At 68.5% G+C, this 56,244-nt stretch carries 50 protein-coding genes and 1 pseudogene (1 of these 51 only partly in view); 19 read left to right on the forward strand and 32 right to left on the reverse strand.

All coding sequences use genetic code 11. The features are described from left to right. Positions 1-45 precede the first annotated feature (45 nt). Complete coding sequence (locus KW843_RS14380; protein ID WP_218296299.1) at positions 46-690, forward strand: Smr/MutS family protein; 645 nt, start codon at positions 46-48, stop codon at positions 688-690. Positions 691-820: 130 nt separating this feature from the next. Here the strand turns inward: KW843_RS14380 and KW843_RS14385 are convergent, their stop codons facing one another. Genes KW843_RS14385 through KW843_RS14395 form a run of 3 tightly spaced genes read right to left on the reverse strand, consistent with a single transcriptional unit; the run spans position 821 to position 3,707 of the window. Then, positions 821-2,326 (reverse strand): sensor histidine kinase, encoded by a 1,506-nt coding sequence (locus KW843_RS14385; RefSeq protein ID WP_255594760.1) that lies wholly within the window; start codon positions 2,324-2,326, stop codon positions 821-823. Continuing rightward, positions 2,326-3,000: a response regulator transcription factor gene (locus KW843_RS14390; protein ID WP_218295843.1), complete on the reverse strand. Its 675-nt coding sequence runs from the start codon at positions 2,998-3,000 to the stop codon at positions 2,326-2,328. The genes KW843_RS14385 and KW843_RS14390 overlap by 1 nt, the downstream gene beginning before the upstream one ends. After that, entirely contained in the window at positions 3,000-3,707 is a 708-nt protein-coding gene (locus KW843_RS14395) for a PepSY domain-containing protein (RefSeq protein ID WP_255594761.1), read from the reverse strand. The genes KW843_RS14390 and KW843_RS14395 overlap by 1 nt, the downstream gene beginning before the upstream one ends. A gap of 234 nt (positions 3,708-3,941) precedes the next feature. On the opposite strand from KW843_RS14395, the gene KW843_RS14400 reads away from it, so the two are divergent. Further along, positions 3,942-4,589: a PepSY domain-containing protein gene (locus tag KW843_RS14400; protein WP_218295845.1), complete on the forward strand. Its 648-nt coding sequence runs from the start codon at positions 3,942-3,944 to the stop codon at positions 4,587-4,589. A 141-nt stretch (positions 4,590-4,730) separates the two neighbouring features. On the opposite strand, the gene KW843_RS14405 is transcribed toward KW843_RS14400, so the two are convergent. The 24 genes from KW843_RS14405 to KW843_RS14520 all read right to left on the reverse strand — a co-directional run bounded on the left by KW843_RS14405 (position 4,731) and on the right by KW843_RS14520 (position 32,816). After that, a complete protein-coding gene (locus KW843_RS14405; RefSeq protein ID WP_218295846.1) occupies positions 4,731-6,806 on the reverse strand; it encodes a bifunctional 2',3'-cyclic-nucleotide 2'-phosphodiesterase/3'-nucleotidase in 2,076 nt (691 codons plus the stop codon). 94 nt (positions 6,807-6,900) lie between these two features. Then, positions 6,901-7,128, reverse strand: a complete 228-nt coding sequence (locus KW843_RS14410) for a hypothetical protein (protein ID WP_218295847.1) — start codon at positions 7,126-7,128, stop codon at positions 6,901-6,903. 323 nt (positions 7,129-7,451) lie between these two features. Continuing rightward, complete coding sequence (locus KW843_RS14415; protein WP_218295848.1) at positions 7,452-7,688, reverse strand: hypothetical protein; 237 nt, start codon at positions 7,686-7,688, stop codon at positions 7,452-7,454. Positions 7,689-7,714: 26 nt separating this feature from the next. Further along, a complete protein-coding gene (locus KW843_RS14420; protein ID WP_218295849.1) occupies positions 7,715-8,128 on the reverse strand; it encodes a GFA family protein in 414 nt (137 codons plus the stop codon). Positions 8,129-8,177: 49 nt separating this feature from the next. Continuing rightward, entirely contained in the window at positions 8,178-8,669 is a 492-nt protein-coding gene (locus KW843_RS14425; RefSeq protein ID WP_218295850.1) for a RidA family protein, read from the reverse strand. 111 nt (positions 8,670-8,780) lie between these two features. After that, positions 8,781-9,872: a M48 family metalloprotease gene (locus tag KW843_RS14430; RefSeq protein WP_218295851.1), complete on the reverse strand. Its 1,092-nt coding sequence runs from the start codon at positions 9,870-9,872 to the stop codon at positions 8,781-8,783. Between the two features lie 171 nt (positions 9,873-10,043). Next, positions 10,044-10,640 carry a LemA family protein gene (locus tag KW843_RS14435; RefSeq protein WP_218295852.1) on the reverse strand — a complete coding sequence of 199 codons (597 nt, stop codon included), beginning with the start codon at positions 10,638-10,640 and terminating at the stop codon, positions 10,044-10,046. Positions 10,641-10,863: 223 nt separating this feature from the next. Beyond that, a complete protein-coding gene (locus tag KW843_RS14440) occupies positions 10,864-11,298 on the reverse strand; it encodes a group II truncated hemoglobin (protein WP_218295853.1) in 435 nt (144 codons plus the stop codon). A gap of 72 nt (positions 11,299-11,370) precedes the next feature. Continuing rightward, a complete protein-coding gene (locus tag KW843_RS14445) occupies positions 11,371-13,890 on the reverse strand; it encodes an ABC transporter permease (RefSeq protein WP_218295854.1) in 2,520 nt (839 codons plus the stop codon). A 40-nt stretch (positions 13,891-13,930) separates the two neighbouring features. Then, positions 13,931-15,553 carry a C13 family peptidase gene (locus KW843_RS14450; protein WP_218295855.1) on the reverse strand — a complete coding sequence of 541 codons (1,623 nt, stop codon included), beginning with the start codon at positions 15,551-15,553 and terminating at the stop codon, positions 13,931-13,933. A 98-nt stretch (positions 15,554-15,651) separates the two neighbouring features. Then, positions 15,652-16,593, reverse strand: a complete 942-nt coding sequence (locus KW843_RS14455) for a formate dehydrogenase accessory sulfurtransferase FdhD (RefSeq protein ID WP_218295856.1) — start codon at positions 16,591-16,593, stop codon at positions 15,652-15,654. 128 nt (positions 16,594-16,721) lie between these two features. Beyond that, entirely contained in the window at positions 16,722-17,111 is a 390-nt protein-coding gene (locus tag KW843_RS14460) for a hypothetical protein (RefSeq protein WP_218295857.1), read from the reverse strand. An 11-nt stretch (positions 17,112-17,122) separates the two neighbouring features. Beyond that, entirely contained in the window at positions 17,123-18,349 is a 1,227-nt protein-coding gene (locus KW843_RS14465; RefSeq protein WP_218295858.1) for a formate dehydrogenase subunit gamma, read from the reverse strand. A 13-nt stretch (positions 18,350-18,362) separates the two neighbouring features. Beyond that, entirely contained in the window at positions 18,363-18,599 is a 237-nt protein-coding gene (locus tag KW843_RS14470; protein ID WP_218295859.1) for a hypothetical protein, read from the reverse strand. Continuing rightward, the gene (fdh3B, locus tag KW843_RS14475) at positions 18,596-19,213 is read right to left on the reverse strand and encodes a formate dehydrogenase FDH3 subunit beta (protein WP_218295860.1); all 618 of its coding nucleotides are present in this window, start codon (positions 19,211-19,213) and stop codon (positions 18,596-18,598) included. Before fdh3B ends, KW843_RS14470 begins: the two co-directional genes overlap by 4 nt. 112 nt (positions 19,214-19,325) lie before the next feature. Continuing rightward, on the reverse strand, positions 19,326-22,292 hold the full coding sequence (locus tag KW843_RS14480) for a formate dehydrogenase subunit alpha (RefSeq protein ID WP_218295861.1): 2,967 nt from the start codon (positions 22,290-22,292) through the stop codon (positions 19,326-19,328). Positions 22,293-22,305: 13 nt separating this feature from the next. Continuing rightward, positions 22,306-22,518 carry a formate dehydrogenase gene (locus tag KW843_RS14485; protein ID WP_218295862.1) on the reverse strand — a complete coding sequence of 71 codons (213 nt, stop codon included), beginning with the start codon at positions 22,516-22,518 and terminating at the stop codon, positions 22,306-22,308. 146 nt (positions 22,519-22,664) lie between these two features. Further along, a complete protein-coding gene (locus KW843_RS14490; protein WP_218295863.1) occupies positions 22,665-23,279 on the reverse strand; it encodes a molecular chaperone in 615 nt (204 codons plus the stop codon). Positions 23,280-23,293: 14 nt separating this feature from the next. After that, positions 23,294-25,369, reverse strand: a complete 2,076-nt coding sequence (locus KW843_RS14495) for a 4Fe-4S binding protein (protein WP_218296301.1) — start codon at positions 25,367-25,369, stop codon at positions 23,294-23,296. Then, positions 25,329-26,060: a DUF3306 domain-containing protein gene (locus KW843_RS14500; protein ID WP_218295864.1), complete on the reverse strand. Its 732-nt coding sequence runs from the start codon at positions 26,058-26,060 to the stop codon at positions 25,329-25,331. Before KW843_RS14500 ends, KW843_RS14495 begins: the two co-directional genes overlap by 41 nt. Continuing rightward, positions 26,053-26,643 (reverse strand): DUF3305 domain-containing protein, encoded by a 591-nt coding sequence (locus tag KW843_RS14505; RefSeq protein WP_218295865.1) that lies wholly within the window; start codon positions 26,641-26,643, stop codon positions 26,053-26,055. The genes KW843_RS14500 and KW843_RS14505 overlap by 8 nt, the downstream gene beginning before the upstream one ends. Before the next feature lie 248 nt (positions 26,644-26,891). Beyond that, positions 26,892-29,798, reverse strand: coding sequence for a formate dehydrogenase subunit alpha (gene fdhF / locus KW843_RS14510; RefSeq protein ID WP_218295866.1), 2,907 nt, complete (start codon positions 29,796-29,798; stop codon positions 26,892-26,894). Further along, positions 29,795-31,705 carry an NADH-ubiquinone oxidoreductase-F iron-sulfur binding region domain-containing protein gene (locus tag KW843_RS14515; protein ID WP_218295867.1) on the reverse strand — a complete coding sequence of 637 codons (1,911 nt, stop codon included), beginning with the start codon at positions 31,703-31,705 and terminating at the stop codon, positions 29,795-29,797. The genes fdhF and KW843_RS14515 overlap by 4 nt, the downstream gene beginning before the upstream one ends. Before the next feature lie 160 nt (positions 31,706-31,865). Continuing rightward, complete coding sequence (locus tag KW843_RS14520; protein ID WP_218295868.1) at positions 31,866-32,816, reverse strand: LysR family transcriptional regulator; 951 nt, start codon at positions 32,814-32,816, stop codon at positions 31,866-31,868. 178 nt (positions 32,817-32,994) lie between these two features. Here KW843_RS14520 and KW843_RS14525 point away from each other — a divergent pair, with 178 nt between their 5' ends. The 14 genes and pseudogenes from KW843_RS14525 to KW843_RS14585 all read left to right on the forward strand — a co-directional run bounded on the left by KW843_RS14525 (position 32,995) and on the right by KW843_RS14585 (position 46,327). After that, positions 32,995-34,017: a 4-hydroxythreonine-4-phosphate dehydrogenase PdxA gene (locus KW843_RS14525; protein ID WP_370628501.1), complete on the forward strand. Its 1,023-nt coding sequence runs from the start codon at positions 32,995-32,997 to the stop codon at positions 34,015-34,017. Positions 34,018-34,036: 19 nt separating this feature from the next. Continuing rightward, positions 34,037-35,209: an L-rhamnonate dehydratase gene (locus KW843_RS14530; protein ID WP_218295869.1), complete on the forward strand. Its 1,173-nt coding sequence runs from the start codon at positions 34,037-34,039 to the stop codon at positions 35,207-35,209. A 10-nt stretch (positions 35,210-35,219) separates the two neighbouring features. Continuing rightward, a complete protein-coding gene (locus KW843_RS14535) occupies positions 35,220-36,149 on the forward strand; it encodes a dihydrodipicolinate synthase family protein (RefSeq protein ID WP_218295870.1) in 930 nt (309 codons plus the stop codon). A gap of 14 nt (positions 36,150-36,163) precedes the next feature. Further along, positions 36,164-36,502 carry a hypothetical protein gene (locus KW843_RS14540; protein WP_218295871.1) on the forward strand — a complete coding sequence of 113 codons (339 nt, stop codon included), beginning with the start codon at positions 36,164-36,166 and terminating at the stop codon, positions 36,500-36,502. Beyond that, a complete protein-coding gene (locus KW843_RS14545; RefSeq protein ID WP_218295872.1) occupies positions 36,499-37,446 on the forward strand; it encodes an SMP-30/gluconolactonase/LRE family protein in 948 nt (315 codons plus the stop codon). The genes KW843_RS14540 and KW843_RS14545 overlap by 4 nt, the downstream gene beginning before the upstream one ends. After that, positions 37,443-38,393, forward strand: coding sequence for a YncE family protein (locus KW843_RS14550; RefSeq protein WP_218295873.1), 951 nt, complete (start codon positions 37,443-37,445; stop codon positions 38,391-38,393). The genes KW843_RS14545 and KW843_RS14550 overlap by 4 nt, the downstream gene beginning before the upstream one ends. After that, entirely contained in the window at positions 38,390-39,154 is a 765-nt protein-coding gene (locus KW843_RS14555; protein ID WP_218295874.1) for a cytochrome b561 domain-containing protein, read from the forward strand. The genes KW843_RS14550 and KW843_RS14555 overlap by 4 nt, the downstream gene beginning before the upstream one ends. Positions 39,155-39,169: 15 nt before the next feature. Further along, positions 39,170-40,264: an ABC transporter ATP-binding protein gene (locus tag KW843_RS14560; protein ID WP_218295875.1), complete on the forward strand. Its 1,095-nt coding sequence runs from the start codon at positions 39,170-39,172 to the stop codon at positions 40,262-40,264. A 36-nt stretch (positions 40,265-40,300) separates the two neighbouring features. Continuing rightward, entirely contained in the window at positions 40,301-41,632 is a 1,332-nt protein-coding gene (locus KW843_RS14565) for an ABC transporter substrate-binding protein (RefSeq protein WP_218295876.1), read from the forward strand. A 10-nt stretch (positions 41,633-41,642) separates the two neighbouring features. After that, positions 41,643-42,518 carry a carbohydrate ABC transporter permease gene (locus KW843_RS14570; RefSeq protein WP_218295877.1) on the forward strand — a complete coding sequence of 292 codons (876 nt, stop codon included), beginning with the start codon at positions 41,643-41,645 and terminating at the stop codon, positions 42,516-42,518. Positions 42,519-42,537: 19 nt separating this feature from the next. Then, positions 42,538-43,362, forward strand: a complete 825-nt coding sequence (locus tag KW843_RS14575) for a carbohydrate ABC transporter permease (RefSeq protein WP_218295878.1) — start codon at positions 42,538-42,540, stop codon at positions 43,360-43,362. 643 nt (positions 43,363-44,005) lie between these two features. After that, positions 44,006-44,392: pseudogene (locus tag KW843_RS27010) on the forward strand (methyl-accepting chemotaxis protein); the annotation flags it as partial. Between the two features lie 3 nt (positions 44,393-44,395). After that, positions 44,396-44,950 carry a cache domain-containing protein gene (locus tag KW843_RS27015; RefSeq protein WP_370627781.1) on the forward strand — a complete coding sequence of 185 codons (555 nt, stop codon included), beginning with the start codon at positions 44,396-44,398 and terminating at the stop codon, positions 44,948-44,950. Positions 44,951-44,980: 30 nt separating this feature from the next. After that, positions 44,981-46,327, forward strand: a complete 1,347-nt coding sequence (locus KW843_RS14585) for an ABC transporter substrate-binding protein (RefSeq protein ID WP_218295880.1) — start codon at positions 44,981-44,983, stop codon at positions 46,325-46,327. A 176-nt stretch (positions 46,328-46,503) separates the two neighbouring features. On the opposite strand, the gene KW843_RS14590 is transcribed toward KW843_RS14585, so the two are convergent. Then, positions 46,504-47,448, reverse strand: coding sequence for a LysR substrate-binding domain-containing protein (locus KW843_RS14590; protein WP_218295881.1), 945 nt, complete (start codon positions 47,446-47,448; stop codon positions 46,504-46,506). A 25-nt stretch (positions 47,449-47,473) separates the two neighbouring features. Beyond that, a complete protein-coding gene (gene apbC, locus KW843_RS14595) occupies positions 47,474-48,565 on the reverse strand; it encodes an iron-sulfur cluster carrier protein ApbC (RefSeq protein WP_218295882.1) in 1,092 nt (363 codons plus the stop codon). A 127-nt stretch (positions 48,566-48,692) separates the two neighbouring features. On the opposite strand from apbC, the gene KW843_RS14600 reads away from it, so the two are divergent. Next, positions 48,693-49,265, forward strand: coding sequence for a restriction endonuclease (locus KW843_RS14600; RefSeq protein ID WP_218296303.1), 573 nt, complete (start codon positions 48,693-48,695; stop codon positions 49,263-49,265). A gap of 103 nt (positions 49,266-49,368) precedes the next feature. After that, positions 49,369-50,643, forward strand: a complete 1,275-nt coding sequence (locus tag KW843_RS14605; RefSeq protein WP_218295883.1) for a patatin-like phospholipase family protein — start codon at positions 49,369-49,371, stop codon at positions 50,641-50,643. A 27-nt stretch (positions 50,644-50,670) separates the two neighbouring features. Here KW843_RS14605 and KW843_RS14610 read toward each other — a convergent pair whose 3' ends face one another. Continuing rightward, complete coding sequence (locus tag KW843_RS14610; RefSeq protein ID WP_218295884.1) at positions 50,671-51,801, reverse strand: SMP-30/gluconolactonase/LRE family protein; 1,131 nt, start codon at positions 51,799-51,801, stop codon at positions 50,671-50,673. 181 nt (positions 51,802-51,982) lie between these two features. Here KW843_RS14610 and metG point away from each other — a divergent pair, with 181 nt between their 5' ends. Further along, on the forward strand, positions 51,983-54,097 hold the full coding sequence (gene metG, locus KW843_RS14615; protein ID WP_218295885.1) for a methionine--tRNA ligase: 2,115 nt from the start codon (positions 51,983-51,985) through the stop codon (positions 54,095-54,097). 55 nt (positions 54,098-54,152) lie between these two features. Here the strand turns inward: metG and KW843_RS14620 are convergent, their stop codons facing one another. Further along, positions 54,153-54,797, reverse strand: a complete 645-nt coding sequence (locus KW843_RS14620) for a DUF2306 domain-containing protein (protein ID WP_218295886.1) — start codon at positions 54,795-54,797, stop codon at positions 54,153-54,155. Positions 54,798-54,866: 69 nt separating this feature from the next. Further along, positions 54,867-56,244: the 3' portion of a HAMP domain-containing sensor histidine kinase gene (locus KW843_RS14625; protein ID WP_218295887.1), read on the reverse strand. The gene runs 83 nt beyond the window's last position; 1,378 of the gene's 1,461 nt are visible here — the last part of the coding sequence; its start codon lies off the right edge, out of view — the gene reads right to left on this strand; its stop codon occupies positions 54,867-54,869.

Raw genomic sequence — 56,244 nt, forward strand, 5'->3', positions numbered from 1 at the left:
GCCCGCCGCCGGGCGCCCCCGCCGCCCCGGCGGGCCAGCGATCGCATCGCGCACCTGCAGGACCTGGCCAGCATCGCCCGCCGCCTGCGCGAGGAGCACGCGCGCGCCGAGGCCGACGAAAAGGCCCGCCGCGAGGCCGCCGCGCGCCTGGAGGCCGAGCGCCACCTCTTCAGCCGCAGCGTAGGCCCCGTCACGCCGCTGCGCAGCCCCAACGTGGCACGCCTGCGCCGCCACAAGCCGCCACCGCTGCCCGTGCAGCACTGGCTGGACGAAGAGCGCGTGCTGGTCGAATCCATCAGCGACGACTTCGACGTGAGCACCCTGCTCGACACCGACGACCAGCTGAGTTTTCGCCGCCCCGGCATCGGCGTGGAAATCACGCGCCGCCTGCGCTCGGGCCACTGGAGCATCCAGCGCCAGCTGGACCTGCACGGCCTGCGCGTGGACGAAGCGCGCGAGGCACTGGGCGAATTCATCCGCCACGCCCACAAGGCCGGCCTGCGCTGCGTGCGCGTGGTGCATGGCAAGGGCCTGGGCTCTCCGGGCAAGAGTCCGGTGCTCAAGAGCCGCGTGCAGCGCTGGCTGGTGCAAAAAAGCGAAGTGCTGGCCTTCGTGCAGGCCCGGCCCATCGACGGCGGCGCGGGCGCGCTGGTGGTGCTGCTGCAGCCCGTGCATCCACGCCAGCGCTAGGCACGCGCAGCGCAGATCGCCCCGCTCTGCCCTGCGCACCTGGAGAGCCGGGCAGCCTGCCGTGTTGCCGACGCCCGCCGCGACGGCCGCTACCACAGCCGCTGCAACGGTTGTGGCGATGCACCCTGCCTCACGCCGTCTTGGTGCGTCCCGCGGGCGCCAGCCCCCGCATCTCCAGCCGCACGCCCAAGCCCTTGAGCTCCTCGCTTTTGCGCAACTGCAAGTGGCCCCCATAGGCCTGCGCGATCTGGCTGGCAATCGCCAGGCCCAGCCCGCTGCCCTGCACGGACTCGTCAAAACGCACTCCGCGCTGGCCCGCCGCCTGCAATTGTGCGGGCGTCATGCCGGGGCCATCGTCTTCGATGTCCAGGCACAGGCTGGCATGTTCTGCGCCACCTTGCACCGACACAGACACCGACAGTGTCAGCCGCACCCGCGAGGCGGCCCACTTGCCCGCGTTGTCCAGCAGGTTGCCCAGCACCTCCTCCAGGTCGGCGCGTTCTCCGCGCCAGTGCAGCGGGCCTTGGGTATCGTCTGCCAGCATCCAGTCCACCCCCTGCGCGGCGTGCAGGCGCTCCATCATGCGCAGCAGCTGGGCCACGCAGTCGCGCACGTCCACGGCCTGGCCGGTGCTGCCGGGGTGGGCGTGCAGCGCATCGCTCAAGGTGCGGGCCTGGTAGCGGTCCACCAGCTGGGCCATGGCCTCGACCTGGCGCTGCACCTCGCTGCTGGGCACCTGCGGCTGCGCGCTGGCCTGTGCGCTCAGCAGGGCCAGAGGCTTCTTGAGCGCGTGGTTCAGGTCCACCGCATGGGCCCGCGCGCGGGCCACCACGTGCGCGTTGTGCGCCAGCAGGCCTGCCAGCTCGTTCTGCAGGGGCTGCAGGTCGCGCCCCGTGGGGGCGGCCAGGTGCAGCGCCACATCGGGCCCCGCGCCCTGCGGCGCGCGCAGGGCAGCCAGCATGGCCTCCAGCCGGCGCAGCGGCGCCAGCCCCACCCGCACCTGCAGCCACGCCAGCCCCCCGGTGAGCAGCATCAGCACCAGCCCGGCCACCACCAGCGTGCGGTCGATCTGCCGCATGCTGCTGTGCAACTGCGCGGCCGGGCCGTAGACCGTCAGCGTGACCTGCACGGGAGGCTGGCCCAGGGCGACCGGCTGGGTCAGCGACAGCAAGGGTTCTTGCAGCGGCCCCGTGGCCCGGTGCAGCGTGGCCGAGCCGGTGGTGGTCAGGGCCTCGGTCGGCAGGCTGTCCATGTCCCACAGCGAACGTGACCGCAGCACATCGCTGCCCGCCTGCGCGCGCCAGTACCACCCGGCGTAGATGGCGCTGAACTCATCGGCACCGCCGGTGGACTCCCGCAAGCCACCCTGGGGCCCCAGGTGCAGCCGCGCGCCCACGCGCTGGGCCTTGTCGCGCAGCACCTGCTCGAAGCTGGCCAGCAGGCTCTGGTGCATCTGCACGCGCAGCCACAGCCCCCCGGCGCCCACCAGCAGCAGCATGGGGACCAGCGCCAGCAGCGCAATGCGCGTGGCCATGGGCCACTGGGCCAGCGCCAGCGCCCACGCGGCGCCGCTGTGTGCCCGGGCCGGCGCAGGCGGTGCGGGCGGCCCAGGCGGCGTGGCGGGTTCGATCCGCATCAGCCCGCCACGTCGGACGCCACCAGGCGAAATCCCTGGCCGCGCTCGGTCACCAGCTGCGGCGCGCCGTTCAACTTGCGGCGGATGCGGCCGATCAGCACGTCCAGCGTGTTGGAGTCCGGGTCGAGGTCGCGCGCATACACATGCTCGCTGATGTCGGTGCGCGTGAGCAGCTTGCCCGGGTGGTGCATGAAATACGCCAGGATCTTGTGCTCCTGCGCCGTGAGCTGCAGGCTCTGGCCCTGCAGCGAAAAGCGGCCCTGCACCACGTCGTACTCCAGCGGGCCGGCCGCCAGCACGGCGGCGGCCGACCCGGCCGTGCGGCGCAGCATGGCCCGCAGGCGCAGCACCACCTCGTCCATCAGAAAGGGCTTGGTCAAATAGTCGTCGGCGCCGGCATTGAAGCCCGCCACCTTGTCGCTCCAGCGGTTGCGCGCGGTGAGCACCAGCACCGGCCAGCCGCGGCCCGCGTCGCGCCAGTCGCGCAGCACGCTCAGGCCGTCCTTGAGCGGCAGGCCCAGGTCCAGCACGGCGGCGCTGTAGGCCTCGGCACTGCCGGCAAAGGACGCGGCCTCGCCGTCGTGCTCCACATCCACCGCGAATCCCGCCGCCTCCAGCGCCACGCGCAGTTGCTGCGCCAGCGCCACATCATCTTCCACCACCAGGATGCGCATCAGTCGTCCACCTTCTGCCGCGTGACTTCCAGGCTCACGGCGTCCACTTCGAGCTCCAGCTTGAAACCGTTGGGTTGCTGCAGCTCCACGCTGTAGTACGGGCGGCGGCGGTGGTCCGTTTCCAGCTCCACCTCCAGCACCAGGCCCGAAAAGCGCGGCCGCAAGGATTCGAGCATCACGGCCATGGACTTGGGCGCCGCGGGCGTGCCCGCCGCTTGCGGCGGGGTCAGCACCTCGCCCGTGTTCACATCCACCAGCAGCTTCATCTCGCCGGCGGGCCGGTCCGAGAGCTTGACCTCGTACACCGCCTTGCCCTGCGCGTCGCGCTCGAACTCGGCGTTCACCACGCGCGATCCGTAGCGCTGCTCCAGCTGCTGGATGTAGCGGGCCATCTGCGCCAGGCCCACAGGCTGCGTGGGCCAGTCGCGCTCCTGCGCCACGACACTGCCCGTGGCCGCATCCACCAGCACCTCGTGCTTGGTGCCGCGGGCGTCGATGATCTTGATCTCGTAGCGCAGCTCGCCCTTGCGGCCGTGCTTGGTCTCCACGTCGATGACGCGCCCGCCGTACTGGCGGCTCATGTCCGCAATGATGCTGTTGAGCGGCTTGAGCTGCCCGCTCTGCACGCCACGCCGCGCCACATCCTGCTCGGCGGCGGGGGTCTGTGCACAGGCCAGCGCCACCACGGCACAGGCAGTGGCCTGCATCCAGGTCCGCAAAATTCCATTCTTCATCGCCGGGCCGCCCCAAGATGAAGAGCGCCCCCTCGGGGGGCAGTGACCACACGAAGTGGGGAACGTGGGGGCCATATCTCTCATCGCGCGATTATTGCGGTTGGCATTAAACGGTCCATGAACGGGCGCTTCACGGTGGGTTTAGGAACGGTTGCGCACACTGCCTCCCAGTTCTTCACAACCACTGCCACACCGAAAGGAAGCACCATGAAAAAGACCGTTCTGACCCTGGCCTTCGCAGCAGCCGCCGCGGCCTCCGCCCTGCCCTCCATGGCCTGGGCCATGGGCGCCCAGGAGGCCGTCAACGTGATGGCCAAGAACCACTTCGTGGCGCCGCACGACCTGCAAAAACAATACGGCTACTGGACCGCCGAGGCCGTCTCCAACGACGGGGTGCGCGCCACCGTGCTGGTCAACGATGCCAACGGCAGCTTCACCGCCGTGCGCAAGGGCGACATCGGCACCGCCCTGCCCAGCGTGGAACGGGTGGCGCAGCAGGTGCGCGCCACCGGCTACAGCTTTGTGTACGACGTGGAGCTGGACGACGGCTTCTGGCAGGCCAAGGCCCGCCAGTCCGTGACCAACCGCGAGAAGGTCGAGTTCGTGCTGCACCCCGTGACGCTGGAGGTATTGAGCCAGGTGGGCCGCAGCGGCGGAACCGTGAACGGCCAGCCCGTGCTCAGCGCCGACCAGGTCGTGACAGCCCTGCAGCAGGCCGGCTACACCCGCGTGCGCGGTGTCGAATACGAAGACGGCTACTGGGAAGCCGAGGCGACCAACACAGCCAACCTGGCGGTGGAGCTGCGGGTGGACGCCGTGACCGGGGCCGTGCTGCGCGAACAGCTGGACGATTGAGCGGCCGGCGGCTGCCCTGCGCCAGGGTGCTGAAGCAACCCACAAAAAAAGGCACCGGGCCCCGGCATGCCCAGGCAGCCGGTCCAGGTGTCTTTTCAGGGCCGTTGGCGGCGGGCACGCCGAGCGTGCCGCGCACCGGCTTTACTTGGACAAATCGACCGCGTACTTCGACGTGCCCTTGCCCGAGCCGTCGTCCGCTGCCAGCAGCGACACATTGGCCAGGCCTGCCGCCTGCGCCACGGCGAGCGCATTGCCGCCCGAGCTGAACACCACCGGCCCCGCCACGCTGGCCTTGGCAAAGCGCCAGCTCTTGGCCGCGCCGTTGGCACTGCGCGTCACCGCCGGGTTCTTGCGGATGTAGTCGATCACCACGTCCCGGTTCGCATCGGGCGAGGCCCAGATGGTGCCCGAGCCATCGAGCTTGTCGATGAAGCTCTTGCCGCTGGTGGCGCGGTAGTTGTTGGTGGCGATCACGAACTCCTGCGCCACGTCGATGGGCTTGCCCAGGTAGGTCAGGTTCCTGATGCGGCTGCCCACGGGCTGCGTCACGTCGATCTCGTACTGCACGTCGGGCGTCGTGAACATGTCGAAGTTGTAGCCCGGGAAGGTGCTGATGAGCTGTTGCTCGCCAGTCTTGGCAGGGTCGATCTGGTTGAAGCGCTTGGCCGCGGCTTCGAGCCAGTTCTTGATGTCGCCACCGTTGACCTTCACCGCATACACCGTGTTGGGGTAGAGGTACAGGTCGGCCGCGTTGTTGATGGCCAGCGGTCCCACGGCCACGTCGGTGTAGTCGGCACCGCCCTGGAAGCCGCTCTTGAACGGCGCGCTCACCGACAGCACCGGCAGCTGCGCATACTCCGGCAGGCTGGCCTTGATGTAAGCGGCCACATAGGCCTGCTGCGCCTGGTTCACGATCTGGATCGCGCCCGGGTCGCCCACGTCGGCGAACAGCGTGCTCATGCGGAAGTCGGTCTGGCCGATGGGCGTCTTCACGTACTGGATGGCGGCCTGGTGCTGCGTCTCGACGAGCGGCGCCACGCTGGCATCTGCGTCCACCGTCACCGTGGCGCCCGCGGCGTTCTTGGACTGGATGTTGCGCAGCTCGGACTTGCTGGCCGACTTGTTGACCACCCACTTGGCCCCGTCCCACTGCAGCGCCAGCTGCACCACGCCCAGGGCCTTGCCCCAGGAGCTGGCCATCACGGCCGGCACGCCGTTCACCGTACCCGCCTTGTGGTCCACGCCGGCCATGTTGAAGCCCGGCGTGGCGGCGGTGTCGGGGAACACGCCATGCTGGTGGCCCATCACCATCGCGTCGATGCCGGCCACCTTGGAAAGGTACAGGCCCGGGTTCTCCATGGTGGGCGAATACGCCGCGCTGTCCATGCCGCCGTGCAGCAGCGCGATCACGATGTCGGCGCCCTTGGCGCGCAGCTCGGGCACGTACTTCGTCGCGGCCTCGACCGCGCCTTGCGTGGTGACCTTGCCTTCGAGGTAGCGCTTGTCCCAGTTCATGATGCCCGGCGTGGTGAAACCGATCACGCCCACCTTGATGGGCAGCTTCACCTCCTTGCCGTCCGCGCCCTTGGCCACCAGCGTGCGCTCGAGCACCGTGTAGGGCTGCACCAGCGGCTTCTGGGTCTTGTTGCTGGTCACGTTGGCCAGCACCATCGGAAAGCCCGCGCCCGCGCACTTCCTGGCGGCATCCACACCGTCCACCTCCAGCCCGCCGCCCAGCACCTGGTTCAGGAACGGCAGGCCGTAGTTGAACTCGTGGTTGCCCAGCGTGCCGGCGTCAAAGCCCAGCGCACCCATCGCCTTGTACATGGACAGCTGCTGCGTGCACGGGATGGGGCTGATGGTGGCTTCATAGTCGGCCAGCGCCGTGCCCTGGATGGTGTCGCCGTTGTCCACCAGCAGCGTGTTGGCAAACTCCTTGCGCGCCGCGCGCACCAGCGTGGCGGTGCGCTCGAAGCCGTAGCTCTTGTCTTCGGCCAGCTTGAAGTAGTCGTAGCTGCGCACGTTGAAGTGCAGGTCGGTGGTCTCCAGCACGGCCAGCGTGGCGGTGGCGCCCGCGTTGTTGTTGCTGCCGCCGCCATCGCCGCCGCCGCAGGCGGAGAGGGACGCGGCCAGGGCCAGCACGCTCAGCGTGGCGGTGCGGCGCGAATAGCAAGAAAACGGAAAGGAATCGGATTGGCTGCGAATGCGTTCAGACATGAACAAGGCCCAGGATGAAACAAAGGACCGAGTGTCTGGCGGGGGTTTGACAACGGTATGACGGCACGCGGCCGCCGCGCGTCCCACGGGGGTGTCAGCGCGGGGGGCGCCGTCGGCTCAGCAGGCCTTCCACCATCAGCAGCAGCAGCGCTGCGCGCAACTCGTCGTGGGTGTCGGTCACGGTGGTATGGGGGCCTCGCAGCACCCAGATGGCGCGGCCGCTGAAGTTGTAGTCGCTTCCCTGCAGGTGGCGCGCCAGAAGTTCGACCTGCTCGAAATCATCTGCCGAGACCGTGTGCGCGACGGTGATGGTGCTGCCCATGGGAACCCTCACATAACTTGCCTGTCAGCCCGCGCGTTCGTGCGCAACCCTGCCTGGTCCGTGGCCCCTGGTCGTGCGAGGACGCCAGCGCGCACAGGCCGGACCGCCCACGCTCTTGCACCGCGCTCTTGCACCACGCGCCGCAATGCGCCGCTGTGGCGGGGCTGCCGGTGCCTGCGGCGAGGAGGCCCTGCCCAGTGGTCTTCTGTGCAGCCCCAGCGTGCGCCGTTGGGCGCGCGCTGTATGTAGTCGTTTGCCGACAAAGCCTTACGACCTCCTGCGCCGCAGCACCCGGCACAAGGGAAGGAGCCGCAGGGTTCGCGTCAGGCGATGCGGCGTACGTCGCCGTTGTGCGGTGAAGCGCTCTCATGGAACAGGTCTTCGAGAAACTGGGCCAGTTCGTGCTCTTCCACGAAGTCGGGGACCACGAAGCCCGCGGGGGTGCGCTTGCCGTCGCCGCCCACGCGGTAGACCTGCCACAGCGGGCCCTCACGCCGCACTTCAACGATGCGGCCAAAGACATTGAAACGGGGATGGGCGGGGGGTGGTGTGTTTTCCATGGACTGCCTCGTGCCGGGTCTCGCGCCTATTCTCCGGCGATCTGCGGGTAGCCGTCGCAGATCACCACCCACGCGGCCTTGGAGGCCACGTGGATGTGCCTTTGCGGCGGCGCGTCAAAAGGGGTGTCGAGCGTGCCCAGGGGCACGGCCACGCTGTCCGCATGCACGCCTTCGCTGTGCCAGAGCAACGGCGAGCCGCAGGCCGAGCAGAACTGCCGCGTGACCCGCGGCGACGAGCGGTAGGCGCGCAGCAGCGCCTGCCCCTGCACGAAGCGGTGGTGCTCGCGGTGCACCGTGCCGTAGCTGGCGAACGCCGCGCCATGGGCCTTGCGGCACATCGAGCAGTGGCAGTGCGATGCGCTGCGCAGCGGCGCCGTGGTTTCGTAGCGCACGCCGCCGCACAGGCAGCTGCCCCGGTGGTGCACGACGGATTCGGTCATGGCCTGGGTTCTCCTTCGACGGGGTGCCTGGGTGGAGCACGCGGCCGGGTCAGGCGCGCGGCGGCGCCGGCGTGGCCACGGAGGCGATCAGGTCCACCTCCACCGTCGCATTCTTGGGCAGTTGCAGCACCCCCACCGAGGTGCGGGTGTGGGCGCCCGCCTCGCCCAGCACGGCGAACAGGATTTCAGAGGCGCCGTCGGCCACCTCGCTTTGCTGCGTGAACCCGGGCGCCGACTGCACATACACGGTGATGCGCAGCACCGACTGCACGGCGTCCAGAGAGCCCAGCGCACGCTGCAGCAAGGCCAGGGCGCGCAGGGCGCACACCTTGGCCCCCGCCTGCGCCTGGGCCAGGGTGGCGCCGGCGCCGGCCGCCCCCGTGGCCACCACGGTATCGCCCACGCGCGGGATCTGCCCGCTCAGGTAGACGTGGTGGCCGTCGCGCACCAGGGGCACGTAGTTGCCCCCGATCTTGATCTCGCCGTCAAAGCTGTAGCCGAGGGCCTGGGCTTGTTCCTGAAAACGGGCGTCACGGGACATGAAAAAAACCTCGCCGGGTGAAATGCCACCACTATGCCACCCGGCAGGCAGCCCCTGGCGTTGCCAGGCCAGCGGGCGCGCCGCCCTCCGGGGGAAGGCGGCACAGAGGCCTCACATATGCCGCGCGAACGGGTCCACCAGCGAGGCGATCGTCACCCCGGCCGGCTGGCCCACGCCCTGCGGGCGCCCTGCCGGCTCGGGGGCTGCGGTGACCGGTGCCACCTTCAGCGGCGACATGCGCCGGCCGTAGACGCGCTGCACGCGCTCTTGCAGCGTGGGGTGGGAATCGAGCCAGTGCTCCATCCTGCCGCCGCCTTCCACGTCCACCAGCAGCATGTGCTGCACCGAAGGATGGTTCAGGCCGCTGTGGCTGTGCTGTTCATAGCCGCGCGGGGTATCCCGGCGCTGGGCCATGACCTTGCGCAGCACGCCGCCCAGGCCGTCCTTGCTGCGCGTCCATTGCACGGCGCGCGCGTCGGCCAGGTACTCGCGCTGGCGCGACACGGCCGCCTTGAGCATGCGGCCGGTGATCCAGCCCGCGAAGCCCGCCAGCATGATGGCCGAGCCGAACCACCACGCCAGCCCCCGCCGCTCGCGCAGCGTGTCGCCGAAGTTGTAGACCAGCTCCAGGCCGAACACCATGCCGGCCAGCTGCATCTTCATGCGCGTGTCGCCCTCGTGCAGGTGGCTCAGCTCGTGCGCGACCATGCCCTGCATCTCCTCACGGTTCAGGTAGTCGAGCGCGCCCTGCGTCACGGCGATCACGGCGTCGCTCTCGTCCCAGCCGGCGGCAAACGCGTTGATCGCATCGGTGCGCGGCATCACCATGATTTCGGGGCGCGGCATGTGGGCGGCAATGCACAGCTCGTCGACGATGTTGGACAGGCGCTGCTCGGCATGCGAGAGCGAGGGCCGCAGCTCGCGCGCGCCCACCCGCCGGGCCAGCTTGACACCGCCCGCGCGCAGGTTGGAGGTCTCGACCCACCAGCCGCCCAGCACCAGCAGGAGCGAAACGCCCACGTTAGCCGCCAGAAAACCCTGCGGAAACGGCAACCGCCCCGGCAGCATGGCCGCCATCAGCAGCCAGGCCAGGGCCAGGGCCGCATGCACGGCGGCGATCAGCACCGCCACCGCCAGCGCAAAGCCCAGCAGCAGGCGGCGCGTTTCGCTGCGCGCGTCCGCCTGGTGGTCCCAGAATTTCATGGCCCCTCCCTGTATGAGACTTTCTCGCGCGGGACTTCAAGCGGCCCGCAGCCACGACAGGAGCTCCCGTGTTGCCCGCCAGCGCCCGGCGACCATTCGGCACGGCTTTGGCGGCCCGCGGGGCATGTACCCCATCGGGCCTGCGCACCAGGCAGCTGCGAAGAAACCGGCCTAAGAGAAGCGAACCTGCGGCGCAGCGCGCTCTGCTTCGCTGCGCGTGGACTCGAGCATGGGCACGGTGGGAAAGCCCAACAGGCGCGCCACGACCAGTTCAGGAAACTGCGCCGCCGCGTCGTTGAATTCCAGCGCCTGGTCGTTGTACGCCTGGCGCGCGAAGCCCAGGCGGTTTTCGGTGCTGGTCAACTCTTCGGACAGCGACTGCATGGTGGCGTCGGCCTTGAGTTCGGGATACGCCTCAGCCACTACCATCAGGCGGCCCAGGCTGCTGCCCAGAAGGCCCTCGGCGGCGGCCAGCGCCCCCATGGCGCCGGCGTTGGCCGGCTGGGCCCGCACGGCGGCCGCAGCACCCTGCGCCTGGCCGCGCGCCTTGATGACGGCTTCGAGCGTGGCGGCCTCGTGGCTGAGGTAGCCCTTGGCGACTTCGACCAGGTTGGGCACCAGGTCATGGCGGCGCTTGAGCTGCACGTCGATCTGGCCGAAGGCGTTGGCAATGCGGTTGCGCAGCTGCACCAGCCGGTTGTACACAGTGACGGCCCACACCGCCAGCACGGCGACCAGTCCCAGAACGATCCAAGCAGTAGCTGACATGTCCCACCCTCCTTGTTGTGAATTGAATGAATGGATGCTGGGCGCATCTTAGTAGCGCGCCTTTCCCAAAGGGGCCATACATTTCAGCGGGTAGGGATTTAAGCGTTCAAACCGCCTGCAGCGCCTACCCATCAAGCGCTATAAGCTATTAAAAACATAGCAATCGATGCTATGGGCGCACACCCGGCCCATCCACAGGCTGCGAGGGAAGCGGCGCAGCCGCTCAGGGGGTGCCCTTGTTCCTCATCCAGTCGGCCGTCCCCATGAAGCTTTCCTTCAAGCGGGCGCGCAGAGCATCGGGCACGCCTGTCTCGCCCATGGCCTGGTCCATGCAGGCCACCCACTGGTCGCGCTCCTGGATGCCGATGGAAAACGGCATGTGCCGCATGCGCAGTCGCGGGTGGCCGAAGCGGCTTTGGTAGTGGTCAGGTCCACCCAGCCAGCCGCACAAGAACCAGAAGAGTTTTTGCCGCGCCTGCACGAGGTCGCTGCCGTGGGCTGCACGCAGTTCGGCGTAACCGGGCTCCAGATCCATCAGGTCGTAGAAGCGTTCGGTGAGGGCGTGCACGCGGTCTTCGCCACCGATCCAGTCGAAGGGGGTGGTTGCGGTGGCGGTTTCTGCGCCGGCGCCGGTGTCTTTGGGAACGTCGGAATTCATATAAAAAACTGGCCCCAGCGCTTTCCTATAAAGCGCTGGAAGCTATCAAATGAGTAGCAATCGACACGCAGCCTATTCCGCCGAACGGCGCAGCGTGTCCACCACGGGGCGCACCAGCACCTCGCGCAGGCCCCACCAGCCCGCGGCCAGCGCCAGCACCGCACCCGCCACGGCGCCCGCCAGGGGCACCCAGGGCGCGGCCGTCCAGGTGAAGTCGAACACGAAGCGCGCCAGCGCCCAGCCCACGCCCACGGCCACGGCGCTGGCCAGGAAGCCCGCGAGCAGGCCCACGCCCACCAGCTCGGCGCGCTGCACCTGCCGCAGCAGGCTGGCGCGCGCGCCCACGGCGCGCATGATGGCGTACTCGCGGGCGCGCTCCTCGCGCGTGGCGGTGACGGCCGCGAACAGCACCACCAGCCCGGCGGCCAGCGTGAAGGCAAACAGGAATTCCACCGCGCGGATCACCTGGTCCAGCACGCGCTGCACCTGGGTGATGGTGGCGCCCATGTCCACGTTGGTGATGTTGGGAAACTGGCGCACCAGGGCGTTGTCGAAGCCGTTGGTCTCGGGGGCGCGGTACGCCGCCAGGTAGGTGACCGGCACGTCCTTGACGCTGGCCACGGGGTACATCACGAAGAAGTTGGCCCGCATCGACCCCCAGTCCACCTTGCGCAGGCTGGTGATGCGCGCTTCGTTCTGCACGCCGCCCATGTCGAACAGCAGCCGGTCGCCCATCTGCAGGCCCAGGGTCTCGGCAATGCCCTCCTCGACGCTGATGGCACCTTCCTCGCCCTGGCGCCACTGGCCGGCCACGATCTGGTTGTGGGGGGGTGGTTCGGTGGCGTTGGAAAGGTTGAACTCCCGGTCGACGAGGCGCTTGGCGCGGTCGTCGGTATAGCTGTCGGGGCCCACGGGCTTGCCGTTCACGGCCAGCAGGCGGCCACGGATCATGGGATACCAGTCGTACCGGGCCACGCCGCCGTCCTTGAGGGCCTGCTGGAACGCATCGGACTGGTCGGGCATCACGTTGATGACGAAGCGGTTGGGCGCATCGGGGGGCGTGGCCTTGCGCCAGCTGTCCACCAGGTCGGTGCGCAGCAGCACCAGCAGCACCAGCGCCAGCAGGCCCACGGCCAGGCTGCTCACCTGTACCACGGCGTAGGCGGGGCGCGCGGAGATCTGCCGCGTGGCCAGCACCAGCCAGCGCGGGGCGGTGGCCTCGTTCACGCTCTTGCGCAGCAGCTTCACCGCCACCCACGACAGCCCCGCAAACAGGGCCACCGCGCCGGCAAAGCCGCCCACGGCAATCAGCCCCAGCTTGATGTCGCTGCTGACCGTCAGCAGCAAGGCCGCGAAACCGGCGATGCCGATGCCCAGCACCGCCAGCGACGCGGGCTTGAGCCCGCCCACGTCGCGCCGGATCACGCGCAGGGGCGGCACCTGGGCCAGCTGCAGCACGGGCGGCAGGCCGAAGGCGAACAGCAGCGTGAGCCCCATGCCCAGGCCAAATGCCACGGGCCACAGGCTGGGCGGCGGCAGGGCTGACTCGACCAGCCCCGCGAGCAGCAGCACGAAGGCGTAGTGCACCAGATAGCCCAGCGCCACGCCCAGCGAACTGGCGAACAGGCCCACGAGAGCGAATTCGGCCGTGTAGGCGCCCGCGATGGTGCGCTGGCTCTGCCCCAGCACCCGCAGCATGGCCGAGGCATCCAGGTGCTCTGCCGCGAAACCGCGCGCGGCCAGCGCCACGGCCACGGCCGACAGCAGCGCCGCGAGCAGCGCCACGAGGCTCAGGAACTTCTGCGCGCGGTCCAGCGTCTGGCGCATCTCGGGGCGGCCGCTTTCGAGGGATTCCACCCGCACCCCGTGCACCTCGGGCTTCTTGGCCTCCGCCACGGCCCATTCGCTGAAGGCCTTGACCGCGGGGCCCGGCCCGATGACGGCGAAGCGGTAGGTGAGGCGGCTGGCCGGCTGCACCAGGCCGGTGGCGGGCAGGTCGGCATCGTTCACCATCACGCGCGGGGCAAAGCTCATGAAGCCCGCGCCCCGGTCGGGCTCGATCACGATGATGCGCGCGATGCGCAGCTGCGCATCGCCCAGCAACAGCATGTCGCCCATGGCCAGGTTCAGCGATTCGAGCAGGGGAGCATCCACCCACGCCTCGCCCCGGGCAGGGATGTCGCGGGTGGGCTGGTCGAGCGCCCCCGGCGCGTCAGCCACCTTGAGGCTGCCGCGCAGCGGGTAGCCCGGCGGCACGCTCTTGAGGGCCACCAGCTTGCTGGCACCGCCCTGCGCATCGCTGGCCCGGCCCATGGTGGGAAAGCCCACCGTGGTGACCGCCTGCAAGCCCAGGGCCGCGGCCCGCTCGACGAACGCCGCTGGCGTGGGGTTGTCGCTGGCCACCACGGCATCGCCGCCCAGCAGCTGCAGCGCATCGCGCTGCAGGCCGCCCTGAAGGCGGTCGGCGAAAAACCCCACGGACGTGAGCGCCGCCACCGCCAGCGTGACCGCCACGATGAGCAAGCGCAGTTCGCCCGCGCGCAGGTCGCGGGCCAGGGTGCGCCAGCCAAGGCGCAGAAAAGACAGGTTCATGGCACGGAACCTTAGCGCAAACGGAGCGCTCTGGCGCTGTTCAGGGCTTTGCGTCGCCGGCCGCCGGCGCCGCGCCACCGGGCACCCCCGCATCCAGGCGCGCTTGCAGCGCCTCCAGCACGGGCTGGATCTGTGTGCCCACGTGGATCTGGGGGTTGGAGAATCCGTCGGTCTTGCCGGCCTCCACCTCGCGCTGCGCGATCAGCGGCACGGCCTTGGCAAAGGCCTCGGTGAATGAATGGGTCTGGCGCAGTTGCTCGTTGAACACCGCGCGGCCGAAGAACGTGAGCTCGGACCGCGTGCCGCAGCCATACGATGTGTGGGTGGCGTCGGCGGCCGTCATGATGAGCGTGCCATCGGTGGCCAGGGGCCCGATCCAGCCGCCGGAGTAGCAGGCCGACACCGCGATCACGCGGTGGCGGATGCCGGCTTCATCCAGCGCGGCGCGCAGCATTTCCGGCGTGACGGGCTGCACCTGCAGCGGTCCGTGCGATGCCGCCAGCTCGTGGTTGCGCGCGCCGTGCGAGGTCATGTAGATCACCAGCAGGTCATGGTCGCGGTCCATGCGCGCACCCAGGGCCGAAATGGCGCGCTGCAGGTTCTGCGGCGTCGCCCAGACGTGGGTGTCGGCGGTCTCGGCATGGTTGAGCAGGTGGATCACGCGGCCGTGCGCGTCGAACCGTTCCTGCAGCAGCGTGCTGACCATGGTGCTTTCGCGCCGGAACACGTTCTCTTCGGCATAGGGAGCGAACACGAGGCCGTAGACATCCACCACCCCGTCCCGCTGGGCCGCCAGCGCTTGCACCTGGCGCTCCCACAGCGCCTGCTGCGCCTCGAACACCGGCTGCGACAAGGTCAGCTGCGCGGGTTCGGGGCCCTCCTCGGCGGCCTGCGCCGCCGCCAGGGCCGCACCGTCCAGCTCCCAGGGCTGGTCCTGGAACTGCCACATGCCCACCCCGATGATCGCCGCCATCGACACCGCGAACACCGCCGTGCGCAGGCGCGAGCGGATGAAGCGCGCGCTCACCACGACCAACGCCGCCAGAACCCACGCCGTCAGCACTCCGTAGGCAGTCCAGAAAACGATTCCGGCCGTGTTTCCGACCCACAGCGCGGGCCGGTGGACGGTGGCGCCCAGCAGGGCATACAGCACGAGCAGGGGCACCAGCGGAGCCCACGCCGACAACACATACCAGGCGGCGAGCCCGCCCGTTGGCGCGCCCTCCGGGGCCGGCGCGCCGGCCGCAAGGCGCTGCGCGGGTGCCATGGCCCACCAGGCCAGCCACAGAAGCGCCAGGCCGCTCCACATCGGCGCGAGCCAGCCCCGCAGGCTGAACTGGGCGGGCCCTGCCACCTGGAACCGCGCCGCCCCCACCAGCAGCGCGCCACCGAGCAGCACCAGAACGATCAATTGCCACGGGGTGGGAACCGCGGCCCCCGTGCGGGGCGGCAGGAACAGCGTGGCCCGCAGGCCCTCGCGGACCCAGGCTCCCAGGGGCAGGCGAAGAGGGGCAGGCGCCCCGGCCGAGGCCGCCGCCGGCGCAGGGGCGGGCGCACCGGGGGGCAGCCCCTCGTCCAGCGGGATTTCGATCTTGGCGGGTTCGGGGCCCCACTGGCTCGGTTGGGTATCGGCCCAGGCGCCCTTGGCGTTCAGGTCTTGCATGCGCGCATCATGCCACCGCGGGATGACGGCCCGGGGGCCGGGGAACATGCGCAGGGGAACCGGGGCGGACCGCCGCGAGATACCCCCGAAAGTGCCTCTCAGGCCGCGCTGGCGGACGCCGCCGGCGCCATGGCAGGCACCCGCGCCAGTTCAGGCTGCAGCACCAGCCGGTGCACCCCGCTGTAGCAGACGAAGCGGCGGTTGGTGGCGCGCCCGATGGCGCACAGACCCAGCTGCTGGGCCACGGCATGGCCCATCTGCGTCATGCCGCTGCGCGACACCACGATGGGCACGCCCATCTGGGCCGACTTGATGACCATCTCGCTCGTGAGGCGGCCTGTGGTGTAGAACACCTTGTCCGAGCCCGACATCGGCACATGCCCCCCCGCGGAGGGCCCGCCACCGGTGCGGGCCGGCGCCTCGGGGTTCATCCACATCCAGCCCGCGATGGTATCGATGGCATTGTGGCGCCCCACGTCTTCCACGAAAGTGAGCAGTTCCTCCCCCTGGAACAGCGCGCAGCCATGCACGGAGCCCGCAGACTTGTACGTGGTCTCCTTGATGCGGATGGCGTTCACGATGCCATACAGCTGGGCCTGGGTGAGGCGCGCCTCGGGCAGCGCGATCCGGTCCACCTCATCCATCAGCCCGCCAAACACGCTGCCCTGCCCGCAGCCGGTGGTCACCACCTTGCTGGCCGTCCGCTCCTCGATGCGCGCGATGCCGTGGCGCGTGCGCACGGCGGCGGCGTGGACCTCCCAGTCGACGGTGACGGATTCGATGTCGAAGACGGACTCCACCAACCGCTGGTTGCGCAGGTAGCCCAGCACCAGGAGCTCGGGCTGGGCGCCCAGCGTCATCAGCGTGACCAGCTCGCGCTTGTCCACATACACGGTGAGCGGCCGCTCGGCGGGAATGGACACCTGCTCCCGTTCACCCAGTTCATTGACCACCTCGACCCCATGGGTGAGCTGTGCCTGGGCCTGCGTGAGGCGCGGCAATGGCGGGGTGGCGAGGTCCGTGGCGGTGCGGGAAGTCATGGCCGGACTATACGCAGGCTCCGTGCGCGCCGCAGCCCGAGGCCGCAATGCCTCATGGTGTGTCCTGCCCGGGGCAGGGGCGCGGAGCCCCCTGGGAAGAGGCTGGGCGCCAGCCGCCGGGCCCGCGTTCAGGACTTGGGGGCCGATGCCGCCGCCGCGGGCGTCGACGTGCTGGGCGGGCTGCTCGCCGTGCCAGGCGGCGAATGGGCGCCAGAGGCCTCCAGGGGCTTGGCCTCCGGCGGCGTGTACGCGAACGGTCCGGGGTCGGTGCATGCGGCGGCACTGGTGGCCGTGGCGGGCTTGGCGGCTGGGCTGGTCTTGCGATAGTGGGCCGCCACGCGGTCCTGGGCCAGGCACAGCTTGTAGTTGTCCACCTTGCCCGCCCAGGCCGTCTTGGCGGCGGCTTCGGCGGCCTTGGCCGCGGCCTCGGGCGATGGCGCGGGAAGCTTGGCCACCGCCAGCATGCAGGAACTGGCCGCGCACACGGCCAGGAGCGAGGAACGGAAAAAATGCGTCATGGTGCGGTACCTCATACCTGTGCGGGTTGGCCTGCCGATGGCGCTGCGGCAGCATCGCCCCCCGGGGTGCTGGCACTGCGCTGGCGGGGAATCTTGCCCGCCTGGACGTCGTCATACCAGAGCTCATGGTGCTCCCGGGCCCAGGCCTCGCTCACGTAGCCCGTCTTCATGGCCTTGTAGGCGCCGCGCATGCCCACCGTGCCCATGTAGATGTGTCCGCAGATCAGCGCCATCATCCAGATGGCCAGGGAGGCATGGACCATGTGGGCGATCTGCATGTCGCCGCGCACGTCGCCAAAGCCGGGGATGAGCTTGTCGAGCACCAGGCCCGTGGCCACCACAAGGATGCCAGGGATGGTGATGCCCCACCAGAACAGGCCCTTCTCGCCCGCGTTGAAGCGGTGGGAGGGAACCTGGTGGTCACCGCCCAGCATGCCGCCGCCCTTGGACAGCCACACGAAGTCCGCGCGGTTGGCAATGTTGTCCTTGACGAAGGTGAGGATGATCACGAGCAGCGACACGGCGAACAACGGGCCCATGAAGTTGTGCACGTTCTTGAGCGCATAGGTGATCCATCCGAACAGCGAGGCACCCAGGACGGGCAGGAGGAAGAACTTGCCAAAGGCCATCACGATGCCGGAGAGGGCCAGCGTGCAGAAGGCGAACGCATTGGACCAGTGCGCCGCCCGTTCGAAGGGCGTGAAACGCTCGATGCGGCGGGTGCCGGCGCCCTCGGGATGGTCATGCCCCAGCGGGCCCTTGACGAAGTAGAAGATGCCCAGCGCCAGCAGCACGATGGCGAACAGCGCCGCGCCATAGGGAATGATCCAGTGGTTGCGCACCTGCCGCCAGGCCTCACCCGCATTGGTGAAACGCGAGCCGGGATACTGCACGAAGGGCTGGATCAGGTTGCCCGCCTCGGGCGCCTGCGTTTTGGGCAGGCTGCTGTAGCCCGTCACGCCCTGCCCCACCTGGCGCCACATGGGCGCATTGTTGCCAGGCTGCACCTTGGCACGCTCGCCGTTGGTCTGCCCGGCGTACTTGGGGTCCGCGCTGGCATCCGGCTTGACCTCGAAAATGTTCTGGCCCTGGATGCCGCCGGGTGCTTGCGGCGCCACCGCTGCGGCCGTGGCCGGCGCTGCGGCCGTGCCCGCATCGGGCGCCGCTGGCGCCTGGGCACCCGCGGGCCCCCAGGCCACACCCGCCGCCACGACCAAGGCACACACGATGTGTTTCATGGTGAACCTCGCTTCACTTGGTGCGGGTGTATTCGTTCTGGCCGTACTGCTGGCGCGCCTTGAGCTGCGCTTCCCAGCCGGCCTTGTCCCCGGCCTTCCAGCCAGGCTGGGTGAAGTTGCTGCCCGTGCCGGCATATGGCGGCGCGTCGCTGCGGATGCCCGCGCCCGTCTGGGGTTTTTCGCCGCAACCGGCGAGGGCCGCGACAGCCCCTGCCGCTGCAAGAACAACAAGAAGGGGAAGCCGCTTCATGACTTGCCCCCCGCAGGCTGGCCGGCCTGCTGCGAACCGTAGGCCGTGCCCCAGCCCCACACTTCGGCGCCCTTGCCGCGCTGCACCACGCGGTTGCGGAAGATGTCGGCCACCACATCGCCGTCGCCGGCCAGCAGGGCCTTGGTGGAGCACATCTCCGCGCAGGCCGGGAGCTTGCCCTCGGCCAGGCGGTTGCGGCCGTACTTGTCGAATTCGGCCTGGCTGCCGTGGTCCTCGGGCCCCCCGGCGCAGAAGGTGCACTTGTCCATCTTGCCGCGCACGCCGAAGGTGCCCTGCGACGGGAACTGCGGCGCACCGAACGGGCAGGCGTAGCTGCAGTAGCCGCAGCCGATGCACACATCCTTGTCGTGCAGCACCACGCCTTCTTCGGTGCGGTAGAAGCAGTTGACGGGGCACACGGCCATGCAGGGTGCGTCGCTGCAGTGCATGCAGGCTACCGAGATGGACTTCTCGCCGGGCACTCCGTCGTTGAGCGTGACCACGCGGCGGCGGTTCACGCCCCACGGCACCTCGTGCTCGTTCTTGCAGGCGGTCACGCAGCCGTTGCATTCGATGCAGCGCTCTGCGTCACAGATGAATTTCATTCGTGCCATTGCTGTCTCCAATCAGCGATTCAGGTTTTGCCGCCGGGCCGCCCCAAGGCAAAACGCGGCCCCCTCGGGGGGCAGCGCAGTACACAAAGTGACAAGCGTGGGGGCCATGTCTTCAGGCGCGTTCCACGTTGCAGATCGTGGTCTTGGTTTCCTGCATCATGGTCACGCTGTCGTAGCCATAGGTGGTGGCCGTGTTCACGGCCTCGCCGCGCACCACGGGCGCCGCGCCCTTGGGGTAGTACGCCAGCATGTCGGCGCCCTGCCAGCGGCCCGAGAAGTGAAACGGCATCCATACCGTGTCGGGCGCCACGCGCTCGGTGACGAGCGCCTGCACATTGAGCCGCGCACCCGTGGGGGAACTGAGCCACACGCGCTCGCCGTTGTGGATGCCGCGATCCGCCGCCGTCTTGGGGTTGATCTCGACGAACGATTCCTGCTGCAGCTCCGCCAGCCAGGGATTGGAGCGGGTTTCCTCGCCGCCGCCTTCGTATTCCACGAGGCGGCCCGAGCTCAGGATGAGCGGGAATTTCTCGTGCACCTTGTCGGCCACGTTCTTGTCCTGAAGGCTCTTGTAGAGCGTGGGCATGCGCCAGAACGCCTTCTTGTCGTCATGGGTGGGGTATTTGGCGACAAGGTCCGGGCGGGTGCCGTACAGCGGCTCGCGGTGCTGCGGAATGGCGTCGGGGAAGTTCCACACCACCGCGCGCGCCTTGGCATTGCCAAAGGGATGGCAGCCATGCTTCATCGCCACGCGGATGATCGCGCCCGTCGGGTCGGTCTTCCAGTTCTTGCCCTCGGCCTTGGTTTTCTCGGCGTCGGTGAGGTCATCCCACCAGCCCAGCTTCTTGAGCAGCACATGGTCGAACTCGGGGTAGCCCGTGGTGATCTCGCTGCCCAGCGAGTGCGAGCCGTCCTCGGCCAGCAGGTTCTGGCCGTCCTTTTCCACACCGAAGTTGGCGCGGAAGTTGCCGCCGCCATCCATCACGTGCTTGGAGGTGTCGTACAGGTTGGCCGAGCCGGGGTGCTTGAGCTCGGGCGTGCCGTAGCAGGGCCAGGGCAGGCCGAAATAGTCGCCCGTGAAGTCGTAGCCGGTGTCCTTGTCCTTGCCTCCCTTGGCCTTCAAGGTTTTCACGTCGAACACGTGCATGTTCTTCATGTGCGCCTTCAGGCGCTCGGGGCTCTGGCCGGTGTAGCCAATGGTCCACACGCCCTTGTTGATCTCGCGCAGGATGTCCTCGGGCACGGGCTCGTCCATGCCCTTGACCTTCTGCATCTTGTAGTTCTTGGAGAGCTCGGTGGCAAAGCCCAGCTTCTCGGCGAACTGGTGCATGATCATGTGGTCGGAGCGGCTCTCCCACAGCGGATCGATCACTTTCTCGCGCCACTGCAGCGAACGGTTCGAGGCCGTGCAGGAGCCGCTGGTCTCGAACTGCGTGGCCGCGGGCAGCAGGTACACGGCGCGGTTGGGGTTGAGGTCCTCGGCCTTGCCGGGCATCGCGGCCATGGCCGCCGTGGCCGAGGGGTACGGGTCCACCACCACCAGCAGGTCCAGCTTGTCCATGGCCCGCTTCATCTCGAGGCCCCGCGTCTGCGAGTTGGGCGCGTGGCCCCAGAAGAACACGCCGCGCAGGTTGGAGTCCTGGTCGATGAGCTCATTGTTCTCCAGCACGCCATCGATCCAGCGCGACACCGTGATGCCGCTCTTGGTCATCATCGCGGGCGAGGCGTACTGCTTCTTGATCCATTCGAAATCCACGCCCCACACCGCCGCGAAGTGCTTCCAGGAGCCTTCGGCCAGGCCGTAGTAGCCGGGCAGCGAATCGGGGTTGGGGCCCACGTCGGTCGCGCCCTGCACGTTGTCATGGCCCCGGAAGATGTTGGTGCCACCGCCGGTCTTGCCCACATTGCCCAGTGCCAGCTGCAGGATGCACGATGCGCGCACCATCGCATTGCCGATGGAGTGCTGCGTCTGGCCCATGCACCAGACGATGGTGCCCGGGTTGTTCTCGTGCAGCATGGTGGCGACCTTGAGCATCTGCGCCTCGCCCACGCCGCAGGCATCCTGCACCTTGTCGGGCGTCCACTTGGCCAGCACGTCCTCGCGCACCTTGTCCATGCCGTAGACACGGTCGTTGATGTACTTCTTGTCTTCCCAGCCGTTCTTGAAGATGTGGTACAGCAGGCCGAACAGGAAGGGGATGTCGGTGCCCGAACGGATGCGCACGTATTCGTCGGCCTTGGCGGCCGTGCGGGTGAAACGCGGGTCCACCACGATCATCTTGCAGCCGGTTTCCTTGGCGTGCAGCATGTGCAGCATGCTCACCGGGTGGGCCTCGGCCGCGTTGGATCCGATGTACAGGGCGACCTTGCTGTTCTGCATGTCGTTGTACGAATTGGTCATGGCGCCGTAGCCCCATGTGTTGGCCACGCCGGCCACCGTGGTCGAGTGGCAGATGCGCGCCTGGTGGTCGCAGTTGTTGGTGCCCCAGAAGCTCACGAACTTGCGCAGCAGGTAGGCCTGCTCGTTGTTGTGCTTGGACGAGCCCACGAAGTACACGCTGTCAGGGCCGCTGGCCTTGCGCAGCTCCTGCATCTTGGCGGTGATCTCGTTGAGCGCCGTGTCCCAGCTGATGCGCTCGTACTTGCCGTTCACCAGCTTCATGGGGTAGCGCAGGCGGTACTCGCCGTGGCCGTGCTCGCGCAGCGCGGCACCCTTGGCACAGTGCGCGCCCAGGTTGATGGGCGAATCGAACACCGGCTCCTGGCGCACCCACACGCCGTTCTCGACCACCGCATCGACCGCGCAGCCCACCGAGCAGTGGGTGCACACGGTGCGGCGCACTTCGATCTTGCTGTCGCCCAGGCCCACCTTGGCGCCTTCGGCGGCACTGGACTTCTTGACCAGGGTCAGCTGCGACGCGGCAATGCCGACGCCGACGCCCAGGCCCGAGCGGCGCAGGAACGAGCGCCGGTCCATGGTGGGCAGGGCCTGCGACAAACCGCGGCGCAGGCTGTGGACAAAGGGAGATGCCGGGGCTGCGCCGGGCGCGGCGTGCGGCGATTTCTTGGTGAGCAACATGGGGCGCCCCGCGTCAGAGTTGGGTGGTCTTGTAGTACTGCTTCACATGGGCGGACAGGTGGTACCCGCCGCCCTTCTCCGGCGCCACGCGGGGGGGCGCGGACACTGCCGCATCGGAAGACGGCGCCACCTGGGGAAGGGCCATCACGGCGGCCGCTGCGGCGCCGACGGTGGCGGCGCCGGCAAAGAAGCTGCGGCGCGAGGATGGGGGTTGGCTGTTCTGCATGCTTGTCTCCAGAATGGCTGGCAGCTATGAAAGGCTGTTCATACAGTCTATGTCACTGAGTGCAACACTGCAATTGAGGCAAATACCTCCCACCAAGTTACTCACCTTTTATAGCGGCCCGGCCAGACGCCGCGAGCGCGCCCCGCTCAATCGAGCATGTCGAAGCCCTGCGCCTCCACGGCCACGAAAGCCCGCGTGAATGCGGCCAGCGCCGCATACAGGCGGGCCTGGGGGTGGGCCGCCAGCGCATCGCACAGCGCCCCGGTCCAGGGCTGCAGGTGCGTGGCAAAAAAGTCGCGCTGCGACGCCAGGTTGCACACCGCGACGTCGTCGCCGGCAATCAGGTAGCGCATCACCTCGCACAGGTAGGCGATGTGGTCTTCGGTCTCGGGCATCGCCGCCTCGTCACGCGCCAGGCCCAGGCGGGCCAGGTCGGTGCGCAGGCGGGCCAGGGGCTTCTCGTTCAAGAAGCCGCTCACGTAGTGCGATGCGTACAGGTAGACCTCGGGCTTGCCCACGCCGCCGAACAGGCGGTCGAACTCCAGCGCAATGGCCGCATCGTCCAGCGCACGTGCTGCGCCCACCAGCTGCTGCCAGGGCTCCTGCAGAAAGCCGCCAGCGGCCGGTGCCTCGGTCACCGCCACGCGCAGGGCGGACAGCAGCTCCGGGCCGGGCGCTGCGTAGTACAGCTGCGACAACAGGCCATAGAGCTCGGCGCGCGCGGTTTCCTCGTCCAGCGCCGAGCTGCCGGCAGGGGTCATTGAAGGTTGGGCGCTCACAGGTCCGTCACTTTCGCTTCGCTTTGGGAGGAATACAGGTCGATCACGCGGCAGTCGCTGCACATCTTCAAGCGCTCCAGCGCCTCGCCCTGGAACATGGGGTGGCCCGAGAGCTTGCCCAGCATGGCCTCGATGGCCTTGACCGTGCCGAACGGTTTGCTGCAGCGCACGCAGGCCCAGGGCTTGGCTTCGTTGAGCACGCGCAGCTGCGCACGCTCGGGCGTGAGCAGCAGGCGCGGCTGCAGGGTGATCGCGTCTTCGGGGCAGGTGGTGGCGCACAGGCCGCACTGCACGCAGTTCTTTTCGATGAAGCGCAGTTGCGGCATCTGCGGGTTGTCCTGCAGGGCGCTGGCGGGGCACGCGCTCACGCAGCTCAGGCACAGCGTGCAGCGGTCTTTGTTCACGTTGATGCTGCCCAGCGGCGAGCCCGCGGCCGGCAGCGCAATGGCGTCGGGCCGCACCGTGGCCGGGGCTGGCGCGTATTCGATGAGATGGTCCAGAGCCATCTCCAGCGTGCTGCGCTTTTCCTGCGCCACCGCAAACCGTGCGGGCACGGCGGGCATGGCCTGGCGGGTCTGCCCCAGGGCCTGCAGCGCGGCGTCCAGCGCCGTGGGGTGCGTGGCCCGCACCAGTTGCAGGTGGCTGCCCGTGTAGCCCAGCCCGCGCAGGATGGCCTGCGCCACATCCATCTGCGCCTGCAGGCCTTCGAGGTACTGCGGGGCTTCTTCATCAGTCACCAGCACCGCCACCTGCGATGCACCGTAGGCGATGGCGCTCAGCCACAGGTCCACGCCCAGGCTGGCCGTGTGCCACACCGCCACCGGAATCACCCGCGCCGGCACGCCGTGCGCCACCTTCAGCTGCGCCGCGCGGCCCAGTTCCTCCACCAGCGCCTGGCCGCGCTCCTGGCTGTGCAGCAGCACCACGGCGTCTTTGCCACCGGCTGCGGCATAGGTGGACAGCAGCGTCTTGAGCTTCAGGCCCTGGTCCGTGGCACTGGGGTAGGCATAGGTCAACGCGCCCGTGGGGCACACCGTGGTGCAGGCACCGCAGCCCACGCAGAGGTTCGGGTTCACCTTGATTTGCTGGCGGCTCTTGTCACTCGCAATGGCCTCGGCCGAGCAGATGTCCACGCAGGCGTTGCAGCCCACGGTTTCATTGCGGCTGTGGGCGCACAGCTTTTGTTTGTAGACAAAGAACTTGGGCTTTTCAAACTCGCCCACCAGCTCGCGCAGGCGCAGCAGCGTGGCGATGTCGCGGCCATCCCAGCGAAAGTACCCCTGCGGCAACGCGTGCTGCACAAAGGTGGGCGTGGCCGTGGCGGCGCGCAGGTCGAGCACCATGTCGAAGCGCTCGGTGTGCGGGGCCGCCTCGCGGCTGAAGTCGATGGCGCCCGCCACCTGGCAGACCTTCACGCACGCGCGGTGCGACTGGCAGGCGGTCAGGTCGACTTGGTAGTCGAGGCCGATGGCATCTTCGGGGCACGCAGCCACGCAGGCGTTGCAGCGGGTGCACAGGTCCAGGTCGATGGGGTTGTCGGCCGACCATTGCAGATCGAACGCGCCCAGCCAGCCCGTGAGACCCGTGATACGCCCGCCCAGCACCGGAAAGCGCCGGGCCTGCGCACCGCCTGCGGTGCCCGGGCCCTGAGCGAACACCGTCACCTCCAGCACGTCGGACACCATGGCCGCCGCACGCTCGGCCGCATCCAGCGGCCCGATGATCAGAAGGCGCCCTGCGCTCCTGAACGTGACCGTGGGCACGGGTGCGGGCTCGGGCAACTGCGCGGCGGCCAGCAGCGCCGCGATCTTGGGGGTGGCCTGGCTCGCATCGCGGCTCCAGCCGCCGGTCTCGCGGATGTTGACGAAGCGGAGGGGGGAGATGGCGCCCTCGGTCTGCTGGCCCAGCTCGGCGAACAGGCGCTGCTCCTGCGTGCAGGCCACCACCACATCCTGGCCGGTCTTGATGGCCTGCTGGAATGCGCCGGCTTCGCGCCGGCACAGCGTGGAGTGAAGGGTCAGGCCCTGGTCGTCATGCAGTGCCGCGCCCAACGCCTTCGCGTCGAGGGGCATCGTCTGGTTGCAGTCGCAGATGAGCGTCGTGGTCATGGTCGGGTTGGCTGGCTGGTGCGTCGGCTGCCCCGGTGGGGGACAGCACGGGCGCGCCGGGCTCGCTGGAGGACTCGCTAGGAACAGCGGTGCATACCCCCGACTGTGCCACGCCCGCGGCCTCTTGCGCCTCCGCATCATCCCGATGCTGAGCGGGACCCGGGGGCTTTGCCGCAGCGCCCTCCGCCTCCGGCGAGGGCTTTTCATGGTCGAAGAAGCCCATGGCATGGGCGCTGGCCATCTGGCGCAGCATGCCCTCGGGCAAAGGGTCGGGCTGGCTGTAGTCGCCGATGTAGATATCGAGGCCGTCCATCACATTGAAGTGCGGGTCGGCAAACAGCTTCTTCATCGCCAGGTTGCGCACATCGGGCGAGACCGCGCGCTGCACGAAGGGCTTGAAGTCAGACTCGGGCGTGAGGGCTTGGGCATCGGCCAGCGTGGGCGGCGGTGGCGCCGGATCGGCTGCCTGCGTGCTGTCGCTCGCCTGGGTTGACTCACCACGCACCGGGACTTGTGCCCCAGGAGACGGGCCCGTGGGCAGGCCCGCAGCGCGTTCCGCCGCCGGCATGGCGGGCGGCGGAGGCTCGTCGATGGGCTTGCCCTCGCGCACCTCCTGCTTGCGGCGCGACCAGCGCCCGAGGAATCCGTCAGCCACGGTCTGCCCTTCCCTGCTCCACGACGTCACCACCACCACCACGCCCGCCGCCGCCGCGCTGTTTCTCGGTGGAAACGGTCGCAGGGTTGCCAAAACGGTCCTGCAGGGGGCGGAAGCTGTCGGGGCGCTTCCTGCGCTTGGGCTCGGGCTGGTAGTGCTCGGCCACGAAGGCGCGCAGCACCTCCAGCACCTCGGGCGGGGCGGGCACCTGTTCCACGGTTTCCTGCGCGTCCAGCCAGCGGCCCGCGTCGTGGTAGCTCAGGCTCACGGCCACGGGGCGTGCCAGCGGGATCTCGCCCGTGCCGGGGTCTTCGTCGCGGCGCCACAGCACGAACCAGCAGGGGGCGGGCGAGGTGAGGTTGAGGTGGTAGCCCTCGGCATCGTCGCGGAACAGCTCCACCACGAAGCCGGGGAACAGCCAGCGCTGCTCGCGCTCATCGCTGAGCAGGCGGCGCGGCGCGGTGCCGAAGGTGGGCTCGTTGATCACCACCTCGGCCAGCGACCAGCGCCAGGGCTGCCAGCGGTTGTCGATGCGCTCGCAGCGCATGATCACGGCAACGTCGGTGTGGGGGCGTTCGGTCATGGGCGTTGACTTTACTCCGGCAGGCGCGTGGAGAGGGTTCAAAGCCCCTGCACTGCGCCGCAGCCGTCGTGTGGTGGTGAGGATGCGGATGTGGGTGCGCGCAACTGCGCGGCTGCCGGAGGCGGTCTGGGCCCTGGCTTCGACAGGCTCAGCCCGAACGGACTGGGGGACTGGGGGACGGGCTACAGACTACGAACGATGGAGGCTGGAGCACCGGCGCTTCCCGGCGTCGCGCCCCACGCCGTCCGTCAGTGCGGCGCCTCCTGCGCCACGTCCAGCCGCTCCACAGCCACCGCGCAGTACTTGAACTCGGGGATCTTGCCGAACGGGTCCAGCGCCGCGTTGGTGAGCAGGTTGGCGGCGGCCTCCACGTACGCAAACGGCATGAACACGGTGCCGTGCGGCGTGCCGTCGTCGCGGCGCACGCGCACCTGCACCATGCCGCGCCGCGAGCGGATGCCCACCAGCGCGCCGGGCGCCACGCCCAGCCGCGCCAGTTCGTCGCCATGCAGCGACGCGGTGGCCATGGGCTCGATGGCGTCCAGCACGGTGCTGCGCCGCGTCATGCTGCCCGTGTGCCAGTGCTCCAGCTGCCGGCCGGTGATGAGCACCAGGGGGTAGTCGGCATCGGGCTTTTCGGCCGCCGGGATCACGCTGGCGGGCACCAGTTGCAGTCGGCCCGTGGGCGTGGGGAATTTCTCGGTGAAGACGATGGGCTGGCCCGGGTCGCCCTCCGTGAGGCAGGGGTAGGTCACGCTGGAGTCGCGCGCGAGGCGGTCCCAGGTGATGCCCTCGATGCTGGCGTGCATGGCCTGGCGCATTTCGTCGTAGACAGCGGCCACGCCGGATTCTTCGCCTTCGTAGTTCCAGCCAAGCCCCATGCGCGCGGCGATCTGCTGGATGATCCACAGGTCGGGCTGCGCGTCGCCCGGCGGGTTCAGGGCGCGGCGGCCCATCTGCACCATGCGGTCGGTGTTGCTGGCGGTGCCGGTCTTTTCGGGCCAGGCGCTGGCGGGCAGTACCACGTCGGCCAGCCAGGCGGTCTCGGTCAAAAAGATGTCCTGCACCACCAGGTGCGACAGGCTGGCCAGCGCGTGGCGCGCGTGGTTCAGGTCGGGGTCGCTCATGGCGGGGTTCTCGCCCATGATGTACATGCCGCGCACCTTGTGCGGGTCGCTGTCGTCGGCCAGGGCCTTGTGCATGATCTCGACCACGGTGTAGCCCGGCGCCTCATCGAGCCGGGCGCCCCAGAAGTCCTCGAACCAGGCATGCGCCTCCGCGTTGTCCACCCGCTGGTAATTGGGGAACATCATGGGGATCAGCCCCGCGTCGCTCGCGCCCTGCACGTTGTTCTGGCCGCGCAGCGGGTGCAGGCCGGAGCCGGGCTTGCCGATCTGGCCGGTGACGGCGCACAGCGCGATCAGACAGCGCGCGTTGTCGGTGCCGTGCACGTGCTGGCTTACGCCCATGCCCCACAGAATCATCGAGGCTTTGCTTTTTGCAAACGCCCGCGCCACCTCGCGCAGCGTCTCGGCCGGGATTCCGCACACCGGGGCCATGGCCTCGGGGCTGCAGCCCATCACGTTGGCCTTCAAGGCCTCGAAGTTGTTGGCGCGGTCGCGGATGAAGGCTTCATCCACCAGGCCTTCGTCGATCACCGTGTGGATCAGCGCGTTGAGCATGGCCACGTCGGTGTCGGCCTTGAACTGCAGTGTGCGCCAGGCATGGCGGCCGATGTCGGTGATGCGCGGATCGGCCAGCACGATCTTCGCGCCACGCTGCGCGGCGTTCTTCATCCAGGTGGCCGCCACGGGGTGGTTGGCCGTGGGGTTGGAGCCGATCACGAAGATCAGCCCGGCATGCTCCACGTCGTTCACCGGGTTGCTCACCGCGCCCGAGCCCACACCTTCGAGCAACGCGGCCACGCTGGAGGCGTGGCACAGCCGCGTGCAGTGGTCCACGTTGTTGCTGCCAAAGCCGGTGCGCACCAGCTTCTGGAACAGGTAGGCCTCTTCGTTGCTGCCCTTGGCCGATCCAAAGCCTGCGAGCGCCTTGGGGCCGTGCGTGTCGCGCAGCGACCTGAGCGTGCCGGCGGCCAGGCCGAGCGCCTCGTCCCAGGTCGCTTCGCGGAAGGTATCGCGCCAGTCGGCGCCGTAGGGCCGCACCTCCTTGGGCACGCCGCTCTTGCGGATCAGCGGCACCGTCAGGCGGTCGGGGTGGTGGGCGTAGTCGAAACCAAAGCGCCCTTTCACACACAGGCGGCCGTGGTTGGCCGGGCCGTCGCGGCCCTCGACGCTGATGATTTTTTCATCGCGCACGTTGTAGGTGATGAGGCAGCCCACGCCGCAGAACGGGCAGACCGAATCGACCTTGCGGTCCACCGCCTGCGGGCCGATGTGCGTCTTGGGACTGAGCGCGCCCGTGGGGCAGGCCTGCACGCATTCGCCGCAGGCCACGCAGGTGCTCTCGGCCATGGGGTCGTCGAGGTCGAAGACGATCTTGCTCTGCGCGCCGCGCAGCGCGTAGCCGATCACATCGTTGACCTGTTCCTCGCGGCAGGCGCGCACGCAGCGGTTGCACTGGATGCAGGCGTCCAGGTTCACCGCCATGGCCGGGTGGCTCAGGTCGGGCGCGGGCTGCTCGCGGCGCAGGGCCTTGAGGGCCGGGCGCACGGCCACGCCCAGGCGGTCGGCCCACTCGCTCAGTTCGCCGTGCTGGCCTACCGTTTCTGAAATATTTGAATCAAATTTGCCGCTAGCGATTGATGGATAAGCGCCACCAGCTATCAATTCAGGAGTATTTGATTGGTCGTCGTTCCAGCGATAGCCCACATCGGGCATGTCCGACAGCAGCATCTCCACCACCATCTGCTGGCTCTTGCGGGCGCGCGGGCTGGCGGCCGACACCTTCATGCCCTCGGTCGGCGCGCGGCAGCAGCTGGGGGCGAGCGTGCGCTCGCCGGCGATCTCGACCACGCAGGCGCGGCAATTGCCATCGGGGCGCAGGCCGTCGGTGTAGCAGAGGTGGGGAATGTCCACGCCATGGCGCTGCGCGGCTTTGAGGATGGTTTCACCGGCGTGGGCGGTGACGGGCTGGCCGTCCAACTCGAAGGCCACGCCAGGCCGCGCCGCCGTGGATGTCAACACGGCGCTCATGGCTGTAGTCCTCCGGGCAGTTGCTCGGCGAGCGGGCTGTTGCGCGGCCTGGGCAGGTCGCCTGGCCAGGGCGCCTCGCCCACCTCGTGGGCAAAATATTTGTGGATGCAGCGGATGGGGTTGGGCGCCGCCTGGCCCAGGCCGCAGATCGATGCATCGCCCATCACCTGGGCCAGGTCGTCGAGCAGTTCTTCATCCCACTGCGGGGCGCGCATCAACACCGCAGCCTTGGCCGTGCCCACGCGGCAGGGCGTGCACTGGCCGCAGCTTTCGTGCTCGAAGAAGCGCATCACGTTCAGCGCCGCATCGCGGGCCCGGTCGTGCTGGCTGAGCACGATGACGGCGGCCGAGCCGATGAAGCAGCCGTGGGGCTGCAGCGTATCGAAGTCGAGCGGGATGTTGCTCAGGCTGGCGGGAAGGATGCCGCCCGACGCGCCGCCGGGCAGGTAGGCATACAGCTGGTGGCCATCGGGCATGCCGCCGCAGTATTCATCGATGAGTTCCTGCACCGTGATGCCCGCAGGCGCGAGCTTGACGCCGGGATGCTTCACGCGTCCGCTCACGCTGAAACTGCGCAGCCCCTTGCGCCCGTGGCGGCCGAAGCTGGCAAACCACTCGGGCCCGCGCTCGATGATGTCGCGCACCCAGTACAGCGTCTCGAAGTTGTGCTCCAGCGTGGGCCGGCCGAACAGGCCCACCTGCGCGATGTAGGGCGGGCGCATGCGGGGCTCGCCGCGTTTGCCTTCGATGCTCTCGATCATGGCCGACTCTTCGCCGCAGATATAGGCGCCCGCGCCGCGCCGCAGCTCGATGTGCGGCAAGGGGCATGGCGGTTCGGCGCGCAAATCCCGCAGCGCCGCCTGCAGCAGCGCGCGGCAGCCGTGGTACTCGTCGCGCAGGTAGATGTAGATGGCTTCGGTGCCCACTACCTGGGCGGCGATGAGAACGCCTTCCAGAAAGCGGTGCGGGTCGCGTTCGAGGTAGGTGCGGTCCTTGAAGGTGCCGGGCTCGCCCTCGTCGATGTTGACGGCCATCAGCCGTGGCGCGGGCTGGTCGCGCACGATGCGCCATTTGCGTCCCGCCGGAAAGCCTGCGCCGCCCAGGCCGCGCAGGCCCGAGTTCTCCATGGCCGAGAGCACTGCCTCGGCATCCATTTCGCCGTTGACCAGCGCGGCGGCCGTCTGGTAGCCGCCGTGCGCGCGGTAGGTGGCGAGGTCTGTGTGGGCGGGACTGACCGGGTCTGGCTGCGCAGGCACGCTGTGTTCGGCCAGCGCGGCAATATCAAAATTGATAGCTGCCAGCGCTTGTGGATGAAGCGCCAGGGCCCGATTTTGCTTCGAAATGATGGTGTCCAGCACGGCATCCACCGTGGCGTGTGGCACCGGGCACTGGTGCACCACGGCCACGGGCGCCTGCTCGCAGCGGCCCACGCAGGGCACGGCCACCACCTGCACATCGCCATGCCCTGCACCAAGGTTCATCGCGCGCAGGCGCCCGGGCAGCTCGGCCAGCAGTTCATGTGCTCCGGCCAGGCTGCAGCTCAGGCTGTCGCACACCCGCAGCACCAGGCGCGGGGCCTGGGCATCCTCGCCGCGCACGATGTCGAAGTGGTGGTAGAAGCTGGCCACTTCATACACCTCGGCCATCGGGCGGTTGAGCTGCTTGGCCAGCGCCACCAGGTGGCGGTCGTGCAGCACGCCAAAGTGGTCGTTCAGCCGGTGCAGGTATTCGATGAGCAGATCGCGCCGAAAACCATCGGCCGGGCGCGGCCCCAGCAGCTGCGCCACCTCGGCCAGCGCGGCATCCTCGGGCTGGCGGCCTTTCAGGCGGCTCTTGCGGCGGATGCGCTCGCGCATGTCGTTGACGGACACGGCGGCCACGGTGGGGGCTTCGGGTGCAGGATTCATGGATCGGGATCGTGGTCGCGCGCAGCGGTGGTTATGAAGCCGCCTGCATACCGCAGGCTGGCGAGCGCAGTGTCGACGAGGCCCGCGGGGGCGTCAAATTGCTTACGCACATGGGACGATCACAAAAACAAATGAGCCCGGACCGTCCCCTGCGCGGCCGCTACGCCTGCGGCGGCGGCGGGCGGCTGCGATGCAGCGCCGACAGGAAGTAGCGCGCGGCCTGTGGCAGGGGGCGGTCCCTGCGCGTGATGGCGCCGAACTCGCCCATCTTGTGCTTGATGTGGCAGGGCAGGATCTTGAGCAGATGGTGCCGCGCATAGATCGTGGCGATCGACAGCGGAATCACGGCCACCATGGTGGTGTCCGCGATCAGCTGCATGGTGGTCAGGATGGAGGCCGTCTCGATCAGGCCACGGGGCGGCGGCGCGTGGAGCGAGCGGAACTCCTGGTCCAGCACCTCGCGCATGGGGCTGCCGGAGGGCTGCAGTATCCAGGGGTAGTCCAGCAAGCTGGAAAAGGGAACCTGCCTTTTCTTGGACAGCGGGTGCCCCACTCCCACCACCACGGCCAGCGACTCGTTGGCCAGCGGCTGAAAGCCGAACAGGGCCTTGTGCTCCGGCCGCACGCGCCCGATGGCGATGTCGATCAGGCCGTCCTTGAGCAGTTCGACCAGCCTGTCGCTGGTGTCCAGCGTCACCTGGATGGTGGTCAGCGGATAGGTCTTGTTGAAAGCGATGATGGCCTGGTTCAGCAAGGTGGGCAGCGGCGCCATGATGCAGCCCACCGCCAGGCGCCCCGCGCTTCCCAGTTTCAGTTCATCGAGTTCGCGGGCCATGGACTCCATCGAGCCGCGCATGCCCTGGAAGTACCCCAGCACGCGCTCGCCGGCCGGTGTCATCCGCTGCCCCCGCCCCTCGCGTTCGAACAGGCGCTGCCCCAGCGCCGACTCCAGCTCCTGAATCATCTTCGTGGCGGCGGGCTGGCTCATTCCCAGCTCGACCGCCGCCCCCCGCAAGGTGCCATGTTCGGCAAAAGCCAGCATGAGGGCGACCTGCCGCATGCGCAGCCGGTTGAGCAGTTGCGAGACGACAAAAGGACTTGTTTTGTGCATGGAGGAACCGCCTCTGGCTTACGGGAAAACCCAGCGTCAAATCATAACCAGTGATTATTAGTTATGTTCAATTTTTGAATTTACGTTAACTATCCGCCTCCCAATAATCGGCCCACATGCAGCAGGCGACACCACCCAAAACCGAATCCCATCCACGACAAACGCCGCAAAACCGGTCGTGGCCCTGACCCTGGGCGACCCCGCGGGCATCGGTCCTGAGCTCATCGCGAAGCTGCTCAGCCGGCCTGACGTCCACGAGGAGGCCAACGTGGTCGTGGTGGGCGACATCTGGGTGTGGAATGCCGGCCAGCAGACCGCTGGCGTCGCCGTGCCGACACACCCCGTCGCGACGCTGGCCGAAGTGCGCGACCGCCCCCAACAGGACCGGCCTGCCTTTGTGCCGGTGGCGTCCATCGATGCCGGCAAGGTCCGCTGCGGCCACGTGGCGGCGGAATGCGGGGCCTCCGTCCTTCAGGTGCTGAACCTCTGCATGGACGCGGCCCAGGCCGCCCATGTGGACGCCATCTGCTTCGCCCCCCTGAACAAACACGCCATGAAGCTGGGCGGGCTCCGCCACGAGGACGAACTGCACCATTTCGCCGCGTACCTGGGAGTGCAGGGCTACTTCTGCGAGTTCAACACCCTGGGCCGCCTGTGGACATCGCGGGTGTCCTCGCACATTCCCCTCAAGGATGCCGCGCGGGCACTGAGCCAGGAACGCATCGTGGCCGCCGCCAGGCTCATCCACCAGTCGCTGCGGGACAGCGGGTTCCCCGATCCCAGGGTGGCCGTGGCGGCCTTCAATCCGCACGCGGGGGACGGCGGCATGTGCGGACGCGAGGAGATCGACATCATCGCGCCGGCCGTCAGGACGCTCCAGGAAGCCGGAGTGCCGGCGGAAGGCCCCTTCCCCGCGGACACGGTGTTCCTGAAAGCGCGCGACGGCCACTACCAGGCGGTGGTGACCATGTACCACGACCAGGGCCAGATCGCGATCAAGCTGCTGGGATTCAGCCGGGGGGTCACCGTCCAGGGCGGGCTTCCCATCCCCATCACCACGCCCGCCCATGGCACGGCCTTCGACATCGCGGGCAGGGGCGTGGCCGATGTCAATGCCACGCACAACGCATTCCGGATCGCCGCACGCATGGGCTCGAACCAGCTGCGCGCCCGCCAGGGCGACCCGCTGGCCGGTGAATGACAGAAAAAAAGAAATCGCCATGAAAATCAAATCCGTCCGCGCGCGCGTCTACGAATGGAAGGGCAAGACCATCGCGCCCCAGGACAACTTCTGCGCCAACGCCATGGACCTCGTCTACTCCAGGACCGAGACCATGAGCACCTTCCGCTTCCACTCTTGGACCGTGGTGGAGATGGAGACCGATGACGGCATCGTGGGGCTGGGCAACGTGGCGCTGGCGCCGCGCATCGCCAAGGCCATCATCGACGAGTACCTCGCGCCGCTGGTCATCGGACAGGACCCCTGGGACTACGAGTACCTGTGGCAGCGCATGTACCGCGCCACCCATGCCTGGGGCCGCAAGGGCGTGACCATGGCCGCCATCTCGGCTGTGGACCTGGCCATCTGGGACATCCTGGGCAAGAGCGTGAACAAGCCGGTGTTCAAGCTGCTGGGCGGGCGCACCAAGGAAAAGATCCCCTGCTACTACTCCAAGCTCTACCGCACCGACCTGGACGCCATGCAGGCCGAAGCGCAGAAGTTCCTGGACCAGGGCTTCACCGCATTCAAGATGCGCTTCGGCTACGGGCCCGCCCATCTGCAGCAGGGCGTGCAGGAAAACCTCAGGTCCGTCGAGGCCGTGCGCGAGGTCATCGGCTACGACAACGACCTGATGCTCGAGTGCTACATGGGCTGGAGCCTCGAATACGCCAGGCGCATGCTGCCCAAGCTCGAGAAGTTCGAGCCCCGCTGGCTGGAAGAGCCCGTGATCGCCGACGACATCGACGGCTACGCCGAACTCAATGCCATGGGCAGCATCCCCATTTCGGGCGGAGAGCATGAGTTCAGCCTCTACGGCTTCAGGCAGCTGCTGGACAAGAAGGCCGTGAGCGTCGTGCAGTACGACACCAACCGCGTGGGCGGCATCACCGCCGCCCACAAGATCAACGCCCTGTGCGAGGCCCACAGCGTGCCGGTGGTGCCGCATGCGGGGCAGATGCACAACTACCACCTGACCATGAGCACGCTGGCCTCGCCCATGGCCGAATACTTCCCCATCTTCGATGTGGAGGTCGGCAACGAACTGTTCTGGTACCTCTTCGATGGCGAGCCCGTGGCGGAGAACGGTTTCCTGCAGCTCAGGGACGACGCACCGGGCCTGGGCCTCGCGCTCAAGACCGAGTACCTCGACCAGTTCCACATCGTCGGATAAGGGCTGCGGCATGCCTGGACGCTCCACCCCCCGCTACCGTGGCATCTTCCCCGTGGTGCCCACCACCTTCCACGAGGACGGCACGCTCGACCTGGCCAGCCAGAAGCGCTGCCTGGACTTCATGATCGACTCGGGCGTGGACGGCCTGTGCATCCTGGCCAACTTCTCCGAGCAGTTCCTGCTGTCGGACGAAGAACGCGAAACCCTCACCCGCACGGCACTGGAGCATGTGGCGGGTCGCGTGCCCGTCATCGTCACCACCACCCACACCAGCACCGCCGTCTGCGCCGCGCGCGGCCGCCGCGCACAGGACATGGGCGCGGCCATGGTGATGGTGATGCCGCCCTACCACGGCGCCACCTTCCGCTTCAGCGAGGCACGCATCCGGAGCTTCTTCCAGGGCGTGTCCGACGCCGTCGGCATCCCCGTCATGGTCCAGGACGCACCGGCCGCGGGCACGCCGCTGTCTGCGGCCTTCCTGGCCCGGATGGCGCAGGAGATCGAGCAGGTCTGCTACTTCAAGATGGAAACCGCGGGGGCGGCGAGCAAGCTGCGCGAGCTCATCGCGCTGGGCGGCGAGGCCATCGAAGGCCCCTGGGACGGGGAGGAGGCCATCACCCTGCTGGCGGACCTGGAAGCCGGGGCCACCGGATCGATGACGGGCGGCGGGTTCGCGGACGGCATACGCCCCATCATCGAAGCCCACCGCCAGGGCGACAGGGACCAGGCCTTCGCCGAATACCAGCGCTGGCTGCCGCTGATCAACCACGAGAACCGCCAGGCGGGCTTCCTGGCGGCCAAGACGCTGATGAAGGAAGGCCGCGTGATCGCCTGCGACGCACCGCGCGCGCCCTGGCCGCCCATGCACCCGGAGGTGCGCCGCCAGCTGCTGGCCATCGCACGCCCGCTCGATCCGCTGGTGCTGCGCTGGGCGCATTGAAAGCCCTGCCCGCCATGCGCCCTCGCGATCACCTCACCACCCGCAGGCCCCGGGCTGCCGCGTGGGCCAGCGATGACCGCCGCCCCGCCCACCCCACCGCCGCCGCGCCGCGCATCCGCCGCGAGGAAGCCTTTCGCCCCGTGGCCGGCGCGGTCCGCGCCAAGGGGGATGAAGGCACCCAGGGCAGGCCCTTCGTCGCCCTGCCCGCGGACTTTGCCGGGCCCCGCCTCCCGCACGCCGCGCGCTTCCAATGCCACAGCCAGGCCGGGATGGCGACAGCCAACCCGCCCACGGCGGGCACCCACTGCCACCTGCCGTCCGCCACGGCCAAGGCACACCACGCCCAGGGATGATCGTGACCGAATTCCTCGCTCCACCACCCCACATCCTGGATGCGCGCCTGGCCCCTGTCTTCGAGGGCGCGGCGCTGCGGCGGCTGTGCACGGGGGCCGCCTGGAGCGAGGGGCCGGTCTGGCTGCCCCAGGACGATTCGGTGCTGTGGAGCGACATTCCCAACAATCGCATGCTGCGCTGGTCCCCCGCCGACGGCATGAGCGTCTGGCGCGACCAGGTCGATTTCACCAACGGCCACGCGCTCGATGGCGCGGGCAACCTGCTGCATTGCTCCCACGGGCAACGCGCCATCGTGCGCACGCCCCAGGTCGGGGGGCGCCTGCATGCGGACACGCCCGATGAGGTGGTGGTCAGCCACTTCCACGGCAAGCGGCTCAACTCCCCCAACGACGTGGTGGTGCAGAGCAACGGCTGCATCTGGTTCACCGACCCGCCCTACGGCATCCTCGGCGACCGGGAAGGCCACAAGGCGCCCCCCGAGCTGGGCGGCAACTACGTGTTCTGCTACGACCCGTCGGACGGACAGCTGCACAAGGCGTCCGGGTTCCTGCAGGAGCCCAACGGCCTCGCTTTTTCTCCCGACGAAAGCCTGCTGTACGTGAGCGACACCTCGGCCGCGCTGCGCCCGGACGGCACGGGCCACCACCACATCGTGGTCTTCGACGTGCGGGAACACGCGCTGGAGGACCCCCGCGTGTTCGCCCGGGTCTCGCCGGGCGTGCCGGACGGTTTCCGCGTGGACCACCGCGGCCGGATCTACACCAGCAGCGAAGACAGCGTGCAGGTGCTGCACCCCGACGGAACGCTGCTGGGCAAGATTCCCGTGCCCGAGAAGGTGGGCAACGTGACCTTCGGGGGAACGCGCAGGGACACCCTCTTCATCGCCGCCAGCACCTCGCTGTACAGCATCGTTCTCAACACACGCGGAGCCCCCCGGCCATGACCGACGACGTCCTGCTTCTGGTGGAAAAGTGCAGCCACTGCCTGAGCTACTACGACATCGGCAGCGGTGAACGGCTGGCCAGCATTGCGCTGCCCGACTTCCCGCACGAGTTCGTGATCGACTCGCACCAGGCCTATGCCTACATCGGCCACTATGGCGTGGAAACCTCGGGCCATCCGGGCGCTGGCGGCACACAGATCCTTCAGGTGGACATCGCCCGCAGGAAGCTGGTGCGCTGCATCGACATCGCCCCCTTCAACCGGCTGCACGGCATGCAGATGGACACACAGGATCGCCTGTACGCGCTCAGCGAAGACCGAGCGCAACTCGTGGTCCTGGACCATCCCGCCACGGACACGGCCCCGCGCAGGGCCGCGAGCACCGGGGGCATCAAGAGCCACCTGTTCGCGCTCACCCGCGACGGACAGACAGCCTATGCGATGAACCTGCTGTCGCACACCGTGACCAGGATCCGGCCCCACGATGCCACGGTGGCTCCCGTGGCCTGCGCTCCCGGCGAGAAACCCGAAGGCTATGCGCTGAGCGGGGACGAGAAGACGCTGTACGTGAGCTGCCGCTTGAGCAACACGCTTTGCGCGATCGACACCGCGACCATGCAGGTCAAGGACCGGGCGCCCTCGCGCGACGATCCCACGCGCCTGTACCTGTACCGGGACGGCCGGCTGGTGGTCACCAACTACGGCGAACGCAGCCTGTCCGTGGTGGACCCCGCCACGCTGCGGGAGCTGGCCCACGTGCCGATGGAGGCGCGGGCCATCGCCCTGAGCTTCCACCCGTCGCGGCCGCTGGCCTTCGTGAGCCAGGACAACGACCTGCTGGGCTGCCTCAACATGGAGACGCTGCAGTTCGAACGCTGGATCGCGACCCAGCGCGAGCCGGATGTCTCGCGCGTGCTGTCCCGCTTTCCTGCACGGGGCGGTGCATGAACGGCCTCATGCAGTGGCTGCTGACGCCCATCAGCGGAGCGGCGCACCACGAGATCGCGCCGTGGGCTTTCTGGCACGCCCGCCTCATGGTTCTGGCCTGGGCCATCCTGCTGCCGCTGGGTGTGCTGGTTGCGCGCTTCTTCAAGATCATGCCCGGCCAGGACTGGCCGGCGGTGCGCGACAACAAGACCTGGTGGCACGCGCACCGCGTGCTGCAGTACGGCGGCATGGCGCTGATGCTGGCAGGCATCGGGCTGGCCTGGGGCAACGCCCGCGGCGTGAGCCAGGCCGCGGCATGGCACGCCATTCTGGGGTGGGGGGTGCTGGGGCTGGGGCTCATGCAGCTGGCATCGGCGTGGGCCAGGGGCAGCAAGGGCGGCCCCACCGACGTGCGGCTGCGCGGAGACCACTACGACATGACCCCGGGGCGCGTGGCCTTTGAATCCGTGCACAAGGCCGGAGGCTATGCCGCCATTCTTCTGTCGATCGCCACGATCGTCCTGGGCCTGGTGGTGGCCGACGCGCCCCGCTGGATGGGGCTGGCGCTCGCGCTGTGGTGGCTGCTGCTGGCGAGCGCATTCGTGGTCCTGCAGCGCCAGGGGCGGTGCATCGACACCTACCAGGCCATCTGGGGCCCCGGCAGCGGCACGGCCGCCAGCCGCAAGCGGCCCGTGGGCTGGGGCATCAGGCGCTACACGGCGGCCCAGTGGCAGCGGAAATTCGGGCAGCGCCACACGCCCGGCCGCACTCCACAACGATAGATGACGGGAGCACCCATGGCAGGACTGGAGCTACGTAACGTGGTCAAGCGTTTCGGCGAGGTGACCGTCGTCCAGCAGATGGACCTGGCGATCCACGAGGGCGAATTCGTCGTGCTGCTGGGCGAATCGGGCTGCGGGAAAAGCACGACGCTGCGGATGATCGCGGGGCTGGAGGAGGTGACGCAGGGGCAGATCCTGATCGGCGACAGGGATGTGACCCATGCCGCGCCCATGGACCGCGACATCGCCATGGTGTTCCAGAACTATGCGCTGTACCCCCACATGAACGTGGCGGAGAACATGTCCTTTGCGCTGCGCCTGTCCGGCCGGCCCTACGCCGAGATCTTCGAGAAGGTCAGGTCCGCGGCCCGCATCCTGAGCATCGAACACCTGCTGGAACGCAAGCCCAGGGAGCTGTCTGGCGGCCAGCGCCAGCGCGTGGCCATCGGGCGCGCCATCGTGCGGGAACCCAAGGTTTTCCTGTTCGACGAACCGCTGTCCAACCTGGATGCCAAGCTGCGCGGCCACATGCGGGCGGAACTGGCCATCCTGCACGAGCGCCTGGGAAAGACCACGGTGTATGTGACCCACGACCAGGTCGAGGCGATGACGCTCGCCTCGCGCATCGTGATCTTCGACAAGGGGGAGATCCAGCAGATCGGCACCCCCTCCGACGTCTTCACACGCCCGGCCAGCCTGTTCGTGGCGGGGTTCATCGGCACGCCGACCATGAATTTCTTCCGGGCCCGCTACAGCCAGGAACATGGCCTCAAGCTGCTTCGCGGAGAAGGCTTCGCGTGGATCGCGCCGGACTGGCTGGTGGCACAGGCCCCACGGGCGGACCAGTCGCTCACGCTGGGCCTGCGCCCCCAGGCGCTGCACCCTTCCAACGCGGGCGTGAGCCTGCTCAGCCTGCAGGTGGACGTCGTGGAGTACCTCGGCACCGAAAGCCAGGTGGTGGGACACATGAACACTCCCTCCGGCCAGCGCGTGGCCGCCATGCTGCCGGGCAACGCGCAGGACCGGCTGCGCCAGCGGGTCGACCTGAGCTTCGACCCGCAGGACATGCACGTTTTCGACACCGCCTCGGGGCGCTCCCTGCGCCCCTGACACACACCGCGACACCCCCACCCAGGAGACAAGACCATGAAAAGACGCGATTTCGTAACGAAAACCAGTGCCACGGTGTTCGGTGCCAGCCTGCCCTTGAGCGGAATCCGTGCGCAGAGCCGCTATTCCAGGTACGCGGGCCAGACGGTCACCTTCAGCGTGCCGGCCCATCCCCACTACGACGCGATGATGAAGATCCTGCCGGATTTCACCAGGGAAACCGGGATCAAGGTGGAAACCGACCGCCTGGCCATGGGGCGCATGAAGGAAAAGCAGCTGCTGGAGATGGCCAAGCCGCAGGGCGACTACGACCTGGGCTGCTACGTCGTGATGTGGAAGGGCGAGTACGTCGCCAAGAATCTCATCCGGCCGCTCGACCCGTTCCTGCAGAACCCCGCCCTGGCGGACCCCGCCTACGACATCAAGGACATCATTCCGGTCTATCTCGAAAACCTGGGGCTCGTGGGGGGCCCCAAGGGTTACCTGGCGGGGCCGGGCGCCAAGCTCTACGGTCTGCCCTATGGCGCGGAAACCTCGGTGCTGGCCTACCGCAAGGACATCTTTGCCAAGCACGGCCTCAAGGTGCCCGAGAACTATGCGGAGTTCGCGCAGTTGCTGCGCGTGATCAAGGACAAGGAGGGTATCGGCGCGCTGGCGTCCCGGGGCCAGGCGGGCCATCAGGCCGTGCACGCCTGGCTGCTGCACCTGAACCCGCTGGGCGGCAGCGTCTTCGACGATCAATGGCGCGTGCGCTTCAATGACAAGGCGGGCGTGCAGGCGCTCAAGTTCCTGCAGGAAGTGGTGGCCACGGGCCCCGCGGGCATCGCGGGGTATGGCCAGGGGGAAAGCAACACGGCCTTCCTGCAGGGCCAGGCCGCCATGTACCTGGACTCCACCTCCCTCGCCGGGCTGGTGAACGACCCGGCCAAGTCCCGCATCGCCGGCAAGGTCAGCTGGGCCCTGCACCCCATGGGAACGCGCCGCTCCTCCCAGTCCGGCGGGCTGGGCCTGGCCATCGCCAAGAACGCGAAGAACGCCGATGCGGGCTTCCTGCTCATGCAGTGGCTCACCTCCAAGGCCCAGGACAAGGCCGTCACCCGGGCGGGCGGCGCGCCCACCCGCAACTCCACGCTGGCCGACACCGACCTGGTGCGGCAGTACCCGGAGTTCATCACCTTCAAGGATGCGCTCAAGTACTCCAACCCCGACTGGCGGCCCATCATCGCGGTGTGGGACAAGATCAACGTGCAGGCGCTCGGGGTCGGCATCTCCGAGGCCCTGACCGGCAAGAAGACGGCCGAGGCAGCGCTCAATGATCTGGTGGCCCCGGTCATGCAGATCATGCGTGAAGCCGGGTACAAAGTCTGAGGCGCCCGCCATGCGCACCCCTTCCTGGGTTCCGCTCCTCTACGTGGGGCCTGCCGCCGCGATCATGGCGGCAGCGTGCCTCTACCCGGTCATCTCGGCCTTCCAGCTGGGGCTCTACGACTGGAGCATGGGCACCCCCTGGAGCGCGGCCCGCTGGGTGGGCCTGGATGCATTCTCCGCGGCGTTCAGCAATCCCCGGGTGTGGTCGTCGCTCTGGACAACCCTGCTGTTCGCCGGCGTCTGCGTCACCGCCGAGATGCTGCTGGGCATTGCGCTGGCACTGGCGCTGGAGCGGCCGGTGCGGGGCACGGCGGTCTTTCGCACCTTGTTCATCCTGCCCATGATGATCGCGCCCATTGCCGTGGGCCTGGCCTGGCGCTACATGTTCGACGCGCAGTTCGGGCTCATCAACGCCGTGCTCGGCCTGCTCAGGATCGCCCCCCTGACCTGGCTGGCGGATCCCACGCTCGCGTTCGCCGCCATCGTGATCGCGGACGTCTGGCAGTGGACGCCCTTCGTCTTCATCATGATGGTGGCCGCCCTGGCGAACGTGGACAGCGCGGTCATCGAGGCCTCGCGGATCGACGGGGCGAACTGGTGGCAGATGACCACCCTCGTCAAGCTGCCCATGATCGCGCACGTGATCGCCATCACGCTGATGATGCGGCTGGTGGATGCCTTCCGGGTTCTCGAAGTGATCTACGTGCTGACATTCGGCGGCCCGGGCGACTCCACCGAAATCCTCGCGCTGCACATCTACAAGACGGCCTTCGTGGGCCAGCAGCTGGGCGTGGCCGCCGCCATCTCCGTGCTGCTGCTCGTGGTGGTGGCCGTGCTGTCATGGATCGCCCTGCGCATCTCGAACCCTCTGGACAACGAGAAGTAACCGGGAACGCGAGATGCCCATGAAACGCTCTCCCCTGCTCGCCACCGCGCACTACGCCATGCTGGTCGGCCTGGCCGTGCTGTGCATCGCCCCCATCGCGGTCATCTTCGCCACCAGCCTGCGCCAGCAGGTGGACATCTTCGCCGAGCCGCTGAACTTCATCTTCACCCCCACCCTGGAGAACTACCGGGCCGTCCTGCAGGAAGACAAGTTCGACCGGTATCTGTACAACAGCCTTTTTGTCGGGCTCATTTCCACGGCCGCCACCCTGGTGCTGGGCTGCATGGCGGCCTACGGCCTCGCGCGGTTCCGCTTCCCCGGCCGGCGCGCGCTGGCCTACACCACCTTGCTGCTGCGCACCGTGCCGCTGGCGGTCATGGCCATACCGGTCTTCCTGATCTGGAACGAATGGCACCTGGTCAACAGCCTGTGGGGCCTGATCCTGCTGTACGTGGCGGTCAACCTGCCATTCACGATCTGGCTGCTCTATGGCTTCGTGCTGCAGGTCCCCGTGGAGCTGGAAGAGGCAGCCGCCATCGACGGCTGCGGCCCCCTGCGCGTGTTCACCAAGGTGCTGCTTCCGCTCATGGCGCCCGGGCTCGCCGCGGCCTCGATCTTCACCTTCCGCATCGCCTGGAACGAGTTCATCCTGGCGCTGGTGCTCACCGATCGCCACTCGCGCACCCTGCCCGTGGCGGCCTCGCTTTTCGTCACCGACATGGGGGTGGACTGGGGGCGGGTCATGGCCATGGGCAGCCTCATCGCCATTCCCCCGCTGATCTTCACCTTCGTGGCGGCACGCCAGATCATCACCGGGCTCACGGCAGGCGCCGTCAAGGGCTAGGGACGCACCCTGGCCTGCATTCCCCCGCTTACCGCCCCACCCCATGAGATTCGTCCAGACATTGCGCATTTCGCAGAAGCTGCTCCTCTTCGCGCTCCTGCTGGTGGCGTGCTTCTTCCTCGGGGCCTGGCAGGTCGCGCGCTGCCTGCTGGCGATCTCGCATTTCGGCGCGGCGCTGCCAGACGCCGATCCCGTCGTGGAAAGCGCAGCCGCCGCGCTGCGGATACTGGCCCTGACCAGCGCCGTGGTGGCGGGGGGCTGCCTGGCCCTGGCATGGTGGATTGGCCGCGCGCTGCGCACGCGCGTCGCCGTCGCCCGCAAATTCACGGACGATGTGCGCATCGGCAACCTGACGAGCCTGATTCACGACGCGCAGCGCGACGAGTTCTCGCCCTTGATGGCAGCCATGCGCGAAATGCAGGAATCCCTGACCAGGGTCGTCACCAAGGTCAGGGCGGGCGCGCAGGAGGTGGCCCTGGCCAGCGACGAGATATCCCAGGCGAACACCGATCTGTCCGCACGGACGGAACGCCAGGCGCTGTCGCTGAAGGACACCACGGACGCGGTGGAGGCGTTCGCCAGCAGCGCCCTGCTGGTGGGGCAGAAGGCGGATGCGGGCAACGCCATCGCGCAGCAGACCGCCATGGCGGGAGACCACGGCAACCGTGCCTTCGCGTCCGTGCAGCAGACCATGCAGGAAATTGCGTCGGACTCCGCGCGGGCCTTCGACATCATCGCGCTCATTGACGGGATCGCGTTCCAGACCAACATCCTCGCCCTGAACGCGGCCGTCGAGGCGGCACGCGCCGGCGAGCAGGGCCGGGGCTTTGCCGTGGTCGCCAGCGAGGTGCGCGCGCTGGCGCAGCGCAGCGCCAGCGCGGCCAAGGACATCAAGGCGCTGCTGACCCGCGGCAACGCCCGCATCGAAACCGGCGCGACCCTGGTGCAGACGGCCGCCCAGCAGCTGGGCGGCATGACCGAGGCCATACAGCGGGTGACGCAGATCATGGCGGAGATCGCCCATTCCAGCCAGATGCAGCGCGAGAGCGTGGGCAAGGTCATCGAGTCCGTGGAGCTGATTGACCAGGCCACGCAACAGAACGCGGCCCTGGTGGAGCAGACCGCCTCCGCCTCGCAGCAACTGCGGGCGCAGGCCGCGCGCCTCGTCGGGTCGGTGAACGTGTTCACGCTCAACGGGAGCCCGTCCGAAGCCGAAGAGCAGGTGCGAAGAGCCGTGGACCTGATCCGCGACATCGGCGCCGAGAAGGCCTACCGCGAATTCACGCACGGCACCTCGTTCAAGGACCGGGACCTGTACATCACGGTCTACGACTTCAACGGCCGCAATCTCGCGCACGGAGCCAATCCCGCCAACGTCGGAAAGGTCCTCATCGACATGCGCGACGCGAATGGCGTGGCGATCGTCAGGAACTCGCGCGACCTGGCCACGCAAAGGGGCTCTGGATGGTCCGCGCCGTACCACATCCTGAATCCGGTCACCCAGAAGATCATGGTCAAGAAGGCGTTTGTCCAGCGTGTGGGAGAGACCTTCGTCTCGTCCGGAATCTACGCCGTGGACCTGGATTGATCGACGCTCCCCCCGAGACAGGAAAACCCCATGCAACGCAGACTGCTCGTCCAATCGCTGTGCGCCGCCACCATCCCCGCCTTCTTCCCGGGGGCATCGCGCGCCCGGAACAGGTATGCCCCCTACCGGGGCCAGAAGCTCAGGATCAGCATCCCCAGGCACCACCACTACGACGCCGCCACGAAACTGTTCCCCACGTTCACCAGCGAAACCGGCATTCAGGTCGAGTTTGAACAGCTCCCCATCGCGGAGATGAAAAAGAGGCAGTTGGAGGAGATGGCCAAGCCGCAGTGCGACTTCGACCTCGTGTCGTATGTGGTGATGTGGAAAGGCGAGTACGTCAAGAAGCGCCTCATCCGGGATATCGAGCCCTACCTGAACAACCGGCAGCTCACCCCCGAGGACTTCGACCTGCCCGACATCATCGCGGGATTCCGGGAGAACATCGGCCTGGTCGGGGGATGGAAAGGCTATCTGGCCGGCGGGGCCGCCAAGCTCTATGGGCTGCCCTATGGAGCCGAGACCTCGGTGCTGGCCTACCGGCACGACATCTTCGAGAAGTTCAACCTGAAGCCGCCCGAGTCGTACTTCCAGCTGGAACAGCTGCTGCCGCTCCTGCGGGAAAAGACCGCCATGGGGTCGCTGGCCTCGCGCGGCAAGGAAGGCCACCAGTGCGTGCATGCCTGGCTGTTGCACCTGAACCCGCTCAATGGCGGCGTGTTCGAGAACAACTGGCAGCCCCGCCTGCATGATTCGGCCGGAGTCCGCGCCGCCAACCTGCTCAAGAAGATCATCGACACCGGCCCTCCCAACGCGCTGGCGGCGGGCCAGACGGAGATGCTCAATGCGTTCCTGCAAGGGCAGGCCTCCATGTACCTGGACTCGACCCTCATCTTCGGTGCGGTCCGCGACGAGAAGATCTCGAAGATCAATGGCAAGGTAAGTTATGTGCGCCATCCCCGCGGCGCGCGCTATGCGTCCCAGACCGGAGGCCTGGGACTGGCCATCCCCGCCCAGTCGAAGAACCCGGACAGCGCATTCCTGCTGATGCAATGGCTCACCGCCAAGCAGCAGGACAAGTCGGTTTGCCACCTGGGCGGCGTGCCCCACCGGCTGTCCACCCTGGCCGACCCCGACCTGGGGAGGAAATACCCCGAGTTCCAGATGCTCCTGCGCAGCATCGGGGATGCCAACCCCAACTGGCGGCCCATCATTCCGGAGTGGGACACCATCAATACCGACATACTGGGCAAGAGCATCCACGAGGTGATTTCAGGCAAGCAGCCCGCAGAGACGGCGCTGGCGCAGGCCGCGAAGGCGGTGGCCGACCTGATGCGCCGCGAAGGGTACCTCACCCCCCCGCCACCGGTCCGCTAGTTCCGCTGGTCCGGCTTGCGGCGCCCCTGCTTCGCCGTCATGAGTTTCACGCTGCTCAAGCTGGCGAAGCGCCGGCTTTCATCACCTGGCATCCCGTGTGGCGGCCGGGGCAGCCACGGTGCAGGCCGTCCCGAGCGCCGCACGGGCTCAGCCGGCAAGGCCCTAGAGTCCTGCGGCTACGCCGCCAGCAATCCGCTGTGCGCGGCGGCGTGGCGCAGCCAGTCGGCATCCTGCGCCAAGGCCAGCGCGGCATCGAGCGCGCGGGTGGGCTGCACCTGGCGGTGCGACATGAAGCCGATGGGCGTGGTGAGCACGGGCGCCAGGAGAGGCAGCGCCTCCAGCCCGTCATGGCCCCGCACCGCATCCACCAGCGCGCCCGGCAGCACGCTGCACAGGTTGCCGGCCACCACGCTCAAGGCCAGCGTGAGAACCGAATCGGTTTCCATGGCGGGCCGCACCGTGGCCCCCGCGCTGCGGAAGGCGCCATCCACCAGGCTGCGGTTGTGCATCTCGGGCGTGAGCAGGCACAGCGGCAGGCGCGCCGCCTCGGCCCAGCCAACGGGCCCGCCCATCTGCAGGCCGTGCTCTTTCGGGCTGCTGGCCCGCCGCAGCAGGAAGTAGTGCTCCACGTACTGCGGCCAGGCCCGCAGTTGGCCGCCGCGCGCGGGCATCCGCTCGGTGTAGCCCAGCGCGAGGTCCAGGGAAATACTCTCCAGCCCCGCCTCCAGCGCCTGCGAGCTCATGGACAGCGCGACGGGCGCGATGCCGGGGTGCCGCGCCTGCAGCTGCGCCGCAAACCGCGCCAGGATGGGCATGGCCGTGGGCACGGCGCCCAGGCGCAAGGTGCCGCGCGGATGGGCGGCATCGCTCAACAGATCCTGCTGCAGCACCTGGTGTTCATGCAGCATGCGCTGGGCCGAGGCCAGCACACGCTCCCCCTCGGGCGTGAAGCCCTCGAAGCTGCGGCCCCGGCGCACCACCACCACCCCAAACTCTTTTTCCAGCGCCCGCAGCGCGTTCGACAGCGCGGGTTGCGTGATGTGGCAGGCCTGCGCCGCCCGGCCGAAGTGCCGGTGCTCGTGCAGCGCCACGAGGTAGCGCAGGGACGCGAGCAGGTTCATGGCACAGTGCGGCAGCCGAAGGAGATCAGGTGTTCTTGCTGATCGAGATGGTGGGGAACTTGTTGGAGAAGTCCTTGGCCTGCTGGGCGATCTTCACCGCCACGTCGCGCGCCACCTTCTTGTAGATCTTGGCCACGTCCCCGTCGGGGTCGGCCACCACGGTGGGCTTGCCGCTGTCGGCCTGCAGGCGGATGCTCATGTCGAGCGGCAGCGCGCCCAGGTAGTCCATGTGGTAGTCGGCCGCCATCTTCTTGCCGCCGTCGGCGCCAAAGATGTGCTCCACATGGCCGCAGTTGCTGCACACGTGGGCGGCCATGTTCTCGACGATGCCCAGGATGGGCACGCCCACCTTCTCGAACATCTTGATGCCCTTCTTGGCGTCCAGCAGCGCGATGTCCTGCGGGGTGGTGACGATCACGGCGCCGGTCATGGGCACGCGCTGGGACAGCGTGAGCTGGATGTCGCCGGTGCCCGGCGGCATGTCGATGATGAGGTAGTCGAGGTCTTTCCAGTTGGTCTGGCGCAGCAGCTGCTCCAGCGCCTGGGTGGCCATGGGGCCGCGCCAGATCATGGCTTCGTCCTGGTCCACCAGGAAGCCGATGGACATGACCTGCACGCCATAGTTCTCCAGCGGCTCCATGGTCTTGCCGTCGTCGCTTTCGGGGCGGCGGTTGATGCCCAGCATCATGGGCTGGCTGGGGCCGTAGATGTCGGCGTCGAGCACGCCCACGCTGGCGCCCTCGGCAGCCAGCGCCAGGGCCAGGTTGGCGGCCGTGGTGCTCTTGCCCACGCCGCCCTTGCCCGAGGCCACGGCGATGATGTTCTTGACCTGGGGCAACAGCTGCACGCCGCGCTGCACGGCGTGCGCGATGACCTTGGTGGTGATGTTGACCGACACGTTCTCCACGCCTGCAATCCCCTTGGCGGCAGCCACGAGACTGCGGCGCAGCTCGGGCACCAGGCTCTTGGCGGGGTAGCCCAGTTCCACGTCGAAGGCCACGTCGCCGCTGGTGATCTGCACGTTGCGCAGGGCCCGGGTGCTGACGAAATCCTTGCCGGTGTGGGGGTCCAGCACGCTGGAAAGTGCGGCCAAGAGGCCCTGTTCGGTGACTGCCATTCAATAATCTCCAGAAGAGGCGGGTAGTCTATCCAAGCGCCGTGCCCTCCGCGTCTGAAGGACAATGCGCCGCGTTGCCGCCGCCTGCGCCCAAAACCGAAAGAAAAGGACCCCCGTGAAATTCAAGATGGCCGAAAAGTCCCTGTTTGCCATGCTGCTGCGCTCGCCCTGGTGGGTCAGCTTCGTGGTGGTCGGCCTCATTGTCCTGGCGGCGGGCGCCCTCTTGCCCAAGGAGTACTTCGTGGTGGGAGCGCTCGCGGGTTTCCCCATCTTCGTGGTGGGCTGCATCGCGGCCTGGAAGCAGCTGCGCGCCCCCAACCCGGCCCAGGTGGCCGACATGCTGGAGGCCGTGGGCAGCATGCCCTGGCGCAGCTTTGCCGACACCCTGGCATCCGCCTGGACCCGGGCGGGCTACACCGTGGAGCGGATCAACGGCAACAACGCCGGGGCCGACATGCGCCTGACCCTGAGCGGCAAGACCACGCTGGTGAGCGCCAAGCGCTGGAAGGCCGCCACCCATGGCGTGGAGCCCCTGCGCGAACTGCACGCGGCCATGGTGGCCAGCGACGCTCCGGCGGGCATCTATGTGGCGGCCCTGGGGCAGGTCAGCGACAACGCGCGCCTGTATGCCCGCGACCATGGGATCGCCGTGCTGCAGGGCGATGCAGTGGCGGCCCTGCTGCTGAGCAGCCGGCGCTGATCCACGCCCCGCCGGCCCGCCCCGCAGCCCGCCATGCGGGTTTTCCCAGATGGAGCGACCGGTGGCGGACTCCACACTTGGCACATCACCCACCCCTTCGACGATGCCATCGATCAGCCCCCCCACCGACGCTTGCGCCCCCGCTCCCGCGGCCCCGCCCGCCCGCCCCACCGGCCTGCTGCTGACCGGCGGCGGTGCCCGCGCCGCCTACCAGGTGGGCGTGCTGGAGGCGATCGCCGACATCCGCAATGCCTGTGGCGCGGGCGGCGGGCCCAATCCGTTTCCCATCATCACGGGCACCTCCGCGGGCGCCATCAACGCGGCGGCGCTGGCCTGCGGGGCCGACAACTTCGACCGCGCGGTGCGCCGCATCGCACGCGTGTGGCGCCAGTTCCATGCCAGCCAGGTGTATGGCGCCGATTCGCTGTCCGTGATGCGCAGCGGGGCGCGCTGGCTCACGCTGCTGTCCATGGGCTGGGCGCTGGCGCGGTGGCGCCGCATGCGGCCCCGGTCGCTGCTGGACAACTCGCCCCTAGAGAAACTGCTGGTGAAGATGGTGCCCCTGGTGCGCCTGCCCCGGCTCATCCGCAAGGGGCACCTCACCGCGCTGGCGGTCACGGCATCGAGCTACAGCTCGGGCGAGCACGTCACGTTCTTCGAATCCAACGCGCCGGTGCAGCCCTGGGTGCGCTCGCAGCGCAAGGCCGCGCGCGACCGCATCACGCACGAGCACCTGCTCGCGTCCTCGGCCATTCCGTTCATCTTCCCGGCCAAGGGCATCACGATCGACGACCATACCGAGTACTTCGGCGATGGCTCCATGCGGCAGTCGGCCCCGATCGCGCCCGCCATCCACCTGGGGGCCGAGCGCATCCTGGTGATCGGCGCGGGCCGCATGCACGAGCCCCGGGGCGACGCCGCGGCCAACCCCACGCCCAGCTACCCCACGCTCGCGCAGATCGCGGGGCATGCGCTGTCCAACATCTTTCTGGACGCGCTGGCGGTCGACGTGGAGCGGGTGCAGCGGGTCAACCAGACGCTGTCGCTGATCCCCCCCGACGTGCGCGCGCACAGCGCGCTGCGGCCCATCGAACTGCTGGTGATCGCGCCTTCGCAGCGGCTCGACGCGGTGGCCGCGCGCCACGTGGGCGATCTGCCGGCCCCCGTGCGCGCCATGCTGGCGGCGCTGGGCGTCACGTCCAACATGGCGGATGTGCGCGGCGCGGCGCTGGCCAGCTACCTGCTGTTCGAATCCGGCTACACGCAAGAGCTGATGGCCCTGGGCCGGGCCGACACGCTAGCCATGCGCGCCGAGGTGTGCCGCTTTTTCGGCTGGACCGACAGCGGCGCGGACATTCAGACCCGCGAGCACGCCTGAAGGGCCGCCGGTCCGCCCCGGCGTCCGCTACCGCGCCTTGAGCACGTCCTTGCGCAGCCAGCCCAGGCCGTGCGCGTGCAGGCTCTGCACATACAGCCGGTCCGCCGTCTCGGTGATGGCCGTGGTTTCCGGGTAGGCACCCGCCGGGTCCTGCAGGTCGGCCACCACCTTGCCGTCGTCGGTGAACGCGATCACGTGGCCGTACGGCTGGGGGATGGGCCACAGCGCACGCGGCAGGCGCAGTGTCAGGCTGCGCAGCCAGGGCTTGCCGGCCATGTTGTCGATGGCCGCGCCGCGCGGCTTGGCAAAGCCCAGCCAGATGCGGCCGTCCATCCCGCGCATCAGGTTGTCGGGGTAGCCGGGCAGGTTGTCGAGCAGCACGCTGGCCTGGGCTCCGGGCAGGCTGATGTCCAGGTCGTTCGCGTCCACCGCGATCTTCCACACCCTGTACTTGCCGGTTTCGTTGACGAACAGGCTCTTTTCGTCCTGGCTGAGCGCCACGCCGTTGGCGAAGCTCAGGCCCCGGGCCACCACGCGCGTGGCGCGAGTCGCGGGGTCGTACTCCAGCACCCGGCCCGTGCTGGCCTGCTCCAGGATGTCGAGCACGCTGGCCTCGAAGGTGCCGCCCCAGTCCTTGGGGGCAAAACGCGTGGAGGCGTCGCTCAGGTACATCTTGCCGCTTTGGGCCACCACCACGCCGTCGGCATAGCGGATGGGATCGCTGCCCACCTTGTCGGCCAGCACGGTGACCTTGCCATCGGGCGCGATGGACAGCAGGCCCTTGACCGCATCGGCCGCGATGAGGTGGCCCGCCGCGTCGAAGTCAAAGCCCAGCACCCGCCCGCCGGTATTGGCAAAGACCTCCTGGCCCGATCCATCGGGGTTCATGCGCAGGATGTTGCCGCTGAGCACCGTGGTGTAGAGCTTGCCGTCCCTGCCCACGGCGATGTGCTCGGGGCCGACCTCGCCGTGGAGGTCGATCACCTGCAGCTGGGCCAGCCGCGTGTTGGGCGCATGCACGCCCTGGTAGCCGGGCGCGGGCGGGGCGCTCCAGGCCACGGGCCGGATGGGCACGGGCCACCATGCCAGGTAGGCCGCCAGCACCAGCACGGCGCCAGCGGCGCTCCATCCCAGTCTCCTCACCAGCTTCTTTGCCATCGGCGTTCCTCCGTTGTGGTCGGTGCCAGGCATTGTGGGCCCGGCGAGCCCCCGCGCACCCTGCCCGGGGCCCGTTCGCTGGCACCTGCGCGACCCGCGCGCGGGGCTGGAGCGCCCGCGGCCGCGAGGCAGGGCGCCAAACGCCTAAAATCGCGGGTTCCGCCTGAGAAAGCCGCTTTTCATGACGTCATCCGCACGCAAACTCTTCGTCACCACCGCCCTGCCCTACGCCAACGGCAACTTCCACATCGGCCACATCATGGAATACATCCAGGCCGACATCTGGGTGCGGTTCCAGCGCATGCAGGGCCACGCGGTGAACTTCGTGGGCGCCGACGACACGCATGGCGCGCCCATCATGATCGCCGCCGAGAAGGCGGGCGTCACGCCACAGCAGTTCGTGGCCAACATCGCAGCGGGCCGCAAGCAGTACCTGGACGGCTTTCACATCAGCTTCGACAACTGGCACAGCACCGACGCGCCAGAGAACCACGAGCTGGCCCGCCAGATCTACCGCGACCTGCGCGACCGCGCCGACGGCTCGCTGATCGAGGTGCACACCATCGAGCAGTTCTTCGACCCCGAGAAGAACATGTTCCTGCCCGACCGCTACATCAAGGGCGAATGCCCCAAGTGCCATGCCAAGGACCAGTATGGCGACAACTGCGAGGTGTGCGGCACGGTGTACGCGCCCACCGACCTGATCAACCCGTTCTCGGCCTTGTCCGGCGCCAAGCCCGAGCTGAAGAACTCCGAGCATTTCTTTTTCAAGCTCTCGGACCCGCGCTGCGTGGAGTTCCTGGAGAAGTGGACGCAGGACGGCAAGCTGCAGCCCGAGGTGGCCAACAAGATCAAGGAATGGTTCACCGTGCGCACCAATCCGGACGGCACGACCAGCGAAGGCCTGGGCGACTGGGACATCAGCCGCGACGCGCCCTACTTCGGCATCGAGATCCCCGACGCGCCGGGCAAATACTTCTACGTGTGGCTCGACGCCCCCGTGGGCTACCTGGCCTCGCTCAAGAACTGGTTCGACAAGGGCGGCCCCAAGGCAAAACACGGCGACACCCGCTCGTTCGACGAATACATGGCCGCTGCCGACACCGAGCAGTACCACTTCATCGGCAAGGACATCGTCACCTTCCACACGCTGTTCTGGCCCGCCATGCTGCACTTCAGCGGCCGCAAGACGCCCGACAACGTGTTCGTGCATGGCTTTCTCACCGTGAACAACGGCGAGAAGATGAGCAAGAGCCGGGGCACCGGCCTGGACCCGCTCAAGTACCTGAGCCTGAACATGAACGCCGAATGGCTGCGCTACTACCTGGCGGCCAAGCTCAGCGCGCGCAACGAAGACATCGACTTCAACGCCGAGGACTTCATGCTGCGCGTGAACAGCGATCTGATCGGCAAGTACGTGAACATTGCCAGCCGCGCTGCGGGATTCCTGACCAAGCGCTTCGACGGCAAACTCACCAGCGACTTCGGCGCCACGGGCGCGTCCCTGCTGGCCGAGGTGCGCGGTGCCAGCGGCGCCATCGCGCAGATGTACGAAACCCGCGAGTACAGCAAGGCCACGCGCGAGATCATGCAGCTGGCCGACAAGGTCAACGCCTATGTGGACCAGAACAAGCCCTGGGACCTGGCCAAGGACGCGGCCAACAACGAGGCGCTGCACCAGGTCTGCTCGGTGCTCATCAACACCTTCGCCGCGCTCACGCGCTACCTGGCGCCCGTGCTGCCGGGCCTGGCCCAGGCCGTGCAAGGCTTTGTGGGTGTGGACATGCGGCAGTGGGACGTGGCGGGCGACGTGCAGGCGATCACCCCCTACCAGCACCTGATGCAGCGCGTGACCCCCGAGCAGCTGGAAGCATTGTTTGAGGCTCCAGCGCAGGCAGAACAAGCGCCAGTAGCTACTGAAACAATAGCATCCCCCGGCGGCGAGGAACTGGCCCCCACCATCACCATCGACGACTTCACCAAGATCGACCTGCGCATCGCGCTGATCGTGAATTGCGAGCCGGTCGAAGGCTCCACCAAGCTGCTGCGCCTGACGCTGGACGTGGGCGAAGGCCGCACGCGCAATGTCTTTTCAGGCATCGCCAGCGCCTACCAGCCCGCCGACCTGATCGGCAAGCACACGGTGATGGTGGCCAACCTCGCGCCGCGCAAGATGAAGTTCGGCGTCTCCGAAGGCATGGTGCTGGCCGCCAGCCATGGCGACGAGAAGGCCAACCCCGGCATCTACGTGCTCAACCCCTGGCCCGGCGCCACGCCCGGCATGCGGGTGCGCTGAAGCACTGCAACGGCCGCGCCGGCCGTTGCCTTCCCGGGCCCCGCCGCTCGTTCGCTCACAGCGATGCCAGCGGCGGCGACCGCTGCGGCCGGCCCGCGCGCAGCGCCTGTCGCCGCAGGTACCACTCGGCGCCCAGCAGGTTTGGCACCCAGCACAGCCAGGCGATGAAGGGGTAGGACACCTGCTCATCCACCCCCAGGGCCATGCTGCCCCCCAGGTAGACGCGCAGCGTGATGGCTGCCGCCGTGAGCGCATAGCTGCGCACCATCCAGCGCCGGTGCTCGGCAAAACGGCGCTGCAGCGCGCGCAGCAGGCCCATGCCGGTCGCCACGATCCAGGCCACGCCCAGCGCCAGGAAACCCAGGACGGCCACGGGACCCGTCATCGCATCCAGTGCCAGGGGCAGCGACGAGAGCCAGCCCACCGCAATCGCCGCCACATACCCGCGCCCCACCCAGCGGTGCAGGGCCGGAAACCGGGTGCGCCATGCCGCCATCAATTGCAGCGGGCCCAGCATCAGTGCCAGCGATGCGCTGACCGCGTGCACCACGAAAGCCCGGGGCGCCGACTGCAGGCTGGGCAGGTCCATCGGGAAGGGCATGCCGGGCAGCGCATAGCGCAACGAGACAATGCCGACGGCCAGGGCCGACAGCGCGAGCAAACCCCAAGCCAGGGCGGGGGCGAGAGTACGTGGAGACATGGCAACTTTCTGTGAAATGGAAGTCCATCCACTCTAGAAATTGCGTCTGAGCCCCGTGTTAGCAGCGCCTTAGGCGGGTGTTAGCAGCGGCGCGGGCGCGGGCTGGGGCGGGGGCAGATGCACCCGCGCCAGCAGGCCCGCGGCGCCGTCGTCCCGCGCCCGCAGCTCCACCCGCAAGCCCTGGCGCAGCGCTGCCGCGCGGGTGATGGCCAGGCCCAGCCCGCTGCCGTCGGCGTCGTTGCCGGGCACGCGGAAGAAGCGATCAAAGACCCGCTCCAGCAGGTCTGGCGGAATGCCCGGGCCGGTGTCCATGATGTCCACCACGGCGCCGCTGTCCAGCCGGTGCAAGCGCACCTCCACCGCACCGCCCTCAGGGGTGTAGCGCAGGGCGTTGTCCAGCAGGTTGTCGAAGACGCTGCGCAGCTCGCTGGCGGCGGCGTGGACGGCCACCTGCCCGTCTCCGGCAAAACCCACGTCGATGCGCCGCTGGTCCGCCAGCGGCATCAGCTGGCCCACGCTGTCGCGCAGCAAGGCAGTGATGTCAACGGGCGCGGCGGATGCCTGCGCAGCCACCGGTGCCTCCTGGCGCGACAGGCGCAGCAACTGGCCGACCAGGTGCCGCGCCCGGCGCATGCCCGCGTCCAGTTGCGCGAACTGCTGCTGCGCATCGCCCGCAGGCACGAAGGGGCGCAGGTTCTCCAGCTGCAGCGCCATCGCGGCCATGGGCGTGCGCAGCTCGTGGGCGGCGTCCTGCACAAAGCGGCGCTGCGCGGCAAAGGCCTCGCCCAGGCGCGCCAGCAGTGCATTGAAGGAACCCACCAGGGGCACGATCTCCTCGGGCACGCGGTCCATGCGGATGGCGCCCAGGCTGCGGTCGTCGCGCTGGGCCACTTCATCGGCCACCAGGCGCAGCGAGCGCGATGCGCGCCCCACCACCAGCCACAGCGTGAACAGCAGCGCCGGTACCAGCAGCGCCATGGGCACGATGACGTACAGCGTGCGCACCGCCACTTCTTCCTGCAGGAATTTCTCGCTTTGCAGCACCTGCACGCGGCGCTGGTGCGGCCCGGCCGCTGGCGCGGTGTAGACGCGCCACCCAGGCGCCCAGGCATCGTGGGTGCGCAGCAGACCGTGCCCTGGCGCGGCCTGCAGTGGCACACCGGTGTCGGGCCGCGACGTGGCCAGCAGCCGCCCGTCGGCCGACCACACCTGCACGGCAAAGGCGCCCCAGTCCAGGATGTTGGTATCGCTGAGCAGCGGCAGGGGCTCGACCCCGTGGCCAGCGTCCCGGCCGTCGCCGCCATCGCTGGTGCCCGCCGGCCCCTGCCCGCCGGCTGCAGGGGAACGCGCCAACACCTCCATCTGGTACTGCATGAAGGTGTGGATGAGCGCGCTGTAGCTCGCCCAGAACGCACAGCCCGCCACCACGGCGCCCACCAGGATCCAG

Origin of the sequence: Acidovorax sp. sif1233 (genome assembly GCF_019218755.1) — a bacterium.
In the GTDB taxonomy this organism is placed as follows: Bacteria; Pseudomonadota; Gammaproteobacteria; order Burkholderiales; family Burkholderiaceae_C; genus Acidovorax.

What these genes read in the sequence shown, in the direction of transcription:
- KW843_RS14385 (WP_255594760.1), bottom strand. Translation starts at nt 2,326, where the DNA reads ATGCGGATCGAACCCGCCACGCCGCCTGGGCCGCCCGCACCGCCTGCG.
- KW843_RS14390 (WP_218295843.1), bottom strand. Translation starts at nt 3,000, where the DNA reads ATGCGCATCCTGGTGGTGGAAGATGATGTGGCGCTGGCGCAGCAACTG.
- KW843_RS14395 (WP_255594761.1), bottom strand. Translation starts at nt 3,707, where the DNA reads ATGCAGGCCACTGCCTGTGCCGTGGTGGCGCTGGCCTGTGCACAGACC.
- KW843_RS14400 (WP_218295845.1), top strand. Translation starts at nt 3,942, where the DNA reads ATGAAAAAGACCGTTCTGACCCTGGCCTTCGCAGCAGCCGCCGCGGCC.
- KW843_RS14405 (WP_218295846.1), bottom strand. Translation starts at nt 6,806, where the DNA reads ATGTCTGAACGCATTCGCAGCCAATCCGATTCCTTTCCGTTTTCTTGC.
- KW843_RS14410 (WP_218295847.1), bottom strand. Translation starts at nt 7,128, where the DNA reads ATGGGCAGCACCATCACCGTCGCGCACACGGTCTCGGCAGATGATTTC.
- KW843_RS14415 (WP_218295848.1), bottom strand. Translation starts at nt 7,688, where the DNA reads ATGGAAAACACACCACCCCCCGCCCATCCCCGTTTCAATGTCTTTGGC.
- KW843_RS14420 (WP_218295849.1), bottom strand. Translation starts at nt 8,128, where the DNA reads ATGACCGAATCCGTCGTGCACCACCGGGGCAGCTGCCTGTGCGGCGGC.
- KW843_RS14425 (WP_218295850.1), bottom strand. Translation starts at nt 8,669, where the DNA reads ATGTCCCGTGACGCCCGTTTTCAGGAACAAGCCCAGGCCCTCGGCTAC.
- KW843_RS14430 (WP_218295851.1), bottom strand. Translation starts at nt 9,872, where the DNA reads ATGAAATTCTGGGACCACCAGGCGGACGCGCGCAGCGAAACGCGCCGC.
- KW843_RS14435 (WP_218295852.1), bottom strand. Translation starts at nt 10,640, where the DNA reads ATGTCAGCTACTGCTTGGATCGTTCTGGGACTGGTCGCCGTGCTGGCG.
- KW843_RS14440 (WP_218295853.1), bottom strand. Translation starts at nt 11,298, where the DNA reads ATGAATTCCGACGTTCCCAAAGACACCGGCGCCGGCGCAGAAACCGCC.
- KW843_RS14445 (WP_218295854.1), bottom strand. Translation starts at nt 13,890, where the DNA reads ATGAACCTGTCTTTTCTGCGCCTTGGCTGGCGCACCCTGGCCCGCGAC.
- KW843_RS14450 (WP_218295855.1), bottom strand. Translation starts at nt 15,553, where the DNA reads ATGCAAGACCTGAACGCCAAGGGCGCCTGGGCCGATACCCAACCGAGC.
- KW843_RS14455 (WP_218295856.1), bottom strand. Translation starts at nt 16,593, where the DNA reads ATGACTTCCCGCACCGCCACGGACCTCGCCACCCCGCCATTGCCGCGC.
- KW843_RS14460 (WP_218295857.1), bottom strand. Translation starts at nt 17,111, where the DNA reads ATGACGCATTTTTTCCGTTCCTCGCTCCTGGCCGTGTGCGCGGCCAGT.
- KW843_RS14465 (WP_218295858.1), bottom strand. Translation starts at nt 18,349, where the DNA reads ATGAAACACATCGTGTGTGCCTTGGTCGTGGCGGCGGGTGTGGCCTGG.
- KW843_RS14470 (WP_218295859.1), bottom strand. Translation starts at nt 18,599, where the DNA reads ATGAAGCGGCTTCCCCTTCTTGTTGTTCTTGCAGCGGCAGGGGCTGTC.
- fdh3B (WP_218295860.1), bottom strand. Translation starts at nt 19,213, where the DNA reads ATGGCACGAATGAAATTCATCTGTGACGCAGAGCGCTGCATCGAATGC.
- KW843_RS14480 (WP_218295861.1), bottom strand. Translation starts at nt 22,292, where the DNA reads ATGTTGCTCACCAAGAAATCGCCGCACGCCGCGCCCGGCGCAGCCCCG.
- KW843_RS14485 (WP_218295862.1), bottom strand. Translation starts at nt 22,518, where the DNA reads ATGCAGAACAGCCAACCCCCATCCTCGCGCCGCAGCTTCTTTGCCGGC.
- KW843_RS14490 (WP_218295863.1), bottom strand. Translation starts at nt 23,279, where the DNA reads ATGACCCCTGCCGGCAGCTCGGCGCTGGACGAGGAAACCGCGCGCGCC.
- KW843_RS14495 (WP_218296301.1), bottom strand. Translation starts at nt 25,369, where the DNA reads ATGCCCCTCGACGCGAAGGCGTTGGGCGCGGCACTGCATGACGACCAG.
- KW843_RS14505 (WP_218295865.1), bottom strand. Translation starts at nt 26,643, where the DNA reads ATGACCGAACGCCCCCACACCGACGTTGCCGTGATCATGCGCTGCGAG.
- fdhF (WP_218295866.1), bottom strand. Translation starts at nt 29,798, where the DNA reads ATGAGCGCCGTGTTGACATCCACGGCGGCGCGGCCTGGCGTGGCCTTC.
- KW843_RS14515 (WP_218295867.1), bottom strand. Translation starts at nt 31,705, where the DNA reads ATGAATCCTGCACCCGAAGCCCCCACCGTGGCCGCCGTGTCCGTCAAC.
- KW843_RS14520 (WP_218295868.1), bottom strand. Translation starts at nt 32,816, where the DNA reads ATGCACAAAACAAGTCCTTTTGTCGTCTCGCAACTGCTCAACCGGCTG.
- KW843_RS14530 (WP_218295869.1), top strand. Translation starts at nt 34,037, where the DNA reads ATGAAAATCAAATCCGTCCGCGCGCGCGTCTACGAATGGAAGGGCAAG.
- KW843_RS14535 (WP_218295870.1), top strand. Translation starts at nt 35,220, where the DNA reads ATGCCTGGACGCTCCACCCCCCGCTACCGTGGCATCTTCCCCGTGGTG.
- KW843_RS14540 (WP_218295871.1), top strand. Translation starts at nt 36,164, where the DNA reads ATGCGCCCTCGCGATCACCTCACCACCCGCAGGCCCCGGGCTGCCGCG.
- KW843_RS14545 (WP_218295872.1), top strand. Translation starts at nt 36,499, where the DNA reads ATGATCGTGACCGAATTCCTCGCTCCACCACCCCACATCCTGGATGCG.
- KW843_RS14550 (WP_218295873.1), top strand. Translation starts at nt 37,443, where the DNA reads ATGACCGACGACGTCCTGCTTCTGGTGGAAAAGTGCAGCCACTGCCTG.
- KW843_RS14555 (WP_218295874.1), top strand. Translation starts at nt 38,390, where the DNA reads ATGAACGGCCTCATGCAGTGGCTGCTGACGCCCATCAGCGGAGCGGCG.
- KW843_RS14560 (WP_218295875.1), top strand. Translation starts at nt 39,170, where the DNA reads ATGGCAGGACTGGAGCTACGTAACGTGGTCAAGCGTTTCGGCGAGGTG.
- KW843_RS14565 (WP_218295876.1), top strand. Translation starts at nt 40,301, where the DNA reads ATGAAAAGACGCGATTTCGTAACGAAAACCAGTGCCACGGTGTTCGGT.
- KW843_RS14570 (WP_218295877.1), top strand. Translation starts at nt 41,643, where the DNA reads ATGCGCACCCCTTCCTGGGTTCCGCTCCTCTACGTGGGGCCTGCCGCC.
- KW843_RS14575 (WP_218295878.1), top strand. Translation starts at nt 42,538, where the DNA reads ATGAAACGCTCTCCCCTGCTCGCCACCGCGCACTACGCCATGCTGGTC.
- KW843_RS27015 (WP_370627781.1), top strand. Translation starts at nt 44,396, where the DNA reads ATGCAGCGCGAGAGCGTGGGCAAGGTCATCGAGTCCGTGGAGCTGATT.
- KW843_RS14585 (WP_218295880.1), top strand. Translation starts at nt 44,981, where the DNA reads ATGCAACGCAGACTGCTCGTCCAATCGCTGTGCGCCGCCACCATCCCC.
- KW843_RS14590 (WP_218295881.1), bottom strand. Translation starts at nt 47,448, where the DNA reads ATGAACCTGCTCGCGTCCCTGCGCTACCTCGTGGCGCTGCACGAGCAC.
- apbC (WP_218295882.1), bottom strand. Translation starts at nt 48,565, where the DNA reads ATGGCAGTCACCGAACAGGGCCTCTTGGCCGCACTTTCCAGCGTGCTG.
- KW843_RS14600 (WP_218296303.1), top strand. Translation starts at nt 48,693, where the DNA reads ATGGCCGAAAAGTCCCTGTTTGCCATGCTGCTGCGCTCGCCCTGGTGG.
- KW843_RS14605 (WP_218295883.1), top strand. Translation starts at nt 49,369, where the DNA reads ATGCCATCGATCAGCCCCCCCACCGACGCTTGCGCCCCCGCTCCCGCG.
- KW843_RS14610 (WP_218295884.1), bottom strand. Translation starts at nt 51,801, where the DNA reads ATGGCAAAGAAGCTGGTGAGGAGACTGGGATGGAGCGCCGCTGGCGCC.
- metG (WP_218295885.1), top strand. Translation starts at nt 51,983, where the DNA reads ATGACGTCATCCGCACGCAAACTCTTCGTCACCACCGCCCTGCCCTAC.
- KW843_RS14620 (WP_218295886.1), bottom strand. Translation starts at nt 54,797, where the DNA reads ATGTCTCCACGTACTCTCGCCCCCGCCCTGGCTTGGGGTTTGCTCGCG.